At 70.1% G+C, this 57,671-nt stretch carries 51 protein-coding genes and 1 pseudogene (2 of these 52 cut by a window edge); 27 read left to right on the plus strand and 25 right to left on the minus strand.

Features of this window, described 5'->3' with window-relative positions; all coding sequences use genetic code 11:
* Positions 1–349, plus strand: partial view of a ferritin-like domain-containing protein gene (locus tag OG746_RS33205; RefSeq protein ID WP_266721421.1) — the 3' end only. The gene continues 440 nt to the left of window position 1, outside the view; only the last 349 of its 789 coding nucleotides appear in the window; its start codon lies off the left edge, out of view; the stop codon is at positions 347–349.
* A 12-nt stretch (positions 350–361) separates the two neighbouring features.
* On the opposite strand, the gene corA is transcribed toward OG746_RS33205, so the two are convergent.
* Positions 362–1,363, minus strand: a complete 1,002-nt coding sequence (gene corA / locus OG746_RS33210) for a magnesium/cobalt transporter CorA (RefSeq protein WP_266721422.1) — start codon at positions 1,361–1,363, stop codon at positions 362–364.
* A 62-nt stretch (positions 1,364–1,425) separates the two neighbouring features.
* Between corA and OG746_RS33215 the strand changes: the two genes are divergently transcribed.
* The 4 genes from OG746_RS33215 (at position 1,426) to mshC (ending at position 4,933) form a co-directional block, all read left to right on the plus strand.
* The gene (locus tag OG746_RS33215) at positions 1,426–2,112 is read left to right on the plus strand and encodes a histidine phosphatase family protein (RefSeq protein ID WP_266721424.1); all 687 of its coding nucleotides are present in this window, start codon (positions 1,426–1,428) and stop codon (positions 2,110–2,112) included.
* Between the two features lie 99 nt (positions 2,113–2,211).
* Entirely contained in the window at positions 2,212–2,802 is a 591-nt protein-coding gene (locus OG746_RS33220; protein WP_266721426.1) for an Rv2134c family protein, read from the plus strand.
* Positions 2,766–3,596, plus strand: coding sequence for an Rv2133c family protein (locus OG746_RS33225; protein WP_266721428.1), 831 nt, complete (start codon positions 2,766–2,768; stop codon positions 3,594–3,596). Before OG746_RS33220 ends, OG746_RS33225 begins: the two co-directional genes overlap by 37 nt.
* A 107-nt stretch (positions 3,597–3,703) precedes the next feature.
* On the plus strand, positions 3,704–4,933 hold the full coding sequence (gene mshC / locus OG746_RS33230; RefSeq protein ID WP_266721430.1) for a cysteine--1-D-myo-inosityl 2-amino-2-deoxy-alpha-D-glucopyranoside ligase: 1,230 nt from the start codon (positions 3,704–3,706) through the stop codon (positions 4,931–4,933).
* Positions 4,934–5,013: 80 nt separating this feature from the next.
* Here the strand turns inward: mshC and OG746_RS33235 are convergent, their stop codons facing one another.
* The 15 genes and pseudogenes from OG746_RS33235 to OG746_RS33305 all read right to left on the minus strand — a co-directional run bounded on the left by OG746_RS33235 (position 5,014) and on the right by OG746_RS33305 (position 19,954).
* Positions 5,014–5,673, minus strand: a complete 660-nt coding sequence (locus OG746_RS33235; protein WP_266721432.1) for a hypothetical protein — start codon at positions 5,671–5,673, stop codon at positions 5,014–5,016.
* A gap of 40 nt (positions 5,674–5,713) precedes the next feature.
* The gene (locus tag OG746_RS33240) at positions 5,714–7,456 is read right to left on the minus strand and encodes a S8 family peptidase (RefSeq protein WP_266721434.1); all 1,743 of its coding nucleotides are present in this window, start codon (positions 7,454–7,456) and stop codon (positions 5,714–5,716) included.
* A 298-nt stretch (positions 7,457–7,754) separates the two neighbouring features.
* The gene (locus OG746_RS33245) at positions 7,755–8,720 is read right to left on the minus strand and encodes a PAC2 family protein (protein WP_266721436.1); all 966 of its coding nucleotides are present in this window, start codon (positions 8,718–8,720) and stop codon (positions 7,755–7,757) included.
* Positions 8,721–8,861: 141 nt separating this feature from the next.
* Positions 8,862–9,704, minus strand: a pseudogene (locus tag OG746_RS33250) (MFS transporter); the annotation flags it as partial.
* Positions 9,705–9,964: 260 nt separating this feature from the next.
* Positions 9,965–10,963 (minus strand): Rieske 2Fe-2S domain-containing protein, encoded by a 999-nt coding sequence (locus OG746_RS33255; protein ID WP_266721438.1) that lies wholly within the window; start codon positions 10,961–10,963, stop codon positions 9,965–9,967.
* Between the two features lie 7 nt (positions 10,964–10,970).
* The gene (locus tag OG746_RS33260; RefSeq protein WP_266721439.1) at positions 10,971–11,213 is read right to left on the minus strand and encodes a recombinase-like helix-turn-helix domain-containing protein; all 243 of its coding nucleotides are present in this window, start codon (positions 11,211–11,213) and stop codon (positions 10,971–10,973) included.
* A gap of 55 nt (positions 11,214–11,268) precedes the next feature.
* Positions 11,269–12,219 (minus strand): PDR/VanB family oxidoreductase, encoded by a 951-nt coding sequence (locus OG746_RS33265; protein ID WP_266721441.1) that lies wholly within the window; start codon positions 12,217–12,219, stop codon positions 11,269–11,271.
* Positions 12,220–12,229: 10 nt separating this feature from the next.
* Entirely contained in the window at positions 12,230–13,858 is a 1,629-nt protein-coding gene (locus tag OG746_RS33270) for a thiamine pyrophosphate-binding protein (RefSeq protein ID WP_266721443.1), read from the minus strand.
* A 9-nt stretch (positions 13,859–13,867) separates the two neighbouring features.
* Complete coding sequence (locus tag OG746_RS33275) at positions 13,868–14,644, minus strand: SDR family oxidoreductase (protein ID WP_266721445.1); 777 nt, start codon at positions 14,642–14,644, stop codon at positions 13,868–13,870.
* Positions 14,645–14,679: 35 nt separating this feature from the next.
* Positions 14,680–15,429, minus strand: coding sequence for an SDR family oxidoreductase (locus OG746_RS33280; RefSeq protein ID WP_266721447.1), 750 nt, complete (start codon positions 15,427–15,429; stop codon positions 14,680–14,682).
* Positions 15,422–15,943 carry a cupin domain-containing protein gene (locus OG746_RS33285; protein ID WP_266721449.1) on the minus strand — a complete coding sequence of 174 codons (522 nt, stop codon included), beginning with the start codon at positions 15,941–15,943 and terminating at the stop codon, positions 15,422–15,424. The genes OG746_RS33280 and OG746_RS33285 overlap by 8 nt, the downstream gene beginning before the upstream one ends.
* A 22-nt stretch (positions 15,944–15,965) precedes the next feature.
* Positions 15,966–16,736 carry an alpha/beta fold hydrolase gene (locus OG746_RS33290; RefSeq protein WP_266721451.1) on the minus strand — a complete coding sequence of 257 codons (771 nt, stop codon included), beginning with the start codon at positions 16,734–16,736 and terminating at the stop codon, positions 15,966–15,968.
* Positions 16,733–17,527, minus strand: coding sequence for an aspartate dehydrogenase domain-containing protein (locus OG746_RS33295; protein ID WP_266721452.1), 795 nt, complete (start codon positions 17,525–17,527; stop codon positions 16,733–16,735). The genes OG746_RS33290 and OG746_RS33295 overlap by 4 nt, the downstream gene beginning before the upstream one ends.
* On the minus strand, positions 17,524–18,447 hold the full coding sequence (locus OG746_RS33300; RefSeq protein ID WP_266721454.1) for a VOC family protein: 924 nt from the start codon (positions 18,445–18,447) through the stop codon (positions 17,524–17,526). Before OG746_RS33300 ends, OG746_RS33295 begins: the two co-directional genes overlap by 4 nt.
* Positions 18,448–18,469: 22 nt before the next feature.
* Positions 18,470–19,954, minus strand: coding sequence for an aldehyde dehydrogenase (locus OG746_RS33305; RefSeq protein ID WP_266721456.1), 1,485 nt, complete (start codon positions 19,952–19,954; stop codon positions 18,470–18,472).
* 207 nt (positions 19,955–20,161) lie between these two features.
* Between OG746_RS33305 and OG746_RS33310 the strand changes: the two genes are divergently transcribed.
* Positions 20,162–21,544 carry an MFS transporter gene (locus OG746_RS33310; protein ID WP_266721458.1) on the plus strand — a complete coding sequence of 461 codons (1,383 nt, stop codon included), beginning with the start codon at positions 20,162–20,164 and terminating at the stop codon, positions 21,542–21,544.
* Between the two features lie 69 nt (positions 21,545–21,613).
* On the opposite strand, the gene OG746_RS33315 is transcribed toward OG746_RS33310, so the two are convergent.
* The gene (locus OG746_RS33315; protein WP_323179714.1) at positions 21,614–22,711 is read right to left on the minus strand and encodes a TetR/AcrR family transcriptional regulator; all 1,098 of its coding nucleotides are present in this window, start codon (positions 22,709–22,711) and stop codon (positions 21,614–21,616) included.
* Between the two features lie 250 nt (positions 22,712–22,961).
* Here OG746_RS33315 and OG746_RS33325 point away from each other — a divergent pair, with 250 nt between their 5' ends.
* From OG746_RS33325 to OG746_RS33345, 5 genes are all read left to right on the plus strand, one after another.
* Complete coding sequence (locus OG746_RS33325; RefSeq protein WP_266721460.1) at positions 22,962–23,822, plus strand: FAD binding domain-containing protein; 861 nt, start codon at positions 22,962–22,964, stop codon at positions 23,820–23,822.
* Positions 23,819–24,427: a (2Fe-2S)-binding protein gene (locus OG746_RS33330; RefSeq protein ID WP_266721462.1), complete on the plus strand. Its 609-nt coding sequence runs from the start codon at positions 23,819–23,821 to the stop codon at positions 24,425–24,427. The genes OG746_RS33325 and OG746_RS33330 overlap by 4 nt, the downstream gene beginning before the upstream one ends.
* A 5-nt stretch (positions 24,428–24,432) precedes the next feature.
* Positions 24,433–26,778, plus strand: coding sequence for a xanthine dehydrogenase family protein molybdopterin-binding subunit (locus OG746_RS33335; protein ID WP_266721464.1), 2,346 nt, complete (start codon positions 24,433–24,435; stop codon positions 26,776–26,778).
* 27 nt (positions 26,779–26,805) lie between these two features.
* Complete coding sequence (locus OG746_RS33340; RefSeq protein WP_266721466.1) at positions 26,806–27,432, plus strand: SRPBCC family protein; 627 nt, start codon at positions 26,806–26,808, stop codon at positions 27,430–27,432.
* Positions 27,433–27,533: 101 nt separating this feature from the next.
* Positions 27,534–28,058: a MarR family winged helix-turn-helix transcriptional regulator gene (locus OG746_RS33345; protein ID WP_266721468.1), complete on the plus strand. Its 525-nt coding sequence runs from the start codon at positions 27,534–27,536 to the stop codon at positions 28,056–28,058.
* A 78-nt stretch (positions 28,059–28,136) separates the two neighbouring features.
* Here the strand turns inward: OG746_RS33345 and OG746_RS33350 are convergent, their stop codons facing one another.
* The 4 genes from OG746_RS33350 to OG746_RS33365 form a co-directional block, all read right to left on the minus strand.
* Positions 28,137–29,753, minus strand: a complete 1,617-nt coding sequence (locus OG746_RS33350; RefSeq protein ID WP_266721470.1) for a glycerol-3-phosphate dehydrogenase/oxidase — start codon at positions 29,751–29,753, stop codon at positions 28,137–28,139.
* 9 nt (positions 29,754–29,762) lie between these two features.
* Positions 29,763–31,310, minus strand: a complete 1,548-nt coding sequence (glpK, locus tag OG746_RS33355; RefSeq protein WP_266721471.1) for a glycerol kinase GlpK — start codon at positions 31,308–31,310, stop codon at positions 29,763–29,765.
* A gap of 46 nt (positions 31,311–31,356) precedes the next feature.
* Positions 31,357–32,151, minus strand: coding sequence for an MIP/aquaporin family protein (locus OG746_RS33360; protein WP_266721473.1), 795 nt, complete (start codon positions 32,149–32,151; stop codon positions 31,357–31,359).
* A gap of 336 nt (positions 32,152–32,487) precedes the next feature.
* Positions 32,488–33,261 (minus strand): IclR family transcriptional regulator, encoded by a 774-nt coding sequence (locus OG746_RS33365; protein WP_266721475.1) that lies wholly within the window; start codon positions 33,259–33,261, stop codon positions 32,488–32,490.
* Between the two features lie 280 nt (positions 33,262–33,541).
* Between OG746_RS33365 and metH the strand changes: the two genes are divergently transcribed.
* The 4 genes from metH (at position 33,542) to OG746_RS33385 (ending at position 41,459) form a co-directional block, all read left to right on the plus strand.
* On the plus strand, positions 33,542–37,051 hold the full coding sequence (gene metH, locus OG746_RS33370) for a methionine synthase (RefSeq protein WP_266721477.1): 3,510 nt from the start codon (positions 33,542–33,544) through the stop codon (positions 37,049–37,051).
* A 98-nt stretch (positions 37,052–37,149) separates the two neighbouring features.
* Complete coding sequence (locus tag OG746_RS33375) at positions 37,150–37,845, plus strand: HAD family hydrolase (protein WP_266721479.1); 696 nt, start codon at positions 37,150–37,152, stop codon at positions 37,843–37,845.
* A gap of 357 nt (positions 37,846–38,202) precedes the next feature.
* Positions 38,203–39,810 (plus strand): ABC transporter substrate-binding protein, encoded by a 1,608-nt coding sequence (locus OG746_RS33380; protein WP_266721481.1) that lies wholly within the window; start codon positions 38,203–38,205, stop codon positions 39,808–39,810.
* Between the two features lie 71 nt (positions 39,811–39,881).
* Positions 39,882–41,459, plus strand: a complete 1,578-nt coding sequence (locus tag OG746_RS33385) for an ABC transporter substrate-binding protein (RefSeq protein WP_266721483.1) — start codon at positions 39,882–39,884, stop codon at positions 41,457–41,459.
* Between the two features lie 66 nt (positions 41,460–41,525).
* Here the strand turns inward: OG746_RS33385 and OG746_RS33390 are convergent, their stop codons facing one another.
* A complete protein-coding gene (locus tag OG746_RS33390) occupies positions 41,526–42,197 on the minus strand; it encodes a response regulator (protein WP_266721484.1) in 672 nt (223 codons plus the stop codon).
* Positions 42,198–42,246: 49 nt separating this feature from the next.
* Positions 42,247–43,146 carry a RecB family exonuclease gene (locus OG746_RS33395; RefSeq protein WP_266721486.1) on the minus strand — a complete coding sequence of 300 codons (900 nt, stop codon included), beginning with the start codon at positions 43,144–43,146 and terminating at the stop codon, positions 42,247–42,249.
* A 178-nt stretch (positions 43,147–43,324) separates the two neighbouring features.
* Here OG746_RS33395 and OG746_RS33400 point away from each other — a divergent pair, with 178 nt between their 5' ends.
* From OG746_RS33400 to OG746_RS33410, 3 genes are all read left to right on the plus strand, one after another.
* Positions 43,325–44,941, plus strand: a complete 1,617-nt coding sequence (locus OG746_RS33400; RefSeq protein WP_266721488.1) for a site-2 protease family protein — start codon at positions 43,325–43,327, stop codon at positions 44,939–44,941.
* 67 nt (positions 44,942–45,008) lie between these two features.
* On the plus strand, positions 45,009–45,914 hold the full coding sequence (locus OG746_RS33405; RefSeq protein ID WP_266721490.1) for a tRNA (adenine-N1)-methyltransferase: 906 nt from the start codon (positions 45,009–45,011) through the stop codon (positions 45,912–45,914).
* Positions 45,915–46,146: 232 nt separating this feature from the next.
* On the plus strand, positions 46,147–46,722 hold the full coding sequence (locus tag OG746_RS33410; RefSeq protein ID WP_266721491.1) for a hypothetical protein: 576 nt from the start codon (positions 46,147–46,149) through the stop codon (positions 46,720–46,722).
* Between the two features lie 75 nt (positions 46,723–46,797).
* Here OG746_RS33410 and OG746_RS33415 read toward each other — a convergent pair whose 3' ends face one another.
* On the minus strand, positions 46,798–47,112 hold the full coding sequence (locus OG746_RS33415; protein WP_266721493.1) for a ferredoxin: 315 nt from the start codon (positions 47,110–47,112) through the stop codon (positions 46,798–46,800).
* Positions 47,113–47,375: 263 nt separating this feature from the next.
* Between OG746_RS33415 and arc the strand changes: the two genes are divergently transcribed.
* The 6 genes from arc (at position 47,376) to prcA (ending at position 53,232) form a co-directional block, all read left to right on the plus strand.
* Positions 47,376–49,142: a proteasome ATPase gene (gene arc, locus OG746_RS33420; protein WP_266721495.1), complete on the plus strand. Its 1,767-nt coding sequence runs from the start codon at positions 47,376–47,378 to the stop codon at positions 49,140–49,142.
* Positions 49,143–49,423: 281 nt separating this feature from the next.
* The gene (gene dop / locus OG746_RS33425) at positions 49,424–50,935 is read left to right on the plus strand and encodes a depupylase/deamidase Dop (protein WP_266721497.1); all 1,512 of its coding nucleotides are present in this window, start codon (positions 49,424–49,426) and stop codon (positions 50,933–50,935) included.
* A gap of 201 nt (positions 50,936–51,136) precedes the next feature.
* Positions 51,137–51,355, plus strand: coding sequence for a ubiquitin-like protein Pup (locus OG746_RS33430; RefSeq protein ID WP_266721499.1), 219 nt, complete (start codon positions 51,137–51,139; stop codon positions 51,353–51,355).
* A 22-nt stretch (positions 51,356–51,377) separates the two neighbouring features.
* Positions 51,378–51,602 (plus strand): endonuclease domain-containing protein, encoded by a 225-nt coding sequence (locus OG746_RS33435; protein ID WP_443063059.1) that lies wholly within the window; start codon positions 51,378–51,380, stop codon positions 51,600–51,602.
* The gene (gene prcB / locus OG746_RS33440) at positions 51,554–52,399 is read left to right on the plus strand and encodes a proteasome subunit beta (RefSeq protein ID WP_266721500.1); all 846 of its coding nucleotides are present in this window, start codon (positions 51,554–51,556) and stop codon (positions 52,397–52,399) included. The genes OG746_RS33435 and prcB overlap by 49 nt, the downstream gene beginning before the upstream one ends.
* Positions 52,400–52,461: 62 nt before the next feature.
* Positions 52,462–53,232, plus strand: coding sequence for a proteasome subunit alpha (gene prcA, locus OG746_RS33445; RefSeq protein WP_266721501.1), 771 nt, complete (start codon positions 52,462–52,464; stop codon positions 53,230–53,232).
* 59 nt (positions 53,233–53,291) lie between these two features.
* Here prcA and OG746_RS33450 read toward each other — a convergent pair whose 3' ends face one another.
* Positions 53,292–54,338: a LacI family DNA-binding transcriptional regulator gene (locus tag OG746_RS33450; RefSeq protein ID WP_266721503.1), complete on the minus strand. Its 1,047-nt coding sequence runs from the start codon at positions 54,336–54,338 to the stop codon at positions 53,292–53,294.
* Positions 54,339–54,458: 120 nt separating this feature from the next.
* On the opposite strand from OG746_RS33450, the gene OG746_RS33455 reads away from it, so the two are divergent.
* From OG746_RS33455 to OG746_RS33465, 3 genes are all read left to right on the plus strand, one after another.
* On the plus strand, positions 54,459–55,718 hold the full coding sequence (locus OG746_RS33455; RefSeq protein WP_266721504.1) for an MFS transporter: 1,260 nt from the start codon (positions 54,459–54,461) through the stop codon (positions 55,716–55,718).
* Between the two features lie 9 nt (positions 55,719–55,727).
* Positions 55,728–57,089, plus strand: a complete 1,362-nt coding sequence (pafA, locus tag OG746_RS33460; RefSeq protein WP_266721505.1) for a Pup--protein ligase — start codon at positions 55,728–55,730, stop codon at positions 57,087–57,089.
* Positions 57,090–57,233: 144 nt separating this feature from the next.
* Positions 57,234–57,671, plus strand: partial view of an FKBP-type peptidyl-prolyl cis-trans isomerase gene (locus OG746_RS33465; protein WP_266721506.1) — the 5' portion only. Its footprint extends 579 nt past the window's final position; the window shows 438 of its 1,017 coding nt (coding positions 1–438); it begins with the start codon at positions 57,234–57,236; the stop codon falls past the right edge of the window.

Raw genomic sequence — 57,671 nt, forward strand, 5'->3', positions numbered from 1 at the left:
CCGCGCCGTCAAGATGATCTCCAACGACGAGGACAACCATCTCGCGTACTGCCACGAGGAGTTGCTGCGTTTCGCGTACGCGGGTCACGGCCGTACCATCCAGCGCATCCTGCGCGAGTGCGCCATGGCGGAGATCGCCGTCTACCGGGACGTCAGCCTCGCCGTCATGGACCACATGGGCCGCGTCCTGGGCTGGTCGAAGCCGAAGGCCGCTGCGCTTGCTGCGGGGATCCACGGCGTGTACGCGTACGAGCGCCTGGGCGGCTGGCGGCGGATGGTGTCGTTGGGGATGCCGGAGCGGCGGGATGCGTTGGGCGGTCCCGCGGCCACGTCGGTCGAGTTCGCCTGAGCCCGAGCCGCTTCAGAGCCACCCGCGGCGCTTGAACATGCGGAACAGCAGGAGTTCCAGGCCGGCCATCAGCGCGATCACCGCGGGGTACGCCCACACCCAGTGCAGTTCCGGCATGTGGTCGAAGTTCATGCCGTAGACGCCCGCGATCATCGTGGGCACCGCGGCCATCGCCGCCCACGCGGAGATCTTCCGCATGTCGTCGTTCTGCCGCACGCTCATCTGCGCCAGGTGCGCGGACAGGATGTCCGACACGAGGCGGTCCAGGCCGTCCACGGACTCGTTGACCCGCGTCAGGTGGTCGTTCACGTCGCGGAAGAACGGCCGCGCCTCCTCGTGCACGAACGGCACGGCGGCGAGGCCCCACGGTCCGACCCCGGCGAGCCGGTCCAGCGGCATCGTCAACGGCCCGGTCGCGCGCCGGAATTCGAGGATCTGGCGCTTGAAGGTGTAGATCCGCTCGGCGGTGTCACGGGTGCCGCCGCCCTGCGGGGAGAAGACCTCCGTCTCCAGCTCCTCCAGGTCGGTCTGCAGCTCGGCCGCGACCTCCAGGTAGTGGTCCACCGTGGCGTCCGCGACCGAGTACAGGACCGCCGTCGGCCCCTGCTTGAGGAACTCCGGCTCGGCCTCAAGACGCTGTCGTACGGCCTTCAGGGGCGCGCCCTCGCCGTGCCGCACGGTCACCACGAACGAGTCGCCCAGGAACAGCATCAGCTCGCCCGAGGACACCTTGTCGCTCTTCGGCTCGTACACGACCGGCTTGAGGACCACGAACAGGGAGTCGTCGTAGATCTCCAGCTTGGGCCGCTGGTGCGCCTTCAGGGCGTCCTCCACGGCCAGCGGGTGGAGGCCGAACTCCTGGCTGACCCGGTCGAACTCGTCCTCGGTCGCCTCGTGCAGCCCGATCCACACGAATGCGTCGCCCGTCGAGCGCGCCTCGTCGAGGGCGTCGGAGAAGTCGGCGGGCCGCTCCGTGCGACGCCCGTCCCGGTAGATGGCGCAGTCGACGATCACGAAGTGAATTCTTCCCAGTACCCGGCACTGCCGCACGTCGTCGTATGCCTAGGGTGGGGCACATGCCCACGCTGATCCTTGTCCGGCACGGACGTTCCACCGCCAATACCGCGGGAGTGCTCGCCGGGTGGACGCCCGGTGTGGCGCTCGACGAGCGCGGCGCCGCGCAGGCCGCGCGGCTGCCCGAGCGGCTTGCGGACCTGCCCCTCGCCGAGATCGTCGCCAGCCCGCTGCAGCGCTGCCGGGAGACCGTCGCGCCGCTGCTCGCCGCGCGGCCGGAACTGACCCTGCGCACCGAGGACCGCATCGGCGAGTGCGACTACGGGGACTGGTCCGGCCGCAAGCTCGCCGAGCTGTCCGACGAGCCGCTGATGCAGGTCGTGCAGCAGCACCCGACGGCCGCCGCGTTCCCCGGCGGGGAGTCGATGCGGCAGATGCAGCACCGGGCCGCCGAGGCGGTACGTGAGTGGAACGCGCGCGTGGAGCGCGAGCACGGCGAGGACGCCGCCTATGTGATGTGTTCGCACGGCGACATCATCAAGTCCCTTGTCGCGGACGCCATCGGGCTGCATCTGGACCTCTTTCAGCGCATCTCCGTAGAGCCGTGTTCCATCACGGCGATCCGTTACACACGGCTGCGCCCCTTTCTCGTACGCCTCGGAGACACCGGGGACTTCGCGTCCCTGGCACCGCGCGAGGAGCCGGGGGAGCCGGACGCACCGGTCGGGGGCGGCGCGGGCGCACCGTGATCGTCGGCCGCAGTAGGGTGAAGCAGCCGTCAGCACGGTCAACCCGGTCGGCCCTGACCGGTTCCAGCCAGTCGATTTCGATCCCATGGAGATCAGGACGTGTCCCGTCAGGTGTTCCTCTACGACCCTCCGGAGCGGTTTGTGGCCGGTACGGTCGGGCTCCCCGGGCGCCGCACCTTCTTTCTGCAGGCCACGGCAGGACCCCGGGTCACCAGCGTGGCCCTGGAGAAGACCCAGGTGGCCGCGCTCGCCGAGCGCATGGACGAACTGCTCGACGAGGTCGTGCGGCGTACCGGGGGCAATGCCCCGGTGCCCGCCGTGGCCCCCAGCGAGATCTCCGACACCGCGCCGCTGGAGGCGCCCGTGGAGGAGGAGTTCCGCGTCGGCACGATGGCGCTCGCGTGGGACGGCGACGAACAGCGCATGATCGTCGAGGCGCAGGCACTCGTCGAGCTGGACGCCGAGTCCGAGGAGGACCTGGCGGAGGCCGAGGAGCAGCTTCTCCAGGACGAGGAGAACGGCCCGCCGATGCTCCGCGTCCGCCTCACAGGGAACCAGGCCCGCGCCTTCGCCAAGCGGGCCCTGGACGTCGTGAACGCGGGCCGCCCGCCGTGCCCGCTGTGCAGCCTGCCGCTCGACCCGGAGGGACACGTATGTCCGCGCCAGAACGGATACCGGCGGGACGCGTGAGCGACCGGGACCTGCTCACCTTCGGTGAGCTGAACGTCGAGGGACAGATCCGCGAGGCGTCGAACGCGGTGCTGGTGTGCACGGTCACCCACGAGGGCCGCGAGGCCACCTGCGTCTACAAGCCGGTACGCGGCGAGCGCCCGCTGTGGGACTTCCCCGACGGGAACCTGGCGCGGCGCGAGGTCGCCGCGTACGAGGTCTCCGAGGCGCTCGGCTGGGGCCTCGTGCCGCCGACGGTGCTGCGCGACGGGCCGTACGGCGAGGGCATGGTCCAGCTGTGGATCGACACCCCGGAAGAGGTGGACGAGGGCGACGGGCTGCTCGCCCTCGTCGACGGTGAGGAGCCGGGGGAGGGCTGGAAGGCCATCGGGTTCGCCGAGGTCGGAGAGGGCCGCACGGCGCTGCTGGTGCACGCCGACGACACCCGTCTGCGCCGGCTCTCCGTGCTCGACGCCGTGATCAACAACGGTGACCGCAAGGGCGGGCATCTGCTCGTCGACGCCGAGGGGCACCTGTTCGGCATCGATCACGGTGTGACGTTCAACGCCGAGGACAAGCTGCGCACGCTGCTGTGGGGCTGGGCGGGGGAGCCGCTGACCGAGGAGGCGACCGGGGCCCTGGAGGCGCTGCGGGCGTCCCTGGGGGCGGGCGAGCGGCTCGCTGAGCGGCTCGGTGATCTGATCACGCCGGCCGAACTGGAAGCCGTACGGGAGCGGGTCGCGGACCTCCTCAAGACCGGTCGGCACCGGGAGCCGGGCGGGGACTGGCCCGCGATTCCCTGGCCGCCCGTCTGAAAATCGCCGCTCCTAGCGCGCCCGGCATGATCACGCAAGAGGGCGAGTTCGGCCATTACGCCTGGTCCGGTTCGTATGTGGAAGCAGCGTCCGGTTACGCTCGATGCATGCATGCCTGGCCCGCTTCTGAGGTCCCCGCCCTGCCCGGCAAGGGCCGCGACCTCCGGATCCACGACACCGCGACCGGTGGGCTCGTCACCCTTGACCCCGGTCCCGTCGCCCGTATCTACGTCTGCGGCATCACGCCGTACGACGCGACCCACATGGGTCACGCGGCGACCTACAACGCGTTCGACCTCGTGCAGCGCGTGTGGCTCGACACCAAGCGGCAGGTTCACTACGTCCAGAACGTGACGGACGTCGACGATCCTCTGCTGGAGCGGGCCGTGCGTGACGGCATCGAGTGGGACGGCCTCGCCGAGCGCGAGACCGCCCTCTTCCGTGAGGACATGACCGCCCTGCGGATGCTGCCGCCGCAGCACTACATAGGCGCCGTCGAGGCGATACCCGGCATCGTGCCGCTCGTCGAACGACTGCGTGACTCCGGTGCCGCCTACGAGCTCGAGGGCGACACCTACTTCTCCGTGGACGCCGACCCGCACTTCGGGTCCGTCTCGAACCTCGACGCCGCAGCGATGCGGCTGCTCTCCGCCGAGCGCGGGGGCGACCCGGACCGTCCGGGCAAGAAGAACCCGCTCGACCCGATGCTGTGGATGGCCGCCCGCGAGGGCGAGCCCAGCTGGGACGGCGGCTCGCTCGGCCAGGGGCGCCCCGGCTGGCACATCGAGTGTGTCGCCATCGCCCTCGACCACCTCGGCATGGGCTTCGACGTCCAGGGCGGCGGCTCCGACCTGGCCTTCCCGCACCACGAGATGGGTGCCTCGCACGCCCAGGCGCTCACCGGCGAGTTCCCGATGGCCAAGGCGTACGTGCACGCCGGCATGGTCGCGCTCGACGGCGAGAAGATGTCCAAGTCCAAGGGCAACCTGGTGTTCGTCTCCGCGCTGCGCCGCGAGGGTGTCGACCCCGCCGCCATCCGGCTCGCGCTCCTCGACCACCACTACCGCTCCGACTGGGAGTGGACGGACCAGGTGCTCGCCGACGCGGTGGCCCGTCTCGACCGCTGGCGCGCCGCCGTCTCCCGCCCCGACGGCCCGTCCGCCGAGGCGCTCGTCGAGGAGATCCGCGAGGCGCTCGCCGACGACCTGGACGCACCCACCGCGCTGATCGCCGTCGACCGCTGGGCCGAGGCCCAGTCGACCGATGGTGGCACGGACGAGGGCGCCCCCGGCGTCGTATCGCGTGCCGTGGACGCCCTGCTGGGCGTAGCGCTGTAGTCCCACCAGACAACAACCAAGAGGGCGCCTCCCTGTGCACGGGGAGGCGCCCCTTTTCGTGTGTGCCTTTCACCTTCCCGTCAGATGCGCTGGACGCGCACGCTGCGCAGGACGAGCGGCGTGCCCGTGTCCCAGATGCCGACGACCTGGTGGCCGAACGCGAAGGCCTCCTGGACCTCGTCGTGGGCCTGCGGGGTCGGGTTGTTGAGGACCCGGAACTGGTTGTTGATGCGCAGGAAGATCTGCCGCGGCTGACCCGGGAGCGGCTGCACGATGTCGATGTAGCCGTTCGCCACACCGGAGGCGAGTGCCTGCTGCTCGATCTGCTGCTGGGCCTGCTGGTGCGCGGCCTGCTGGACCTGCTGCAGATGCTGTTGCACCTGCTGCTCGATCTGCTGTGCCTGCTGGTCCTGCTGCTGGCCTTGCTGCTGCTGACCGTACTGCTGTTGCCCGTACTGCTGCTGGCCCTGCTGCATCTGCTGGCCGAAGGGCTGCTGTTGCTGCTGCCCGCCGAGCTGCTGGAGCAGTTGCTGGTACGGCTGCTGCTGGCCGAGCTGCTGGAGCTGCTGCTGGAGCTGCTGGACGAGCTGCTCCTGGCCCTGACCACCCTGGCCCTGACCGCTCATGCCCGGCTGCTGCTGACCGTACGACTGCTGGCCCATGCCGTGCTGTTGCTGCTGGTAGGGCGAGGTGCTCGGGAACTGCTGACCCTGCTGGCCCATTTGGGGGGTGATGCTCATGCGGGTGCCACCTTCCATCAATGGTTGGTTGCGTTGCCTCTCAGCCCGTGACGACCAGGCCGACGACCTCGTCGTCCGAGAACCACACACGTACGTCGGGCCGTCCCCCTGCGAAGGCGGTGTGCACCGCCTGGCGGGTCTCGGGGGACGGATTGTTCAGATTGCGCCAGGAGCCCGCCACGAACAGGCGTAGCCGAGGCGGGAGTTCGGGCGGATACGGGATCAGCTCGTCCCAGTACCGCTCGGCCTGGCCCGAACCGACCGTCGAGGGAAGCAGGTTGGTGACCGCTCCCTTGATGTCGGGCCGGTTGCCGATCCGCTGCGAGGCGGGCCGGCCGGGGGCGTCCTGCTGTGGTGAGCCGGTCGCCCGGAGTACCTCGCGCGCCCGCTGCGAGGTCATCGGGCGCTGACCGCCTGCCTTGAGCATTCCTTGGAGGGCGGTCAGCGCGCCGACGACCACCGGGGAGGCGGACGAGGTGCCTGAGAAGGTGTCGGTGTACCAGGCGATCTCCTCGGTGCCGCCCTGAAGATCGCCGGGCTTGTTCCAGGAGCCGCCGGTGGTGGTGACCTCGCGGCCCCAGCCCTGGGCGTCCACGCGGGCACCGTAGTTGGAGAACGAGAGGCGCGAGCGGTCCGGGCCGTGGTCGCGGCCGTGGGTGCCGGGTGGCGGGGCGCCCGCGCCGACGAGGACCGCGTCCGAGGAGCGGTTCGACGGGTTGAACGGGTTGTGCCACCACGTCGGGAACTCGTCGGGCCGCCGCTCGTACACGGCGTCGTCGAGGGACTCGGACCCGTTGCCCGCCGCGCCCACGACCACGATGCCCTTCGCCGTCGCGTACTTGATGGCCGCGAAGTCGTCGGGCCACCACTCCAGGGCGATGTAGCCGCGCTGGTCGTCGCGCGGTTCGAAGTCGAACCGCGGCCCCGGGCGGTGCAGTTCGATGAGGATGACGTCGCCGGCGCTCAGCCGGTCGGCCGCCGCGTGGATCGCCGCCGCCGTGCCCACGCCCTGGAAGGACGCGGCCGCCGTCACGGCCTCCGGCACGATGCCGGTGATGCCGCGATCGTTGCGGTCGCCGCCGATCACGCCGAGGACCGCGGTGCCGTGATTGCGCCAGGCCACGTCCGAGATCGGCGTGCCGACCACGATGCCGGCGAGCTTCGCCGACAGGTCCTCGTGCCCCAACTGCCAGGCGCCCTCGACGTCGATGACGGTGACGCCCTCGCCGCTGCCGCCGAGCCGCCGCCACGCCCACTGTGCGTCGATGCCGGCGGGCGCGGGGCCCAAGTAGCCCTGGCGGCCCGTGTAGTCGGGCGTCGCGGCCGTCTTCTCCTTCTGCCGCCGCGCCTCGTCGAAGTTCTCCGGGGACGACGCGCGCGCCGCGGGTACCGCGCCGGGCTTCACGTACGCCGTGTCGATCTCCGGGAGGGCCGCGATCCGCGACCGCAGCTCCTGCGCCCGCTCGGCCCCGCCGCGCACCCGGTAGAACAGCGCCAGGTCCGGGACGTCGGCCGCGGGTGCCTCGCCGACTTCCTGTACCCGCTCCTCGCTGCCGAACAGCGGTTCAAGAGCGAGTTGTTCGTCTCCGAGGAACATGTTCAGCGCCGATACGTCGGCGCCCGCCGCGGAGCGCACACCGTCGGTCTGAACGCGCAGGCGGGCCTCCGGGCGCGCCACAACGATCAGTTCCTCTTCCGCCCCGCGATAGGTGAAACCGGATCCCTCCGGCCCCGGCCCGGCCGCTCCCGGCCCCTGCGCCGGGCTTGCGTGCTGGTCGGTCATCGGTCCACAGCTCCCCTCGCCACATCAGGTCGTACGGGTCTGCTTGTGCCGTGTGTTTCCTTGCGGCTCGTCGGGGCTCACCCTGCTACGCCGACGCCCGCCCGTCCACCCCCCTGCCGACCAACTGCGTTTGAAAACAAGTTGAATGGGGAACCCCCTGCAACTGCCATCAATTCGGCCGGAAACAACTGTCACGCCGCAAACCGGCCAGATTCGGGGCGCGGGCGCGGGTGCGGGTGCGGGCACGACGGAGGGCGGGGCGCTCGGCGCCCCGCCCTCCGGTCACTTCGTGCTGCGGCTACTCGTCGCCGTCGTCGCCCTCGGGGCGCGGCGGCTTCGGCGGCCTGGTCCGGCCGCTGGGGTTGTCGCGCAGGTGCGAGGAGCCGTCGCCGCCGTCCGTCGCGTGACCGCCCGGCTCGGCGTCCGGATCGCGGCGCTGCAAGTAGCGCTCGAACTCGCGGGCGATGGCCTCGCCGGAGGCCTCGGGCAGCTCCGCGGTGTCGCGGGCCTCCTCAAGGGACTGCACGTACTCGGCGACCTCGCTGTCCTCGGCCGCCAGCTGGTCCACGCCCAACTGCCAGGCCCGCGCGTCCTCGGCCAGGTCGCCCAGCGGGATGCGCAGGTCGATCAGGTCCTCAAGACGGTTCAGGAGGGCCAGCGTCGCCTTCGGGTTCGGAGGCTGCGACACATAGTGCGGAACGGCCGCCCACAGCGAGACCGCGGGGACGCCCGCGTGCGTGCAGGCCTCCTGGAGGATGCCGACGATGCCCGTCGGACCCTCGTACTTGGTCTCCTCCAGGTTCATCCGCGAGGCCAGGTCCGCGTCCGACGTGACACCGCTGACCGGAACGGGCCGGGTGTGCGGGGTGTCGCCGAGCAGCGCGCCGAGGACGACGACGAGTTCGACGCCCAGCTCGTGCGCGAAGCCGAGCAGCTCGTTGCAGAACGAGCGCCAGCGCATGGACGGCTCGATGCCCCGGACCAAAACCAGGTCGCGCGGCTTGTCCCCGCCGATACGGATCACCGAGAGCCGAGTCGTCGGCCATGTGATCTTTCGCACGCCGGCGTCGACGAACACGGTCGGGCGGTTGACCTGGAAGTCGTAGTAGTCCTCGGCGTCCAGCGCCGCGAACACCTCGCCCTTCCACTCCTTGTCGAGATGCGCGACCGCGGTGGAGGCGGCGTCGCCGGCATCGTTCCAGCCCTCGAACGCGGCCACCATGACCGGGTCGACCAGCTCGGGAACCCCCTCGAGCTCGATCACCCAGTGCCTCCTTCCGACGTGCCCTCGCGTACCTGCCCACCTTACGGCGTCGGCGGGGGCCCTCCGCAGCCCCCTTGTGGGCGCGGACTGCCCCCAACACTGCCCCACGGTGGAGTGGTCCACTCCACCGTGGGGCAGTCGTCAGGTCCGCGCGAGCCGCGCCGCGTCGGGTTCGGCGGCCGGTGCCTCGCGGATCGGCCTGACCAGCAGCCATGCCCCGCACACCAGGGTCAGCGCCTGGGCCCCGGCGAGCAGGGTGAATCCGGCGCCGAAGCCGTGGCCGCCGCTCGCCGCGATGGCCACGCCCATGAGGGTCGGCATGAACGCCGACACGAGGTTGCCGACCCCGTTCACGACCCCGTAGGCGCTGCCGACGAAGTGGGCGGGCGCGCAGTGCTGGACGAGGGTGGGGATGGCGGGGCCCTGTAGGCCCCAGAAGGCGCCGGCCAGAATCAGGCCGGTGGCCGCGGCCCCGTCGCTGTCCGCGCCCGCGACGAGCAGCACACACACGGCGGTGCCGGTCGAGCCCACCACGAACGGCAGCGCGAGCAGCCGCCGCGGCAGCCGGTCGAGCAGCAGCCCGCCCAGGAACCCGGACACCAGCGACATCAGGAACGGCAGGGCGGAGACGATCCCCATCGCGGAGAGGGAGAAGTGCCGCTCGTGCAGCAGATACGAGGGCAGCCAGGCGCTCGACCCCCACAGATACGCGAGCGTGGCGATCTCGATGACCAGGATGGGCGCCAGGCGCGGCATGCGCAGCGCGCCCTTCAGCGTGGCCCCGAAGCCAGGCCGCTCGGCGCCGCGCACGCCACGTCCTCGTACGCACAGCAGGATCAGCGGCAGGCCGATCACCGCGTTCAGCGCCGCGAGGGCGAGGAACGAGGTGTGCCAGTCGAAACGGTAGACGAGGTACGTGATCAGGGGGAGGCCCGCGGCCGTGCCGAGGGACACCCCCATCGAGCTGACCGCGTTCGGGCGGCCCGCTTCGTGCGGCGCGCCCCGTGCGGCGCGAGTGCGGGTACTTCAAGCCCGCGAGGCGGCGGGTGCGGGCACATTAAGCCCCTGCGGCGATTGAGCAGCGGGGTCCGGGGCAGAGCCCCGTGGCCGCAACGCCGTCGGGGTGGGGGTCGACCGTGGGCGCTGCCCCGACGGGGTGCCGCCTTGCCCACCCTGCCGCCCCAGGCGGCGGACTGCCCAAGGCGGTGGCGCCCCAAGGTGGTGGAGCCCCAAGGCCGTGGCGGTCACGTGGACGCCTGGGCCTCTGCGGCCGAGTGGTACATGCGGCGGAGCCGGACCACGCCGAGGTCGTGCTGGTACAGGTTCTCCTGCTGGTCGGCGTCGGCCGGCATGGCCTCCAGCATCTCCCGGTCCTGCTCCAGGACCTCCCAGTGCCGCTTCTCGATGAGCGTCTTGTAGAGGAAGCGCCAGGTGTCGCGCTGCCAGCCCTGGACCTTGCGGTAGCGCCAGAAGAAGACGGCGCAGCGCCCCTCGTCGACCGGGCGCACCATGCCGACGATGCCGAACGGGCCGCCGGGGCCCGCGGACGGCGGGTAGGGGATCGACAGGTCGACCCAGTCCACGCCCGTACGGCACAGCTCGACCCAGTCGAAGTTCACCCCCCGCTGGTCGGTCTTCTCGAAGAAGTAGCCGCGGTCGGTCTCCCGGATGCGGAACTTGGCGGTGGTGTCACCGTCGAACATGGTGTGTGAGTCGTGGTGCAGGAACTGGCCGTGCATCGGGTCGAGCAGGTTCTCGACGCCGTAGCGCCACGGCACGTTCCACTCCGCGTAGCAGAGGATCGCGTCGGTGTCGGGGTCGGTCAGCGGCTCGGGGAGCGTCAACTCGGCCGGTTCCGGGTGCTGTTCGTCGCCGAAGTAGGCGAGTACGGCGCCGGACACCTCGCGCACGGGAAGCGACGTGACGAGCTTCTTGCCCTCCAGGTTGCAGCCGGGCAGGCCGGGCACGGAGGAGACGGTGCCGTCGGTCTCGATCTCGATGCCGTGGTACCAGCAGGCCACCCGGTCGCCCAGGTGTTTCCCGAGGGAGAGCGGGGCGCCGCGGTGCGGACAGCGGTCGGCGAGCATGCTCAGGGTGCCGTCGGAGCGGCGGAACAGCAGCCACTGCTCGCCGAGGACGGTGACCTTGCGCATCGCGCCGGGCGCGACGAAGGAGGAGGGGACGACGGGGTGCCACTGGTTGCGCAGGCCGGTCGCGTAGATCTTGTCGGCGGTCAGAGCCATGGGTGTGTCACGCTCCCAGTCGGTGCATCTCGGCGCGGAAGGATTCCTCGGTCCACGGCGCCCCGTCGGGGGCGTGGACCTGACGGGCGTTCAGCCCGCTCACGACGTCGGTGAGTTCGTGGCCGACCTTGGTGAAGACCTCTTCGAGGGTGGCCGCCAGCTTGAACTCGTAGGGGCTCGGCTCGTGGTCGCGGGACTGGTGGACCTCCAGGTACGGCCAGTCGGTGGTGGTCTCGGTGGTGCTGCTCATGGGTGTCTCCTACGTCTTCAGGAGGTTCAGGAGGTTCAGGAGGTTCAGGTGGGGCTTACAGGTCCAGTACGAGGCGGGAGCCGGCGGCGCAGCGCGAGACGCAGATCATCATCGAGGCGCTCGCGGCGTGCTCGGCCTCCGACAGGAGGAAGTCGCGGTGTTCGGGGGCGCCTTCGATGACGCGGGTCTCGCAGGAGCCGCAGATGCCGTCGCGGCACGAGCTGGTGACGTCGATGCCCGCGGTCTCGGCGGCCTCCAGGATCGAGGTGTCGGCGCCGACGGTGAGGGTCTGCCCCGAGGTGCGGCACTCGACCTCGAACTGGCCGTCGTCCTCGGACCGTTCGGCGACGGGTGCGGCGAACCTTTCGAGGCGCAGTCGGTCGCCGGGGCAGCGCTCCTCGACGGCGGCGAGCAGCGGCTCGGGCCCGCAGGAGTAGATGAGGGCCCCTTCGGGCAGCCCGGCGAGCGTCGCGTCCAGGTCGATGTGCCCCTGCTCGTCCTGCGGCACGAGGGTCAAGTCACCTCCCAGAGCAGCCAGTTCTTCGGTGAACGCCATCGAGGCACGCCCCCGGCCGCCGTACACCATGCGCCAGTCGGCGCCGCGCCGGGCCGCCTCCCTGGCCATCGCGAGGATCGGCGTGACACCGATGCCGCCGGCGATGAACACGTACGCGGGGGCGTCCTCCAGGGCGAAGTGGTTGCGCGGCTCGGACACGGTGACCTGCTGGCCGGGGCGCAGCTTGGTGTGCACGTGGCGCGAACCACCGCGCGAGGACGGCTCGTTGAGCACACCGATGCGGTACGTGCCGCAGTCGGACGGGTCGCCGCACAGGCTGTACTGGCGCACCTGCCCGCCGACGTGCACGTCGAGGTGCGCGCCAGGCGCCCAAGCGGGGAGTGGCTTGCCGAGCTGGTCGGCGGGCCGGGTCAGCTCGACGGACAGGACGCCGTCGGCCTCCCAGGTCATCCGCCGGACCAGCAGGTCCAGGAGACGGTCGTCGGTCATGGTGGTCTCCTTACGCGCCGGGGATCTTCACGGGCGGGGTGAACGGGTTCTTCATCGGGCCGAGCGAGGCGAGGTCGACCTCGACGAGCGTCGGCCCCTCGGCGCCGACGGCCTGCTCGATCACCGGGCGTGCGTGCTCGGCGTCGGCGATCCGGAGGTACGGCAACCCGCAGGCACGGGCGAGGAGTTCGAAGTCCGGGGTGGCGAGGTCGACGCCGGAGCGGCGCTCGCTGTAGCGGTCCTGCATATTGCGCAGCACGCCGTAGCCGCCGTCGTTGAAGACCAGGACGGTCAGGCGGGGGCGTTCCTGGGCGACGGTGAGCAGCTCGCCGAGGTGCACGGCGAGGCCGCCGTCGCCCGCGATGACGACGGTGGGCCGCTCGGGGTCGGCGAGCGCGGCTCCGATGCCCATGCCGAGGCCCTGCCCGATGCCGCCGCCGCGCGGGAAGACGTTGGAGCGCGGGTCGTACATCTCCAGGAGCCGGTTGCCCCAGCTGCTGGACGGGATGGTGACGTCGCGGGCGACGACGGCGTCGCGCGGCAGCACGGCGCGCAGTCCGTCGCAGATGGCGGCCTGGGGGCCGATGTTGTCGTGGAGCGTGGCGCGTACCTCGGCGCGTACGTCCTTGATTCGCTGGGTCCACGACGGCTCGGCGGGGCGGGCGTGCGGGAGCAGGGCGGCCAGGGCGTCTACGGCGTCGGCGTGCAGGGTGTGCGCGGCCGGGTAGACGCGGCCGAGGGCGGCGGCGTCGACGTCGATCTGGATGTGGCGGTCGGCGTCGGGGAGTTGGAGCCCGTAGTCGGCGGTCTCGTTGGAGCGGAAGTGCGTGCCGATGGTCAGCAGAACGTCCGCGTCGGCGAGCAGGGCCCGCCCGGCGGGGGTGGTGGCGAAGTTGCCGATGACCTGCGGGTGGTCCTCGGGGACCGCGCCGCGCCCGGAGTTGGAGGTGAGCAGCCCGGCGCCGGTCGCCTCGACGAGCGCGGTGAGCTCGGCGCCCGCGCGGGTGGCACCGCCGCCGGCCCAGATGAGGGGGCGCTCGGCGGAGGCCAACAGGGCGGCTGCGGAGGCCAGTTGGGCGGCATCGATAGCGGTGGTGACCTGCTCGACGTCCTCGGGAGCGTCCGTCTGCGCCGCGTACTGAAGGTCGATCGGCCACTCCACGCTCGCCGGGCCGCCGGGTGCGGCGAGCGCGGCGCGGGCGGCGGCGCGCAGGACGGTGCCCGCCTCCTCGGTGGAGCAGACGGTGGCGGCGTACGCCGAGACCGCGTCGAGCATGCCGAGCTGGTTCTTCGTCTCGTGGATGAACCCGCGTCCGCTGCCCAGGAATTCGGCCTCGACCTGGCCGGTGACGTGCAGCACGGACGTGCCGGAGGCGAGCGCCTCGATCAGCGACCCGGCCGCGTTGCCCGCACCCGTCCCGGTCGAGGTGAGCGCGCAGCCGATGCCTCCGCGGGCACGGCCGTACGCGTCGGCGGCGTTCACGGCGCTCGCCTCGTGCCGCACCGGTACGAAGCGCAGCTCGCGGTCGACGGCCTCGACCAGCGGCAGGTTGTGCACGGACACGATGCCGAAGACGGTGTCGACGCCGAGTTCCTTCAGGACGGCGACGAGGAGGTCACCGCCGTTGGTGTACTGCATGTGAACTCCTCAGAGGATGCCGCGGCCGACGCCGCCGCAGACGTCGATGGCGGTCCCGGTGATGTACGAGGCGCGTGGCGAGAGCAGCGCGACGATCGCGTAAGCGACCTCCTCGGCGCGGCCGAGCCGGCCGAGCGAGACGCCGCGGTCGGCGGCCAGTTCCGCCTGCCAGTCCTCGTAACTCATCCCGGAGTCCGCGGCGGCGTGCCGGCGCGTCCACTGCCCGGTGTCGATGAGGCCGAGGCAGACCGAGTTGACCCGGATGCCATCCGAAGCCAGCTCCTGGGAAAGGGACTTGGAGAGGTTGAGGATGCCGGCGCGGGCGGCGCTCGTCGTGATCAGCCGCGGCTCGGGCTGCTTGGCGAGCACCGCGTTGACGTTGACGACGGAGGCCGCTTCGGACGCCCGCAGATACTCCCGCGCCGCCTGGAGCGGATTCAGCACGCCCGCGAACTTCAGCTCCAGCTCGTCGCGCCAGTCGTCCTCGGTCGTGTCGTCGAGGCGCTTCATGCGGGACTGGCCGGCGTTGTTGACCAGTCCGTCGATGCGCCCGTCGAAGGCCTGCGCGGACGCCGCCACGAAGCCGCGTACGGCGTCGGCGTCGCGCACGTCGCAGGTGGCGGTGAAGAGGCGCTCGTGGGTGCCGAGCTTCTTCAGGCGGTCGGCGTCGCGCCCGCAGGTGGCGACGTTCGCGCCTTCGTCGAGGAGGGCGCGGACCGTGGCCAGGCCGACGCCCGAGCTGCCTCCGGTGACCACATAGGTCCGGTCGGCGAGGCCCAGATCCATAACTCAGTTCTCCAGTACGGAAGTTGGGTGTTGGGTCAGTTCATGGTGAATCCGCCGTTGACGGCGATCACCTGTCCGGTCAGATAGCGGGACTCCTCGGAGAGGAGGAAGGACGCGAACCCGGTCAGGTCGTCGGGCTGCTGCGGCCGGGAGATCGCCCGGTTCGCGGCGTAGAGACCGTGCCGCTCCTCCGGGACCGTCTCGGTCGCCTCGCATTCGGTGAGGCCCGGCGCCAGCGCGTTCACGGTGATGCCGCGCTCGCCGAGCTCCCGGGCCATCGCGCGGGTGAGGGCGATGACCGCGCCCTTCGACGTGATGTAGTGCGCGAGCCGGGGCGAACCGTAAAGGGCGGCGTCCGAGGCGATGTTGACGATGCGTCCGGTCGGGCCGAACAGCGGGTGCAGCGCCTTGGACACCAGCCAGGGGCCGCGCGCGTTCACCGTCATCAGGCGGTCCCAGGCCTCGATGTCGATGTCCTGGAACTCCTTGCCGCCGACGCCGTTGGCGAGGGCCGCGTTGTTGACGAGACCGTAGAGCCCGCCCAAGTCACGTACGAACGAGGCGAGTTCCTCGACGGACGCCGGGTCCGCCACGTCGCAGCGTGCGAAGTGCGCGTCGTGCCCCTCGCTCCGCAGCTCCTCGGCCGCGCGGGCGCCGCGCTCCGGGTCGAGCTCGGCGAGGACGACCCGGAAGCCGTCCGCGCCGGCCCGGCGGGCCATGGCCAGTCCCAGACCACGGCCCGCCCCGGTCACGACGACCGTGCGCGCGTCACGCGAGTCAGTCACGGGTGACGCCGTGCATCGGCGAGTACTCGGGGTACGAGGGCACCTGCGGCTTCTGCGTGCCGATGACCACGCAGAACAGGGCGTCGGTGTCGCCCTCGTTCTTCAGCGAGCGGGTCACACCGGCGGGCACCACGATCATGTCGCGGTAGCCGAGGGTGCGGTACTCGACCTCGTCCGGGCCGCGGTGGACGCCGACGCGAACCTCGCCCTCCAGGACGAAGAAGGCCTCCTCCACGTCGTGGTGGGTGTGGGCCGGGCCCTCGGCGCCGGGCGGAAGCAGCATGTTGGAGAAGGTGAAGCCGCCGGACGGCAGGATGCGGCTGTCGCCCTCGTGGTTGCCGGTGGCGCCGGAGCCGACGTAGCGGATCTGGCCGCGGCGGTACTGCTTGCCCGCCTTCTCCTGGAAGGAGAGCGTGTCGAAGTCGGCGACGCGGGACTCCTTCGACGCGATCAGCGAGTCGGTGTACGTGCCGAGGTCGCCGCCGTTGTCGTACTCGGTGGTGGTCAGAGGCATGGTGTGAGCCTTTCGGGGTGCGTCAGCGGGTGACGATGTGCAGGTGGGACAGGACCCAGGCGTTGAACCGCTCGGGCTGTTCCTGGTTGGCGAGGTGACCGGCGTCCTTGACGATCACGTAGGCCGTCTTGTGCAGGCCGCCGGCGATGACCTGGGAGGCCTCGACGCCGGTGACCTTGTCGCGGTCGCCGCAGATCACGAGCGTGGGCGCGGAGACGGCGGACAGTTCGGGGCGCAGGTCGGCGCCGGCCATGGCCTCGGCGGCGTACCCGTAGCCGGGCAGTCGCACGGAGGAGGCCATGGTGTCGACGACCCGCTCGACGAGTTCGGTGGGCGCGAGGTCCGAGACGAGGCGCGGCCCGCGCTTCTCGGCGAACGCGCGCGGCCCGGCCTCCGCCAGCTCCGCGGCGCGCGCCCGCATCCCGGCCGCCTTCGCCTCGTCGGTGCCGGAGCCCGCGCTGGAGTCGGCGACGATCAGCGAGTCGACGAGGTCGGGGTGACGGGTCGCGAGCCGCAGCGCGATGACACCGCCCCACGAGACACCGAGGACGTGCGCCGACGGGCCGTACGAGCGGATCAGCTCCGCCGCGGCGTCCGCGAATCCGTCGAGGTCCAACGGCCCTTCCGGGTCGGGGGACTTGGCGTATCCGGGCGCGTCCCAGGCGATGACCCGGGCGTGCGGGGCGAGCCCTTCGAGCTGCGGCGCGAACGCGGCCGACGAGGAGCCGATGCCGTGCAGGCACAGCAGCAGCGGACCTTCGTCGCCCGCCTCTTCGACATGTATGCCGGTCACAGGATCTGCCCCGAGCGCCCGGCGAGCGCGGCCACCGACCGCAGCACCGCGTACGGCACGACCTGGCTGGTCGCCGGGTTGCCCGGGTCGGGCCGGTGCGCGACCTCGAAGCGGTACGCGCCGTGCTCCCCGGACGCCTCGATGACGTGCCGGGTGCGGGTGGCCCCCGGATCGGCGACGACCTCGACCCGCACAGCGTCCAGGTCGCCGACGGCGAGGGCGACCGAGGCGGCCACGTTCGTCGACTTGGGGAACTTCACCGGCACGTCGCGCGCCGTGCCCGACATGACCTCGACGGGTCCGGTCGCCGAGCGCATGCGCCCCAGCAACTCCTCGTCCATCCAAGGCTGTTCGAGGGTGGAGGGAAGCTTCGTGGTGGTGAGCCGGACGTCCTCGATCGGCCCCAGGGCCCGCACGGCCTGGAGCAGATCGAGGCCGCCGACCGCGCCGCCCGTGAAGTACACCCGGCCGGGACCGGCGTCGAGCAGCCGCTTGGCGAGCTCGTCGTCGGTGAGGGCCCCGGTCGAGGCCACGAGCAGATCGGTGCCGGAGGTGAGGACGTGCTCGCCCCACTCCCGTACGACGCCTTGACCTGCCGCCTCGACGATCAGGTCGCACAAGTCGATGGCCTCGTCGAAGGTCACCTGCGGCGCGGGCGCCGCCTCGCCGAGCGGCCGGTTGTCGACGATGCACGTCAACTCGGCTCCCTGGACGTCGCCTTGGGCGAGCGCCGTGCCGACGACGCGGCCGATGGCGCCCCAGCCGACGAGTCCGACCTTCAGCGTGCTCATTTCTGTGCTCCTTCCGGAATGACCGGTGACTCCGGCGAACCGGCCATGTGACAGCGGATCTCCTTCGACGGCGCCCCCGCCGTGCCCCACAGATCGGACAGCTCCGGCACCCGCCGCCACACCTTGGCGATCCACCGGTCCTCGACGATCTGCGCGACCTCGGACGTGTACTCGCAGACGAGCCCGGTCGGGTCGGTGAAGTAGGAGAAGGTGTTGTTGCCCGGCCCGTGCCGCCCAGGACCCCACTTCGGGACGATCCCGTGGTGCCGGAGCCGCCCGAGCCCGCGCATGAAGTGGTCGACCGAACTCATCTCGTACGCCACGTGGTTGAGGGACACCCACTCGGCCTGGTTGAACGCGATGCAGTGGTGGTCGGCGTTGCAGCGCAGGAACGCCATCTGGTGCTCGGACCAGTCGGACACACGCAGGCCGAGGACGTCGCAGTAGAAGGCGACGGCGGCGTCGATGTCGGGGGTGTTGAGGACGGTGTGCGTGACGCCGACCGGCACGGCCGTGTCCTGCCCGCGCGGCGCCACCGCCCAGGTCTCGGCGGACAGCTCGACGAGCCGGCCCTCGTGGTCGTGGAACCGGAGGCCGTAGCCGCCACCTACCTGGTCGAGCGGTCCAGGCCCCGCGACCGGCACGATCCCGCGGGCCTCCAGGCGGCGCGCCGCCTCGTCGATCTCGGCGGGGGTGGTGACGGCGAACACGAGGCGGCCGAGGCCGGTGCGGTCGGAGCGGGTGAGCTGGAGGGCGTGGTGCTGCTCGCCGGTGCCGCGCAGCCAGCTCGCGCTGTGCTCGGACTCGACGACCTCAAGGCCCCAGGCCTCCTCGTAGAAGTCGGTGGCCTCGGCGAAGGAGGGGGTGAGCAGTTCGACGGAGCGCAGCGCGCGCAGCCGGGCGATCGGGGGGTGGGACATCTCAGGAACTCCTGGATCGTGGTCAGTTGGCCCAGGGGAGCGGGGCTTCGGACGTGCCCCAGTACAGGGACTTCTGGCGTTGGTAGGCGCGGATGGCGTCACGCCCCTTCTCGGTGCCGAGGCCGCTGTCCTTCATCCCGCTGAACGGGGTGGACGCGCTGAACTGCTTGTACGTGTTGATCCACACGGTGCCCGCGTCGATCCGGCGGGCCAGGTTCCAGGCGGCGCGGTGGTCGCGGGTCCAGATCCCGCAGGCCAGGCCGTACACGGAGTCGTTGGCCTGGCGGACGAGGTCGTCCTCGTCGTCGTAGGGGAGGACCACCAGGACCGGGCCGAAGATCTCCTCCTGGCAGGTGCGGGAGTCGTTCGGCAGTCCGGCGAGGACGGTGGGCAGGTAGTACGCGCCGTTCTCGTACGCGGGGCCCTCGGGCGCGGCGCCGCCGCACAGCACCTCGGCGCCTTCGGAGCGGGCGAGGTCGACGTAGGCGGCGACCGAGTCCCGGTGCTTCTGGTGCACGAGCGGACCGACCTGGGTGTCGGGATCGGTCCCGGGCCCGACGCGCAACTTCCCTACCCGCGAGACGAGTTCATCGACAAACGACTCGTACAGCGACGCGTGGACGAACAGTCGCGAACCCGCGATGCAGGACTGCCCGCTGGACGAGAAGATCCCGAACATCACGCCCGCGAGGGCCTGTTCGACGTCCGCGTCGGCCCGCACGATCGTCGGCGACTTGCCGCCCAGTTCGAGGGAGGCGGGGATCAGCTTGCGCGCGGCGATCTCGGCGATGGAACGGCCGGTCTCCGTGCCGCCCGTGAACCCGATCCGGCCGACGAGGGGATGCCGTACGACGGCGTCGCCGACGACCCGTCCGCTGCCCGGGAGTACGGACAACAGGGCGGTGGGCAGGCCGAGTTCGGCGAGGGCGCGGGTAATGATCCGCCCGAGCTTCAGTGAGACCAGCGGGGTCCAGGCGGCCGGCTTGAGCAGCACCGCGTTCCCGGCGGCCAGGGCGGGCGCGATCTTCTGCGCGTCGCTGGCGACCGGGGAGTTCCACGGGTTGATCGCCCCGACGACGCCGATCGGCTCGTGCACGCTCATCGTGACGTACGGGCCGCGCGAGGGCGTGATCGCCTCCTCGGCGGTCTCCAGGGTCGCGGCCAGGTACCGGAAGGTGCCGGCCGCGCTGAGCGCGAGCGCTTTCGTCTCGGTGAGGGTCTTGCCGGTGTCGGCGGTCTGCGTCGCGGCCAGCTCGTCGGCGGCCTCCTCGGTCAGCTCCGCGATCCGGTACAGGAGCCGGGCCCGCTGGTGGGGGAGAAGCTCGCGCCAGGCCGGGTCCGCCGCGGCCGCTGCCGCCGCCCGCGCGGCCTCGTCGACGTCCTCGGCGGACGCGGTGTGCAGCGTGGCGAGCACCTGGCCGGTGGCGGGGTTCACGGTGTCCAGCGGAGCGCCGCCGCCGCGTCGCCACTGGCCCGCGACGAGGATTTCGGTGGGGTGGTGGGACACGGCGGAGCCTCCGGCGTACGGGAGTTGACTTGCTGAAGTGCTAGAAAGCTAAGCGCTTAAATGTTTTCCCGCAAGACCCTGCCGCCGGAAGCTTCGTGCTTCTCATGACTTCAGATGCCTAAGCGCCTAACCATTGACCGCTAAGGAGTTGGCTTCTACTGTCGCCGCAATCCCCTCGTGTTCGCGTGCTCGCGGAAGGACCCCTCCATGACGACTGTGGCCGGTAAAGCCGGAGAATCCGGCAAGCAGGGCCTCGGCTCGATCGCGGCCAGACTCGAACGGCTGCCGCACTCCCGCTGGCACGTCAAGGTGCGCTTCCTGATCGGCGCCGTGACGTTCTTCGAGGCCTTCGACCAGCTCCTGGCCGCCTCCGCGCTGCCCGTCCTCATCAAGGACTGGCACCTGAGCACGGGGCAGGCGACCTTCGCGGTCACCACGGGATCCGTCGGCATGCTGTTCGGCGCGCTGGTCGCCGGGTGGCTGGGGGACCGGATCGGCAGGGTGCGCACGGTGGCCCTGGGCGTCGCGATCACCGGCGTCGCCAGCCTCGCGGTCGCCATGGCGAACGGGATCGAGCTGTTCTCGCTCTTCCGGTTCGTCCAGGGGCTCGGCATCGGCGGCGTCGTCCCGGTCGCGGCCACGTACATCAACGAGATCTCCCGCTCCGACAAGCGCGGCCGCTTCGTCCTGCTCTACGAGATGATCTTCCCGGCCGGACTCGCGGCGGCCAGCCTCGTCGCGGTGTGGGTCGTGCCGAACCTGGGCTGGCGCGCGATGTTCGTACTCGGCGCGCTGCCTGTCCTGATCGCGGTGGCGCTGCCCAAGCAGGTCGCCGAGTCGCCGCGGTGGCTGCTCTCGCAGGGGCGTCTGGAGGAGGCCGAGCAGGTCATCGCCCGGATCGAGGGCGAGGTCGAGCGGGCCGTCGGCGAACCGCTGCCGGAGCCCGGTCCCGCGCCCGTGGCGGAGACCGGGCGCGGCCGGCTGCGGGACCTGTTCACCGGCCGCTATCTGCGACGCACCGCCGTCCTGTCCGGGCTGTGGTTCGTCGCGTACTACGTCAACCACGGCATCTCGACGTGGCTGCCCTCGCTCTACACCAAGAACTTCGGCCTCGACCTGACGACCGCGCTGGTCTACACGCTGCTCAGCAACATCACCGGCCTGGTCGGCACCTTCGTCGTCGCGCTCCTCATCGACCGGATCGGCCGCCGCCCCGCCCTGGTCGCCGCGCTCGGCGGCACGGCGCTCACCCTCGGGATCCTGGCCCTGGTCGGGGTCACGTCGGGGATCCAGGTCGCGCTGTTCGCGTCCTGCACGACGTTCTTCGTCTACGCGATCAACGCGGGCCTCTATCTCTACTCGCCGGAGCTGTACCCGACGCGGAACCGGGCCACCGGCGCGGCCTTCGGCGGCCTGTGGAACCGGCTCGGCGTCATCCTCGGCCCGATCACGGTCGGCGCGATCATCGGCTCGGGCGGCGGACTCGGCCTGGTCTTCGCCCAGTTGGCGGCCGTGGCGATGGTGGGCGCGGTGATCGCCCTGTTCGCGGTGGAGACGAAGGGGAAGACGCTGGAAGAGCTCAACTCGTAACGGAGGGTGGGGGTGTCGCGGCGTCGGAGGCAGGTGCCCCCGGCGCCGCCGTCGCGTGAGCGCCCGATGTCACGCGGGGTCCGGCGGGTCCGCGAGGGTCGCGCCCAACACCCCCATCAGTACCCGCAGTTGGCGCCGCTCGTCCACCCCGAGCCCGTCGAGCAGCTCCCGCTCGGCCGCCGTACGTTCCTCGGCCACCCGGTCGACCAGCTCCCGCCCCGCCCCGCTGAGGCGCAGGTACACGATCCGCCGGTCCCGGTCGTCCCGCTCCCGCTCGATGAGCCCGGCCCGCTCCAGTCGGTCCGCGTGCTGGGTCATCCCGCCGGCCCGGACCGCGCCCGCCGCCGCCAGCTCGCCCATGGTGCGGCGGTGCGGGGCCGGGGCGCGGCTCAGCTCGGCGAGCACCTCGAAGGCGGCGAGGCCGATGCCGTGCCGCTTGACGGCACGGCCGATCAGGGTGCGGTAGCGGTCGGCGCAGTCGGTGAGGGCGGCGAAGGCGCGGGTGTCGGCGTCGGTGGCGGGGGAGTCCTCGGGGCGCGTCGGCCCGGCGGCGCCCGCCGCGGGCGTGCCGATGGCCGCGGCCAGTACGTCCGCGAGCAGCGGCTCCAGGTCGGCCGTCGGCACCGAGCGGGCCGGCTCGTGCGCGAACAGGTAGCGCTCCATGATGACGCCGAACAGGACGCTGCGGATCATGCCGATCCTGGCCGTCGCCTCGGGGCTCTCGCCGAGTACGCCCCGCAGGGGCCCGGTCACCAGCCGTTCCAGGAGCTCGCTCAACTGCTGTGCGCTGGGCGGGTGGTTGAGCGCCGAGCGGATCAGCGCGGCCAGCGGGTCCTCGGCGGAGAGGCGGTCCCAGCGGTCGAGGTAGGAGTGGGCGAGGGCCCCCGGGAGGCCGGCCGGATCGTTGCCCGCCTCGTCGAGCAGGGCGGCCGTGACGCCGGTCCCCTCGCCGACGACGGCGCGGAAGAGGCCGTCCTTGGACCCGAAGTACGACATCACGAGGCCGGGCGTCACGCCGGCCTCGGTGGCGATCGCCCGGATGCCGACGCCTTGGTATCCGTGGGCCGCGAACAGCCGCCGGGCCGCTTCGAGCACGGCCCTCCGGTTCCCCGCGGGGTCGTGGGAGCGGCCGCGCCGCCTCTCCTGCGTCTCGTGCTGTCCGTCCACGGCGCAACAGTAGTCGAGCCGATGGGCTGGCAAGCTTCTGCACGACCGTTCAAAACGGTAACCGTTGAAAACACTGGTTTGAACGGACCTATCGCTGCCTCTTGCCAAGAAGGTACTTCAGCATCAATCATTTCAGGCCTTAGGTACATGGCTCCAGGTGCATGGCCTTGGACGCATGGCGCCTTAGGTACATGGCCTGAGGTGCACCCGTACCCGCTCTACCGATCCGAGAGGCCTGGTGGCAGACGGCTTGAAACCCACACCCTTCGACTACAGCGCGCCGCACTCCGTCCCGGAGGCGCTCGCGCTGCTCGCCGACGAGGACCGCGAGCCCAAGGTGGTGGCCGGCGGCCAGTCGCTGATCCCGATGCTGAGCATGCGGCTCGCCCGCCCCGGGCTCCTCGTCGACATCACGCGCATCCCCGGCCTCGGTGACCTCTCCGTCGACGCGTCGGGCGCGCTGCGCATCGGCGCCGCCGTCCGTCAGTCCGCCGCGGCCGCCGACCCCCGGCTCCGCGAAGGCTGGCCGCTGCTCGCCGCCGCGATCGGTCACATCGGACACCCGCAGATCCGGGCCCGCGGCACCGTCTGCGGCAGCCTCGTCCACCACGACCCGGCCGCCGAACTCCCCACCGCCGCCGTGGCGTTGGACGCCCGTTTCGTCATCGCGGGGCCGGCGGGGGAGCGCACCGTCGCGGCCGAGGAGTTCTTCGTCGCCACCTTCCAGACCGCCGTGGAACCGGACGAACTCCTCACCGAGGTCGTGTTCCCGGCCCGCCGCGGCGGCTGGGCCTTCGAGGAACTCGCCCGCCGGCACGGCGACTTCGCCACGGTCGGCGTCGCCGTCCTCCTCGAACGCTCGGGCCCCGCCGTGAGCACCGCCCGCGTCGTCTTCTGCGGCGTCGGCCCCACCCCGGTCCGGCTGCCCGCCGCCGAAGCGGCGCTGACCCGCACCGACGCGGGGCCGGCCGCCCAAGACGCCGCCCGCGAAGCCGCCCTCGCGCACCTCGACCCGTCCGACGACGTCCACGCCACGGCCGCGTACCGCCGCGAGGCCGCCGCCCACCTCCTCGCCCGCGCCTGCACCACCGCATGGGAGCGCACCCGATGACCGCCACGACACCCACGCCCGCCGCCACTCCCAAGGCCGTGCGGACGCCGCCGCTCGCCGAACCCTCCGGCTGGCACGAGGTCCGCCTCACCGTGAACGGCGAACCCGTCACCGCCCAGGTCGAATCCCGGCTGCTGCTCAGCGACTTCCTGCGCGACCGGCTCCGGCTCACCGGTACGCACGTCGGCTGCGAGCACGGCGTGTGCGGCGCCTGCACCGTCCTGGTCGACGGCACGCCCGTCCGCTCCTGCCTCACGCTCGCCGTGCAGTGCGAAGGCGCCGAACTGCGCACCGTCGAGGGCCTGGCCCGGCCGGACGCGCCGCTCACCCCGGTGCAGGAGGCCTTCCACGCGTGCCACGGCATGCAGTGCGGGTTCTGCACCCCCGGCTTCCTCATGACGGCGACGGCCCTGACCGAACAGGGCGAGCGGCCGGGCGACACCGAGGTCGCCGACGCGCTCAGCGGCCACCTGTGCCGCTGCACCGGCTACCGCAACATCCGCCGCGCGCTGTCCCGTGCCCTCGACGAGACGTACGAGGTCGAAAGTGACACCGCCACCGCCACCGCCATCACCACCTCCACCGACGCACAGCGAGGGAAGTGACCCGCATGCCCGCCCCCTGGATCGGCCGCCCCGTTCCCCGCGTCGAGGACGACCGCCTGCTGCGCGGCAACGGCCGCTACGTCGACGACATCGAGCTGCCCGGCGCCGCCGAGGCCGCCGTCCTGCGCAGCCCGCACGCCCACGCCCGCATCGAGTCGGTCGACGTGACCGCCGCGCTCGACGCCCCGGGCGTCCTCGCCGTGTGGACGGGCGCCGACGTCGCCCACCTCGCGCCACTCCTGAACAAGGAGGAGCTGCGCACCCCGCCCCGCCTCGCCGAACTCCTCGCCCCGCGCGTCGCCGTGACCCCGATGCCGCTGCTCGCCACCGACAAGGTCCGCTACGTCGGCGAGCCCGTCGCCATCGTCTTCGCCGACAGCCGCTACCTCGCCGAGGACGCCCTCGAACGCGTCGACGTCCGCTACGCGCCGCTGCCCGTCCTCGTCGACCCGGACCGCGCCCTCGCGGACGGCGCCCCGCTGCTCCACGAGGACCTGCCGGACAACACGGCGGTGGCCGTCGCCACCCAAGTGGGCGACCCGGACGCCGCGTTCGCCGCCGCGCACACCGTCATCAGCGAGGAGTTCCGGGCCCACCGCTACGTCGCCTCGCCCATCGAGACCCGCGCAGTCGCCGCCCGCGTCGACCCCTACAGCGGAGGCCTCACCGTCTGGTCCAACACCCAGACCCCGCACCGTGTCCGCGAGTCCATCGCCACCACCCTCGGCCTCGACGCCGAATCCGTCCGTGTCATCGCCACCGACGTCGGCGGCGGCTTCGGCCAGAAGGGCATCCTCTACGTAGAGGAAATGCTGATCCCTTACGCGGCAGGCAAGTTGGGCCGCCCCGTAGTCTGGCGCGAGGACCGCAACGAGAACCTCACCGCCGCCTCGCACGCCCGCGAGCAGATCCACCGCATCGAACTCGCCGCCGACGCCGACGGCAGACTCCTCGCCGTACGCGACCGCATCACCGTCAACTTCGGCGCGTACAACATGACCGGCCTGGTCGTCCCGTACAACTCGCTGTGCCACCTCCTCGGCCCCTACCGGATCCCGAACGTCGACATCGACGTCCTCGGCGTCCTCACCAACACCGCATTCGCCACGCCCTACCGGGGTGCGGGGCGCCCCGAGACGGTGTTCGCGATGGAGCGGGCCATGGACCGGCTCGCCGCACAACTCGGGCTCGAACCGGCCGAGTTGAGAGCCCGCAACCTCATCGGCCCCGACGACATGCCGTACACGACCGGTCTCGTCGACCGCTCCGGAAACCCTCAGTCGTACGACTCCGGTGACTTCCCCGAACTGCTGCGCCGCGCCCGCGCCAAGGTGGACACCACTCGCCGTGCACCGCGCGACGGCAAGCACATCGGCGTCGGCTACGCCATGTACATCGAGGCCACCGGGCTCGGGCCGTTCGAGACCGCGCGCATCGACATCGCCCCCAGCGGCCGCGTCAAACTCGCCATCGGTGCGCCCTCGCAGGGCCAGGGCCACCGCACCTCCATGGCGCAGATCGCCGCCGACGCGCTCGGCGTCCCGCTGGACATCATCGACGTGGTGGGCGGGGACACCGACAAGACCCCCTTCGGCGTCGGCACCATCGCCAGCCGCGCCCTCGTCAACGCGGGCAACGCGACCCACCGGGCCGGGAAACTCGTACGCGAAAAGGCCCTCGACCTCGCCGCCCGCCGACTCGGCGTCCCGGTCGCCGAACTCACCCTCACCGACGGTGTGTTCACCACCAGGACGCCCGACGGGCCCACCCTCACCCTCGCCGAACTCGCGGGGCGCGCCCCGCTCCCCGGCAACCCCGAACCCACCGACGGCCGACACGGCACCGAACTCAGCGAGACCGTCCACTTCCGCCCGCCAGGCTTCGCCGTCGCCAGCGGAGCGCACGCCGCCGTCGTCGAAGTCGACGAGCACACCGGCGAGTTGGAGATCCTCCAGTACGTCGTCGTCCACGACGCCGGTGTCATCGTCAACCCGCTCATCGCCGAGGGCCAGGTCACCGGCGGCATCGCCCAGGGCATCGGCGGCGCCCTCTACGAGGAGATGATCTACGGCCCCGACGGCCAGCCCCGCACCGGCACGTACATGGACTACCTCGTCCCCACCTCCTCCGAGATCCCCGACCTCGACATGGACGAGATCCACTCGCCGAGCCCCATGAACGACCTCGGAGTGAAGGGCCTCGGCGAGGGCGGCGCCATCGCTCCGCAGGCCGTTCTCGCGAACGCCGTCGAGGACGCGCTGCGCCCCTTCGGCATCGTGGTCCGCCGCGGCCCGCTCTCGCCCAGCCGCATCCGCGACCTGCTGCGCGACGCTCCCGCCGCCACTCACTGACCCACGACCGGAAGAAAGAACCCCGCCATGCAACTCGACCACACCTTCACCGTCCCGGCCGCGCCCGACGACGCCTGGAAGCTCTTCCACGACCTCGGCCGCGTGGCCCCCTGCATGCCCGGCGCCGTCCTCGACACCCTCGACGGCGACACCTTCACCGGCCGCGTGAAGGTCAAGGTCGGCGCGGTGCAGATGAGTTACCGGGGCGAGGGCACCGTGGCCCGCGACGAGGCCACCCGCACCATGCGGCTCGGCCTCAGCGGCAGCGAGACCCGCGGCGCGGGCACGGCCTCCGCGACCGTCACGGCGGAACTCGTCGCCGACCCCGCCGGCACCCGCGTCCGGGTCCGCACCGACCTCGACATCACCGGCAGGCCCGCCCAGTTCGGGCGCGGCATCATGACCGAGGTCGGCGACCGCATCGTCGGCCAATTCGCCGACCGTCTCGCGGAGTTGATGTCCGGTCCGCAGATGGAGTCCGCCGCACCGGCGGCCCTCGCCGCACCGGCGGTCCCCGCCGAACCGGAGGCCGTCGACCTCGGCGCCGCCGCCCTGCCCGTACTCCTGAAGAAGGCCGTCGTTCCGGCCGCCGCCGCACTCGCGGCGGTGATACTGGTCGGCGTGATCGGCAGGCGCCGCCGCGCGGCCCGCTGACGGCCGGGGCGCCGTCCGCCCCTACCGTGATCGCTTCAGGGGTAGAATTTTCAGGGGCGTAACAATTCGCGCCCGCCCGTGAGACGTGCGAGGGGACGGGGATGGCCGAGCGGAAGGCGAAGCGGCACGACGCCGTGACACAGATCGTGGCGGACTGGGCGCGGGAGCGGCCCGAGCTCGACACAGGACCGCTGGAGGTGCTGGCCCGCCTGCACCGCTCGTTCCTGCGCTACAACACCAAGCTCAACGCGTCGATCGAGCGGCACGGCCTGTCCGTCGCCGGCTTCGACGTGCTGACCGCGCTGCGTCGTGCGGGCAAGCCGTACCGGCTCACCGCAGGGCAGCTCGCCGACTCGGGGCTCGTCTCGTCCGCCGGGGTCACCCTGCGCATGGACCGCCTGGAGAAGGACGGCCTGATAGTCCGCGAGCGGGACGCCGAGGACCGCCGGGTCGTCTACTCCCGGCTCACCGACACCGGACTCGCCAAGGTGGACGAGGTGTTCACCGACCACCTGGCCAACGAGGAGCGCATGCTCGCCGCCATCACCCCAGCCGAACGCCGCCAACTCGCCCGCCTCCTGGGCAAGTTGGAGTTTTCGATCCTGGACGCGGACGACGACAGCTAGAGCCCCGCAACCCCGGCGCCGCGCAAGCGAAAGGGGCGGCACCCCCCGTGGGAGCCGCCCCTTCCGCCTGTCCGGGGACTACTTCTTGTCGAGCACGTCCTGCACCTTCGCGCGCACGTCATCCGTGGCCAGGCCGCGGATCGTCAGCGTCGTACGACGGCGCAGCACATCGTCCTGCGTCTCGGCCCACTCGTGGTCACGCGCGTACACGACCTGCGCCCAGATCTCCGGCGCGTCCGGGTGCACCCGCTCGGCGAGCTCCGGGTTCTCGTTGGCGAGCCGGGCGATGTCGAAGGACAGCGAACCGTAGTGCGTCGCCAGGTGCTTGGCGGTGTCGGCGCCCATCCGCGGACCGGGCGCCGGGCTGTCGACGAGGAGGCGGTGCGCGACGGCGCGCGGGTTGGCGACACCGGGGAGCGGCAGCTTCTTCGGCAGCTCGCTGATCCGCTCGAAGTCGTCACCGAGCGGGTGCCCCGGCAGCGCCTCCAGCTTCTGCATGACCGTGCGGCCGATGTGCCGGAACGTCGTCCACTTGCCGCCCGCGACGGACAGCATGCCGCCCTTGCCCTCGGAGACGACCGTCTCGCGCTTGGCCTTCGACGTGTCGCCGGGGCCACCGGGCAGCACCCGCAGACCGGCGAAGGAGTACGTGATCAGGTCCCGCTTCAGCTGCTGGTCGCGCACGGAGAATGCGGCCTCGTCGAGGATCTGGTCGATGTCCTTCTCGTTGACCGAGACGTCCGCCGGGTCACCCTCGTACTCCTCGTCGGTCGTACCGAGCAGCAGCATGTCCTCCCAGGGGAGGGCGAAGGTGATGCGGTACTTGTCGATGGGGGTCGCGAGCGCGGCCTTCCACGGCGAGGTCCGCTTGAGGACCAGGTGGGCACCCTTCGACAGCCGGATCGAGGGCGCCGAGTTCGGGTCCTCCATCTTGCGCAGGTGGTCGACCCAGGGGCCCGTCGCGTTCAGCACCAGGCGGGCGTTGACCCCGAACTCGTCACCGCTCGTACGGTCCTTGAGCTCGGCGCCGGTGACCCGGCCGTTCGTGAAGCGCAGCCCGGTGACCTCGGAGTGGTTCAGGACGACGGCGCCCGCGTCGACGGCCGCGCGGACCGTCATCAGCGCCATCCGCGCGTCGTTCATCTGGTCGTCGCCGTACACGGCAACGGCCTTGAGGTTCTCCGTACGCAGCTCGGGAACGTCCTGCTGCGCCTTCGACGGGCTCAGAAGGTGCCCCACACCATCACCGAACGCGGACAGCGCGCTGTACGCGAAGACACCCGCGCCCAGCTTGGCCGCGCCGTGCGGGCCGCCCTTGTAGACGGGCAGGTAGAAGGTCAGGGGGTTGGCGAGGTGCGGGGCCACATTGCGGGACACCGCACGCCGCTCGAAGTGGTTCTCCGCGACCAGCTTCACCGCACCGGTCTGCAGGTAGCGCAGACCGCCGTGGAGCAGCTTGGAAGACGCGGAGGACGTGGCGCCGGCGAAGTCGCCGGCGTCGACCAGGGCCACCCTGAGACCGGACTGCGCCGCATGCCAGGCAGTGGAGATGCCCAGGATGCCGCCGCCGATGACCAGGAGGTCGTACGTCGCCTTGGAAAGCTGCTCGCGGGTCTCGGCGCGGCTCGGGTTGGAACCGGCGACCGGGTGCGTTCCGAGGGCAGGCACGGTCTGCAGGGTGGACTGGGTAGTCATCGTGGGGTCTTACTCCTCGACAGAGCTGTCTTCGAGCCAGCCCATGGACCGTTCGACGGCCTTGAGCCAGCTCTTGTACTCACGGTCGCGGGTGTCCGCGTCCATGCGGGGGGTCCACTCGGCGGCCCGGCGCCAGTTGGCGCGGAGCTCGTCGGTGTTGGACCAGAAGCCGACGGCGAGACCGGCGGCGTAGGCGGCGCCGAGGCAGGTCGTCTCGGCGACCATCGGGCGCACCACCGGCGCGTCCAGGAAGTCCGAGAGGGTCTGCATCAGCAGGTTGTTGGAGGTCATGCCGCCGTCGACCTTGAGGGCCGTGAGCTCGACGCCGGAGTCCTTCGTCATGGCGTCGCTGATCTCACGGGTCTGCCAGGCCGTGGCCTCCAGGACGGCGCGCGCGATGTGCGCCTTGGTGACGTACCGGGTCAGGCCGGTGATCACACCGCGGGCGTCGGGGCGCCAGTACGGGGCGAACAGGCCGGAGAAGGCGGGCACGAAGTACGCGCCACCGTTGTCCTCGACGCTGGAGGCCAGCGTCTCGATCTCGGCGGCCGACTTGATCAGGCCCATCTGGTCGCGCATCCATTGCACCAGGGAGCCCGTGACGGCGATCGAGCCCTCGAGCGCGTAGACCGGCTTCTGGTCGCCGATCTGGTAGCCGACCGTGGTCAGCAGCCCGGAGTACGAGTTGATGGCCTTGTCCGCGGTGTTCATCAGCATGAAGGTGCCGGTGCCGTACGTGGACTTGGCCTCGCCCTCGGCGAAACAGGTCTGGCCGAACAGGGCCGCCTGCTGGTCGCCGAGCGCCGAGGCGACCGGGATGCCGCCGAGCAGGTCGCCCAGCTTGCCGCCGGTGACCTCGCCGTAGACCTCGGCGGAGGAGTGGATCTCCGGGAGCATCGACATCGGGACGCCGATGGAGGAACAGATGCGCTCGTCCCACTCCATCTCGTGCAGGTTCATCAGCATCGTGCGGGAGGCGTTGGTGACGTCGGTGAAGTGCTTGCCGCCGTTGACACCGCCCGTCAGGTTCCAGATGACCCAGGTGTCCATGGTGCCGAAGAGGATGTCGCCGCGCTCCGCGCGCTCGCGCAGGCCCTCGACGTTGTCGAGCAGCCAGCGGGCCTTCGGGCCGGCGAAGTACGAGGCCAGCGGCAGGCCGGTCTCGCGGCGGAAGCGGTCCTGGCCGACGTTGCGACCGAGCTCCTTGCACAGGGCGTCGGTGCGGGTGTCCTGCCAGACGATGGCGTTGTGGACGGGCTCACCGGTGTTCTTGTCCCAGAGCAGCGTCGTCTCGCGCTGGTTGGTGATGCCGATGGCCTTGATGTCGTCGCGGGTGATGCCGGCCTTGGTGACGGCTGCGGCGACGACCTCCTGGACGTTGGCCCAGATCTCGTTCGCGTCGTGCTCGACCCAGCCCGGCTTCGGGAAGATCTGCTCGTGCTCCTTCTGGTCGACGGAGACGATCCGGCCGTCCTTGTCGAACACGATGCAGCGGCTGGACGTGGTGCCCTGGTCGATCGCCGCGATGAAGGGGCCGGTGGTGTGTGCGTCGGTCACGGTGTGCTCCTCGTCGTACGTAAGTGGTCGGTCTCGGCGGCGTCGCTCAGAACAGCTTGTAGATGAAGCCGGCGAGGGCACCGCCGATGAGCGGGCCGACCACCGGCACCCAGGCGTACGACCAGTCCGAGCCACCCTTGTTGGGCAGCGGGAGGAGCGCGTGCACGATGCGCGGGCCGAGGTCACGGACGGGGTTGATGGCGTAGCCGGTCGGACCACCGAGGGAGAGACCGATGCTCACCACGACGAGCGCGGTGATGAGGGCGCCGAGGACGCCCAGGCCGTTGCCGTCGTCGTTGAGGCCCTGCGTGAGGATCGCCAGGACGAGCACGACCGTGGCGATGATCTCCGTCATGAGGTTCTGCGCCAGGTTCCGGATCTCCGGACCGGTGGAGAAGACGCCGAGCACGGGGCCCGCCTCGGGGGCGGCCTTCGGGTCGACCATGCCCTCGTCGCCGTCCGTGCCGTTGTGCGCGGCGAGAACCTCGCGGTCGGTCAGGTGGGCGTGGAACTGCCCGTAGTAGGCCAGCCAGACCAGCACCGCGCCGATCATGGCGCCGAAGAGCTGGGAGACCAGGTAGAGCGGTACGTCGCTCCACTTGGTGCCGCCCTCGATGGCGAGGCCGACGGTGACGGCGGGGTTGAGGTGGGCGCCGGAGACGCCGCCCACCATGTAGGCACCGGTCAGAACCGCGAAGCCCCAGCCGAACGCGACGGCGACCCAGCCGGCGTTGAACGCCTTGGAGCGCTTGAAAGTGACGGCGGCGCACACGCCACCGCCGAGCAAAACGAGTACGGCGGTACCGATGGTCTCGCCGAGGAAGATGTCGTGGCTGGACACCCGCGACTCCTTTGTCCTTCGTCCAGGGGAAAACCCGAGTAACGAACCTCCCGGGTCCCTTTCCGGTGGTCCGAGCCCTCAGGCGAGGGTCGGGTCCGGTCTGGCCTGTTCACACTCTAACGCGTATTGCCGGTAGGTGTTCGACAATGCCGACCGATGGACGCGAGTCTCGCTCTGCGGGTCTTGGCTCGTCAAGGGATCTTTTATCGATTGCGCGATCGTTATTGATCGCCTGCGGTGATCGGCCCGCCGTTGTGGGGCGACAGGCCGGTGGGGCGTTCAACGATGGTCACTCGGATCGGTGCGGCCTGCACCTTGAGCCCCGGTGGGCGTGCCTCAGAAGCGGCTTGCGCCCAGATCGCGGGAGACGGCGCGGGCGCAGTCGCGGACGGCCGCGATCAGCTCGGGGCGCAGCGCCCCCGGCTCACCGTCCTTGCAGACCCGCTCCACCGCACCAGTGATGCCCACCGCACCCACCGGCATCCGGTGCCGGTCGTGGATCGGGGCCGCGACCGAGGCCACGCCCTCCCAGGTCTCCTCGACATCGGCGGCGTACCCGCGCGCACGGGTGAGATCGAACACCGCCTCCAGGTCGGCGGAGTCGCACACCGTGCGCGCCGTGAAGCCCTTGCGCTCGGCCTCCAGGGCCTCGCTGTGCGCCACCGGGTCGTACGCGGAGAGCACCTTGCCCAGGGCCGTGGAGTGCAGCGGGTGCATCGCGCCCACCTCAAGGACCTGCCGGCTGTCGTCGGGCCGGAAGACGTGGTGCACGATCAGCACGCCCTGCTGGTGCAGCACACCGAGGTAGACCGCCTCGCCGCTGGAGCGGGCCAGGTCGTCCGTCCACACCAGGGCGCGCGCCCGCAGCTCGTGCACGTCCAGGTAGCTGTTGCCCAGGCGCAGCAGCTCGGCGCCCAACTGGTAGCGCCCCGAGGCGGAGTCCTGCTCCACGAAACCCTCGGCCTGCAAGGTACGCAGGATGCCGTGTGCCGTGCCCTTGGCGAGGCCGAGCGCGGCGGCGATGTCCGAGAGGCCGAGCCGCCGCTCGCCGCCCGCGAGCAACCGGAGCATGGCCGCGGCCCGTTCGAGCGACTGGATGTTGCGTGCCATCGCAGTCCCTTCCTCCCTCGGTTCTTCTCGCTGGCAGGTCGCTGGCTGGAGTCGCCAAGCAACGTTCGGCAATGCTGAACAGTATCGGTCGTTGCCGACCTCCGGCGAGCGCGGCGTGCGCCAATATTTCCATCGGATGCTTCCGGCCACGACACGCGCACGCCGTTCCGGCTTGTGGACGTCCCCGCGACGGGACCATCGTCCCCGTTACCCTGACCGGGTGCGCCTCCGGGAGTGGAGCCGCAAAGCCGACAGCCGTCGCACCTCTGGGAGAACTTTCATGGCCTCGTTGCCAACGCCCGCATCCGATCCCCGCGCCCGTGTGGACGCCCTCCGAGAAGCCCTCGCCACCCGCGTCGTGGTGGCCGACGGAGCGATGGGCACCATGCTGCAGGCGCAGGACCCGACCCTGGAGGACTTCGAGAACCTCGAGGGCTGCAACGAGATCCTCAACCTGACCCGGCCCGACATCGTGCGCTCCGTGCACGAGGAGTACTACGCCGTGGGCGTGGACTGCGTCGAGACGAACACCTTCGGCGCGAACCACACGGCCGCCACCGAGTACGACATCGCCCACCGCATCCACGAGCTGTCCGAGTCGGGCGCCCGCCTCGCCCGCGAGGTCGCCGACGAGTTCGCGGCCAAGGACGGCCGGCAGCGCTGGGTGCTCGGCTCCATCGGCCCCGGCACCAAGCTGCCCTCGCTCGGCCACATCGACTACGCCACGATCCGCGACGGCTACCAGAAGAACGCCGAGGGCCTGCTCGCGGGCGGCGCCGACGCGCTGATCGTCGAGACCACGCAGGACCTGCTGCAGACCAAGTCCAGCCTCATCGGCGCCCGCCGGGCGATGGACGCGCTCGGTGTCTCGGTCCCGCTGGTGTGCTCGCTCGCCTTCGAGACGACCGGCGTGATGCTGCTCGGCTCGGAGATCGGCGCCGCGCTCACCGCCCTCGAACCGCTCGGCATCGACCTCATCGGCCTCAACTGCTCCACGGGCCCCGCCGAGATGAGCGAGCACCTGCGCTATCTCGCCCGCCACTCGACGACGCCGCTGATGTGCATGCCGAACGCCGGCCTGCCCGTCCTCACGAGCGACGGCGCGCACTTCCCGCTGACCCCGCCGGAGATGGCCGACGCCCACGAGACGTTCGTCCGCGACTTCGGCCTCCAGCTGATCGGCGGCTGCTGCGGCTCGACGCCCGAGCACCTGCGCCAGGTCGTCGAGCGCGTCCGCGGCACCGAGCCGACGCCCCGCACCCCGCAGCCCGAGCCGGGCGCCGCCTCGCTCTACCAGACGGTGCCGTTCCGCCAGGACACCGCGTACATGGCGATCGGCGAGCGCACCAACGCCAACGGCTCGAAGAAGTTCCGCGAGGCCATGCTCGAGGCCCGCTGGGACGACTGCGTGGAGATGGCCCGCGACCAGATCCGCGAGGGCGCGCACATGCTCGACCTGTGCGTCGACTACGTGGGCCGCGACGGCGTCGCCGACATGCAGGAGCTGGCCGGCCGCTTCGCCACCGCCTCGACGCTGCCGATCGTGCTGGACTCGACCGAGGTCCCTGTGATCCGGGCCGGCCTGGAGAAGCTCGGTGGCCGCGCGGTCATCAACTCCGTGAACTACGAGGACGGGGACGGCCCCGAGTCCCGCTTCGCGAAGGTCACCAAGCTGGCCCAGGAGCACGGCGCCGCGCTGATCGCGCTGACCATCGACGAGGAGGGCCAGGCCCGCACCCCCGAGCACAAGGTCCAGATCGCCGAGCGGCTGATCGACGACCTCACCGGGAACTGGGGCATCCTCGAGTCCGACATCCTCATCGACTGCCTGACGTTCACGATCTGCACCGGTCAGGAGGAGTCCCGGGGAGACGGCATCGCCACCATCGAGGCGATCCGTGAACTCAAGCGCCGCCACCCGGACGTCCAGACGACGCTGGGTCTGTCGAACATCTCGTTCGGCCTCAACCCGGCCGCCCGCATCCTCCTCAACTCGGTCTTCCTCGACGAGTGCGTGAAGGCGGGCCTGGACTCGGCGATCGTGCACGCCTCCAAGATCCTGCCGATCGCGCGGTTCGACGAGGAGCAGGTGCAGACCGCCCTCGACCTGATCCACGACCGCCGCGCGGAGGGCTACGACCCGCTGCAGAAGCTGATGGCGCTCTTCGAGGGCGCCACCACGAAGTCGCTGAAGGCCGGCAGGGCCGAGGAACTGGCGGCGCTGCCGCTGGAGGAGCGCTTGCAGCGGCGCATCATCGACGGCGAGAAGAACGGCCTGGAGGCCGACCTCGAAGACGCCCTTGAGACCCGGCCCGCCCTGGACATCGTCAACGACACCCTCCTGGAGGGCATGAAGGTCGTCGGCGAACTGTTCGGATCCGGCCAGATGCAGCTGCCGTTCGTGCTCCAGTCCGCCGAGGTCATGAAGAACGCGGTGGCCTACCTGGAGCCGCACATGGAGAAGTCCGACTCGGAGGGCAAGGGCACCATCGTCCTCGCCACCGTGCGCGGCGACGTCCATGACATCGGCAAGAACCTCGTCGACATCATCCTGTCCAACAACGGCTACAACGTGGTCAACCTGGGCATCAAGCAGCCCGTCTCCGCGATCCTCGACGCGGCCGCCGAGCACCGGGCCGACGTCATCGGCATGTCGGGTCTCCTGGTCAAGTCGACCGTGATCATGAAGGAGAACCTGGAGGAGCTCAACCAGCGCAAGATGGCCGCCGACTTCCCGGTGATCCTCGGCGGAGCCGCCCTCACCCGCGCGTACGTCGAGCAGGACCTGCACGAGATCTACGAGGGCGAAGTCCGCTACGCCCGCGACGCGTTCGAGGGCCTGCGCCTGATGGACGCGCTCATCGCGGTCAAGCGCGGCGTGCCCGGCGCGACCCTGCCGGAGCTGAAGCAGCGCCGCGTCCCGAAGCGCGACGTGGTGGTCGAGGAGACGCCCGACGAGGGCCCCGTGCGCTCCGACGTCGCCGTCGACAACCCGGTGCCCGAGCCGCCGTTCCGGGGCACCCGCGTCATCAAGGGCATCCAGCTCAAGGAGTACGCGTCCTGGCTCGACGAGGGCGCCCTCTTCAAGGGCCAGTGGGGCCTGCGCCAGGCGCGCAGCGGCGACGGACCCTCGTACGAGGAGCTGGTGGAGTCCGAGGGCAGGCCGCGGCTTCGCGGCTGGCTCGACAAGCTGCACACGGACAACATGCTCGAAGCGGCCGTCGTGCACGGCTACTTCCCGTGCGTGTCCAAGGGCGAGGACCTGATCATCCTGGACGACGCGGGCAACGAGCGGACCCGGTTCACCTTCCCGCGCCAGCGCCGCGGCCGCCGCCTGTGTCTCGCGGACTACTTCCGCCCGGAGGAGTCCGGCGAGACGGACGTGGTCGGCCTCCAGGTCGTCACGGTCGGCTCGCGGATCGGCGAGGAGACGGCGAAGCTGTTCGCGTCCGACTCCTACCGCGACTACCTCGAACTGCACGGTCTGTCCGTGCAGTTGGCGGAGGCCCTCGCCGAGTACTGGCACGCCCGGACCCGAGCCGAGCTGGGCTTCGCCGGCGAGGACCCGGCCGAGATGGAGGACATGTTCGCCCTGAAGTACCGGGGCGCCCGCTTCTCCCTCGGCTACGGTGCCTGCCCGAACCTGGAGGACCGCGCGAAGATCGCGGAACTCCTGGAGCCGGAGCGGATCGGCGTCCAGCTCAGCGAGGAGTTCCAGCTCCACCCCGAGCAGTCCACGGACGCGATCGTCATCCACCACCCCGAGGCGAAGTACTTCAACGCGCGGTAATTGCGACCAGCCGTACACTGGTCGGTCCAGCGCAGGCCGGTTGCCCTTGTGTTCGAAAGGGGGCAACCGGCCTCTTCGTCCCTCATGGAGGTGTACGGATGACCAGTACGGTCCCCGCACTCGGTACCCGAACGGCCGAAGGCTCCACGCTTCAGGCCGTGCTCCTCGACATGGACGGAACACTCGTCGACACCGAGGGATTCTGGTGGGACGCCGAGGTGGCCGTCTTCGCCGAACTCGGCCACGCCCTCCACGACTCCTGGCGCCATGTCGTCGTCGGCGGGCCCATGACCCGCAGCGCCGGCTTCCTCATCGAGGCCACCGGCGCGGACATCACCCTGCCCGAGCTGACCGTGCTGCTCAACGACGGCTTCGAGAAGCGCATCAGCAGTTCCCTGCCGCTGATGCCGGGGGCCGCGAGACTCCTCGCCGAACTCGCCGCGCACGACGTGCCGGCGGCGCTCGTCTCCGCCTCCCACCGGCGCATCATCGACCGCGTCCTGGACTCGCTCGGACCGGCCAACTTCCGCCTCACCATCGCCGGTGACGAGGTCTCACGGACCAAGCCGCACCCCGACCCGTACCTCCTCGCGGCCGCGGGCCTCGGCGCCGAGCCCGCCCGCTGCGCCGTCATCGAGGACACCGCCACCGGCGTCACCTCGGCCGAGGCGGCGGGCTGCCAGGTCGTCGCCGTGCCGTCCGTGTCGCCGATCGAGCCCGCGCCCCGGCGCACCGTCGTCCGCTCCCTGGAACACGTCAACGTGCCTTTCCTGCAGGGGCTCATGACGTCCTGAAGTCCGCGGGGTGGCTGAATCTGTGCGTACGACAGGCTCGTTACGGGTGTGACCTTTCCCACTTGTCCGAGGGTCGACAGCTTGCCGGGTACATGCTGTGCGGCCGCTTTCCGTGCGGCGGGCGGTGCCCTTGTGTCCCGATTGGCCACCCCATGCGACGAACCTTCCTCCTGAGGTGTTTTCGGTGCGTCCACGCCTGATTCCACAGCGTGATGAAAGGTCGGATCCCGCGCCCGCGAACCGTGGCGGCACGCCCATTAATGTCGTCGCGAGAACATCGCCGTACCCTCCCGTCGCCCACGCGTCCCACCCCTTTCGCCGGGCCGGCGGGTTCAACAGCTCTGGAGAACTTCGAGCATGAACCGCAAGACTTTGGTGCTGCCGGTCGTCATCGGCCTGCTTGCCCCCGTGCTCGCCGCGTGCGGCGGCTCCGACAGCGGGGACGCGGGCGGCGATGCGATCAAGGTCGGCACCACGGACCGGTTCATCGCCTCCGGGAAGGTACCCGCGCCGTTCGACCCGGCGTACGCCTACGACACCGGGTCCTGGAACGTGCTGCGCCAGACCGTGCAGACGCTCATGGCGATGCCGCGCAGCGGCAGCGGCGAACCCGTGCCCGAGGCCGCGCAGAGCTGCATATTCTCCGACAGCGGCAGCGAGCGCTACGCCTGCAAGCTGCGCAAGGACCTCAAGTTCGCCGACGGCAAGCCGATCACCGCGGCCGATGTGAAGTACTCCATCGACCGCGTCAGGAACATCAAGAGCGACAGCGGCTCCTACGGTCTGCTCTCCTCGATCGACACCATCGAGACGCAGGGCGACCGCGAGGTCATCTTCCACCTCAAGTCCCCGGACGCCACGTTCCCGTACAAGCTGGCCACGCCCTCCGCCGGCATCGTCGACCCCGACGAGTACCCGAAGAACAAGCTGCGCAAGGGCTTCGAGGTGAACGGCTCCGGCCCGTACACCCTGAAGGCCACCGTCAAGAACGACGCCGTCGTCAGGACCGTCTTCACCAAGAACCCCAACTACAAGGGTCAGTTGAAGCCGAAGAACGACAAGGTGGAGCTGGACTCCTTCACCAGCGCCGGCGCCATGGGCAAGGCGCTGGAAAAGGGCAACATCGACATGATGACGCGCACCATGTCGCCGGAGCAGATCAAGAAGTACTCCGACAGCGCGCCCAAGAACGTCAACCTGGTCGAGATGCCCGGCATGGAGATCCGCTACCTCGGCTTCGACACCAAGGCGACCACCGTCAGGGACAAGGCCGTCCGGCAGGCCATGGCGCAGCTCGTGGACCGCGGCGAGATCGCCTCCGACGTGTACGGCAACGGCGCCGAGCCGCTGTACTCGCTCGTGCCCAGCGGCATCACGGGCCACCAGAACTCGTTCTTCAACAAGTACGGCAACCCGAGCAGGACCAAGGCCGCATCGATCCTGCAGCAGGCCGGCATCAGCACGCCCGTCAAGCTCACGCTGCACTACACGAGCGACCACTACGGGCCGGCCACCAAGAAGGAGTTCGAGGTCCTTCAGAAGCAGCTGAACGCCAGCGGTCTGTTCCACGTCGACATCAAGGGCGACGTCTGGGACACCTACCGCGACGCCCAGCTCAAGGGGAAGTACGACGTCTACGGCCTCGGCTGGTTCCCCGACTTCCCGGACGCCGACAACTTCCTCGCGCCGTTCCTCGACAAGGACAACTTCCTGGCGTCCCCGTACACCAACAGCAGCATCCGCGGTGACCTGATCCCGGCCGAGCGCCGCGAGGCCGACCGGCTCACCGCGTCCAAGCCCATCCAGCAGATCCAGAACCTCGTCGCCGACGACGTGCCCGTCCTCCCGCTGTGGCAGGGCAAGCAGTACGTCGCCGCCCGCGACGACATCACCGGGGTGGAGTGGGCGCTGTCCGCCTCCTCGATCCTCCAGCTGTGGGAGCTGGGCCGCGGCGTCAGCGGCTGAGCCCACCCCGGGGCCGGTCCACTGGCGGGCCGGCCCCTGCCCGTCCGCTCGACCGACGACAAGGCACGTACGTGAGAATGCGCAACCAGTGGCTGGTCATGCCCCTCGGCGCGGGACTCGCCGCGGCACTCCTGACCGGCTGTGGCTCTGACGAGAGCGACTCCGCCGACGACGGCAACGCCGTGGTCATGGGAATGTCCGACGACATCCAGGCCACCGACCCGGCCTCCGGCTACGACCCCGGCTCGTGGCTGCTGTTCAACAACGTCTTCCAGTCGCTGCTCAGCTTCCCCAAGGGAGGCACCGAGCCGCAGCCGGAAGCCGCCAAGGAGTGCCACTTCAGCGACAGCGCGACCAAGGTCTATACGTGCACGCTGCGCGAGGGGCTGAAGTTCAGCAATGGTCACGCGCTCACGTCGAAGGACGTCAAGTTCTCCTTCGACCGCATGATGCGGATCAACGACGAGGCCGGCCCCGCGATCATGTTCCCGATGCTGGACAAGGTCGAGACCCCGGACGCCAGGACCGTCACCTTCAGGCTCAAGTCCGCCGACGCGACCTTCCCCAGCAAGATCGCCTCGGGCGCCGGATCGATCGTCGACCACACCGCGTACCCCGCGGACAAGCTGCGTAACGACGGCAAGGCCGTCGGCTCGGGCCCCTACAAGCTCGACTCCTTCGGCAAGAAGCAGGCCGATTTCTCGGTCAACGCCAAGTACGAGGGCACCGCCAAGGTCAAGAACCAGGGCGTCACCATGAAGTTCTTCCACGGTGACCAGGCGGGCCTGAAGAAGTCGCTGCTCGCCGGGAATCTCGACCTCGCCTACCGCGGTCTTGCCGCCAAGGACGTCGCCGACATCGAGAAGTCCGGCACCAAGAACCTGGACGTCATCGAGGGCACGAGCGCCGAGGTCCAGCACCTCGTCTTCAACATGGACGACCCGGTCGCAGGCAAGATCGGCGTCCGCAAGGCGATGGCCTACCTCATCGACCGCGACGCCCTCATCGACGACGTGTACGACCAGACCGCGACGTCGCTGTACTCGATCATTCCGGCGGGCATCACCGGCCACAACACCGCCTTCTTCGACAAGTACGGGGCCCGCCCCTCGAAGAGCAGGGCGGCCGCCGCGCTGCGCGCCGACGGCGTCAACACGCCGGTCAAGCTCACGCTCTGGTCCACGCCCGCGCGCTACGGTCCCGCCACCGACGCCGAGTTGAAGACCATCGCCAAGCAGCTCAACGCGAGTGGCCTGTTCGACGCCGACGTGAAGTCCGTCGAATTCGCCCAGTACGAGCGGGACATCAAGTCCGGCAAGTACGGCGTCTACGTCAAGGGCTGGGTGCCCGACTACCCGGACCCGGACAACTTCACCCAGCCGTTCTTCGGCAAGGGCAACGTCCTGGACAACCGCTACGACAACAGCACCATCACCGGCAGGATCATCCCGGAGACCGGCGCCCAGAGCGACCGCTCCGGAACGGTCCCGCGCTACGAGCAGCTGCAGAACATCGTCGCCGACCAGCTGCCCATCCTGCCGGTCTGGCAGGCCAAGCAGTACGCCGTCGCCAAGTCCGACGTGTACGGCCTGGAGAACTGCCTCGACGCGTCGACCGTCTTCCGGTTCTGGGAGATCAGCAAGGGCTGATGAGCCCCGTACGCACACGAAGGCGGCGGTCACCGTGATGGTGACCGCCGCCTTCGCTGGTACTGCCTACTGCGCGCCCGGGCGGACCAATCCGCTCTCGTACGCGTACACGGCCGCCTGCACCCGGTCGCGCAGGCCCAGCTTCGTCAGCACATGGCCGACATGAGTCTTCACCGTCGTCTCGCTCACGAACAGGTCGGCGGCGATCTCGGCGTTGGACAGGCCGCGCGCGACGAGCTTCAACACCTCCACCTCCCGCTCCGTGAGGGTGTGCAGGGTGTCCGGGACCGGCTCGTCCCCGGACGGAAGATGGTCCGCGTACTTGTCGAGCAGACGACGCGTGATGCTGGGCGCCAGCATCGCCTCGCCGGCCGCCACCACCCGGATCGCCTGCACCAGCTCGCCCGCGGGCGCGTCCTTCAGCAGGAAGCCACTGGCCCCCGCCTTCAACGCCTCCACCACGTACTCGTCGAGATCGAACGTGGTCAGGACCAGGACCTTCGCCGGGCCGTCCTTGCCGGGGCCCGAGATCTGCCGGGTCGCCTCCACACCGTCCATCCGCGGCATCCGGATGTCCATCAGGACCACATCGGGCTGCAGGGCACGCACCTGGTCGAGCGCCTGCAGACCGTCCCCGGCCTCGCCGACCACCGCGATGTCCTGCTCGGCCTCCAGGATCATGCGAAAGCCCGTACGCAGCAGCGGCTGGTCATCGACCAGTAGGACGCGGATGGCCACGAAACTCTCCTTTGATCCTTCGACAGACCCGGCGGCCCATTCTGCCCTGCTATGCCTGCGGGAGGTCCTCCGCCCCGGCCCGGGGCGCCGAGATGATCTGCAGCGGGTACGGCGGGGGAGTGCCGCCGAACTCCGGGCACACCGCCTGGTGGTCGCACCAGCCGCACAGCTTCGTGGGCCTCGGCCGCCAGTCGCCCGTCTCCGTCGCCTGCTGGATCGCCTCCCACAACGCGAGCAGCTTCTGCTCCACCCGCTCCAGATCCGCCTCCACCGGGTCGTACGTCACCACGTCCCCACTGCCCAGATACACGAGCTGAAGGCGGCGCGGCACGACCCCCTTCAGGCGCCACACCACAAGGGCGTAGAACTTCATCTGGAACAGCGCGCCCTCCGCGTACTGGGGGCGCGGCGCCTTGCCCGTCTTGTAGTCGACGATGCGCACCTCGCCCGTCGGCGCCACGTCCACCCGGTCGATGATCCCGCGCAGCTTCAGACCCGACTCCAACTCGGCCTGCACGAAGAGCTCCCGCTCCACGGGCTCGAGCCGCGTCGGATCCTCCAGCGTGAACCACCGCTCCACGAGGCGCTCCACATCGCCGAGCCAGCGCGCCATCCGCTCGCCCGCGGCCTCCTCGCCCTCGCCGGCGTCGGCGAACAGCTCGGCCAGCTCCGGCTTCGACTCCCGAAGGCGCTCCCACTGGCCGGGGATCAGCGCCGTGGCCCGCGGCGCCGTCCGCTCGTCCGCGGGCGCGTCGAAGAGCCGCTCCAGGACGGCATGGACCAGCGTGCCCCGCGTCGCCGCCTCGCTCGGCTTCTCCGGCAACTTGTCGATCACCCGGAACCGGTACAGCAGCGGGCACTGCATGAAGTCGCTCGCGCGCGACGGCGAGAGCGACCCCGGCGGGGCGGCCGCCGGCCGCGCGGGGGCCTGATCGGTGCTGGTCTCCATGCCGTACGACGATACGGGGCCGCACTGACAGTCAGGCACCTGCACGCGGGCCGCGTCTTGCGTAGCGTGGCGCGGGGGAGTCGACGGGGGCCCGTCGACACTGTCCGCATACCATCGACGCCAGAACGTCCCGCCGGGCGGCGGGAAACGCTTCGAACGAGGGGACCGAGGGATCACCGTGGACGAGAGCGGCCAGCCGCAGTCCGGCACCGGGGAGGCGACGTCGCCCCGACCTCCGGCCGCGGTCGAGCCGGACGCGACCGAAGCCCGCGCAACCAGTGGGGCCCAGGATCCGGGAGAAGCCGAAACGCCGCAGGACCAGGGGGAGCGCGGGACCGGCACGGAACCGCAGGACGCGGTTGCCGGGCAGCCGGAGAGCGCGGCAGCGCAGCAGCCGGCCGACGCGGAACCGGACAGCGCGGCGCCGCAACAGACCCCCGACGCCCCGCAGTCCACCGGCACTCCGCAGACTCCTGGCCCGCAGACTCCCGGCACCCCGCAGGCCGACCCCACCCCGGCCACGGACTCCACGCCCCAGTCGCAGGACACGCCGCCCGCGCACCCCTACGACCGCCACCCCGAGCGCGCCACCGCCACCTCCGGCAAACGCAAGGGCGCCATCAAGGGCCCCACCAAGCGCCCCGAACCACGCGGCGGACTGCTCATGGGCCGCCCCTTCGGCGTCCCGGTGTACGTCGCCCCCAGCTGGTTCCTCGTGGCGGCACTGATCACCTGGGTGTTCGGCGGCCAACTCGACCGCGTGCTGCCCGAACTCGGCGCCGCCCGCTACCTGGTCTCCCTCTTCTTCGCCGTCGCCTTCTACGCCTCCGTACTCATCCACGAACTCGCCCACACCGTCGTCGCGCTGCGCTACAAGCTCCCGGTGCGCCGCATCCAGCTGCAGTTCTTCGGCGGCGTCTCCGAGATCGAGAAGGAGTCCGAGACCCCCGGCCGCGAATTCATGCTCGCCTTCGTGGGCCCCCTGCTCTCCCTCGTCCTCTCCGGCGTCTTCTATGCGGCGATGCGGGTCGTCGAACCCGGCACCGTCCCCGGCGTGCTCCTCGCGGGCCTGATGATCTCCAACGTGATCGTCGCCGCGTTCAACCTCCTGCCGGGACTGCCCCTCGACGGCGGCCGCATGCTCCGCGCCGTCGTCTGGAAGCTCACCGGCAAGCCCATGAGCGGCACCATCGCCGCCGCCTGGGTCGGCCGCGCCCTCGCCGTCACCGTCCTCATCGGCCTGCCGCTGCTCACCCAGTCCGGCGCCCTCGGCGAAGGCGCCGAAGAAGCCGGCGGCATGGACACCCTCATGGACGCGCTGCTGGCCGCCATCCTCGCCGCGATCATCTGGACCGGCGCCGGCAACAGCCTGCGCATGGCCCGGCTGCGCGAACACCTCCCCGACCTGCGAGCCCGCACCCTCACCCGCCGCGCCGTCCCCGTCGAGAGCGAAACCCCGCTCTCCGAAGCCCTGCGCCGGGCGAACGAGGCGGGCGCCCGCGCCCTCGTCGTCGTCGACGCCGACGGCGACCCCCACTCCCTCGTCCGCGAGGCCGCCATCGTCGGCATCCCCGAACACCGCCGCCCCTGGGTCCCCGTCAGCGGCCTCGCCCAGGACCTCACCGACGGCATGCGCGTCTCCGCCGAACTCGCCGGCGAAGAACTCCTCGACACCCTCCGCGAGACCCCCGCCACCGAATACCTCGTGGTCGAGGAGAACGGCGCCATCTACGGAGTCCTCTCCGCGGCCGACGTGGAACGCGCCTTCGTCAAGGCCATGGCCCGCCCTTCGTAGACGTCGCAGTAGACGTCGCACGAGCCGTGTGGTCGGCGTCCCCCGCCAAGCCCGGTAGGCTGTTCACATGTCCGAACCGACCGGTGCCGCCCGCAGGCGCGGGCCCTTCACGGTCGGGGACCAGGTACAGCTGACCGACCCCAAGGGCCGCCACTACACGTTCACGCTCGAAGAGGGAAAGAACTTCCACACCCACAAGGGTTCCTTCCCGCACGACGAGCTGATCGGCGCACCCGAGGGCAGCGTTGTCCGCACCACCGGAAACGTCGCCTACCTCGCGCTGCGCCCCCTGCTCCCCGACTACGTCCTGTCCATGCCCCGCGGCGCCGCCGTGGTCTACCCCAAGGACGCGGGGCAGATCCTCGCCTTCGCCGACATCTTCCCCGGCGCCCGCGTCGTGGAAGCGGGTGTGGGCTCCGGCTCGCTCAGCAGCTTCCTGCTGCGCGCCATCGGCGACCAAGGCATGCTGCACTCCTACGAGCGCCGCGAGGACTTCGCCGAGATCGCCAAGGGCAACGTCGAGCGCTACTTCGGCGGACCGCACCCCGCCTGGCAGCTCACCGTCGGCGACCTCCAGGACAACCTGTCCGACGGTGACGTGGACCGCGTCATCCTCGACATGCTCGCCCCCTGGGAGTGCCTGGACGTCGTCAAGAAGGCGCTCGTCCCCGGCGGCATCCTGTGCTGCTACGTGGCCACCACCACGCAGCTCGCCCGCACCGTCGAGTCCATCCGCGAGATCGGCTGCTTCAACGAGCCGACCTCCTGGGAGTCGATGATCCGCAACTGGCACGTGGAGGGCCTCGCCGTCCGCCCCGACCACCGGATGATCGGCCACACCGGCTTCCTGCTCACCGCCCGCCGCCTCGCGGACGGCGTCGAGCCGCCCATGCGCCGCCGCCGCCCCGCCAAGGGCGCCTACGGCGAGGACTACGACGGCCCCAACGCCGCAGGCGGCAACCGGGGCCGCTGAGCCACCGGGCCGAGTCACCGAAAACGTACAACCGCACAACGCGACAGCGCCGCCGCTGAGTTCCCCCGCACCCACGGGAACTCTGCGGCGGCGCTTGTTCGTTGGCGTAACGGCAGCAACAGGACCAGATATCACCGAGAGAAAGAACGGACCCCACCGTTCCCGCGCACTGTGACGTATGGCACGATGCTGGCCACCCCCACCGGCACAGCCCTCACAGGAGACGCTCCTCGTGCAGCAATCCGCCGTCCCGGAACTGGCGCACACCACCACACGACCCATCCACTGGCTGGCCACCGCGGCCGCCCTCGCCGCCGTCGTCGCGGTCTCCGGCTTCCTCAAGCCCGATTCCGCCACCGCGGCCCAGGCCGACCAGGAGTCACCCGCGAGCAAGCCCGCGGCCGTGGCCCCGCCCGACCCCGCCGCCGTGCACTTCCCGCTCGACTGCGGGCCCGTCAAGACCGCCGTCGTCAAGAAGGCCGCCGGGGACCTGGACGGCGACGGACGCCCGGAGACGGTCGCCGTCGTCCGCTGCGACGCCGGCGTCGGCACCCCGCCCAGCGGCATCTACGTCGTGACACAGCCCGCAGGAGCCAAGCCCCGCGTCGTCGCCACGCTCGTCACACCGAAGGACAACTACTCGGCGACCATGCTCGCCATACAGGACGGATCGGTCCTCGCCGACCTGGACGGTTACTCCTCGGACGCCGTGCCCCGATACCGCCCGGACGTCCACGAGAAGGCCAAGTGGCAGTGGAAGGGCGGGGCGTTCGTCCGCTCCACGCCCTCCGAGGCCCGAGCCGCCTGACACCGCACGCAAGGGGCCCCGTCCGCCGGATCACCGGCGGACGGGGCCCACATGTTTACGCAGAGCTACCGAATTTTACTCAGCGTCAGGGCCGTAGATCTCGACCCTGTCCGAAACCCGGCGCACATGGATGCAGTCGCCCGGACACTCCTTCGCCGACGCCACCACATCCGTGAAAAGCGGAAGCGGCACGGGCGTTGACGCACCCACGTCCTGCAACAGCTCGTCGTCCGTGCTCTTCACATACGCGAGACCGTCGATGTCCAGCTCGAAGACCTCCGGAGCGTACTGCGCGCAGATCCCGTCCCCGGTGCACAGATCCTGGTCGATCCACACCTCCAGCGGAACGCCGCTGTCGGTCTCGGATCCGGCCTCTTGCCGCACGGTCATGTCTCCTGCCGTTTCCTGCGTCGCGGCCGCCGAAAAGCTCCTTCAGAGGAGCAAGTCGGGCCAAGCCTGACGGGTGTTGAACGCTTCGACCCTACAACCGGCCGCTTTCCGATGTTGTTGGGTGGGTATTCCCCTGGCGTGAGGGAGAGCGCAAGGGTGAAGATCGGACACACCCCATCGTCTTTTTGATCTAGGGGTTTCAATCGACACCCGCCCAGGTAGGGTCTGGAAGCGTCCAGCTCCCCTTGGAGGAGGTGAGGACCGTGGCAGCCCACGACGACGACATCAACCGCGGCATCCGCCCGGGACGAGGGTCCGAAGACCCTGCCGGGCAGGTTGCCTATCTCGAGCAGGAAATCGCCGTCCTGCGGCGCAAGCTCGCCGACTCTCCGCGGCACACGAGGATTCTCGAAGAGCGGATCGTCGAACTGCAGACCAACCTGGCCGGCGTGTCCGCCCAGAACGAGCGGCTCGCAGGCACACTCCGAGAGGCCCGCGACCAAATCGTGGCCCTCAAGGAAGAAGTCGACCGGCTGGCACAACCACCGGCAGGCTTCGGGGTTTTCCTCTCGGCAAACGAGGACGGCACCGCCGACATCTTCACCGGCGGCCGCAAACTCCGTGTGAATGTGAGTCCAAGCGTCGAACTCGAAGAGCTTCGGCGCGGCCAGGAACTCATGCTCAACGAAGCGCTCAACGTGGTCGAGGCCATGGAGTTCGAGAGCGTCGGCGACATCGTCACCCTCAAGGAAATCCTCGAGGACGGCGATCGAGCCCTCGTGGTCGGGCACACCGACGAGGAACGGGTGGTACGGCTCGCCGAGCCGTTGCTGGACGTCACCATCCGCCCCGGCGACGCCCTGCTGCTCGAACCCCGATCCGGCTATGTCTACGAAGTCGTACCGAAGAGCGAAGTAGAGGAACTCGTCCTCGAAGAGGTCCCGGACATCGGCTACGAGCAGATCGGCGGCCTGGGCAACCAGATCGAACTGATCCGCGACGCGGTCGAGCTCCCCTACCTCTACCCGGACCTCTACAGGGAGCACGAACTGCGGCCGCCCAAGGGCGTCCTGCTGTACGGGCCCCCCGGATGCGGTAAGACCCTGATCGCCAAGGCAGTGGCAAACTCCCTCGCCAAGAAGGTCGCGGAAGTGACCGGAGTGGCCCAGGGCAAGAGCTACTTCCTCAACATCAAGGGTCCCGAACTTCTCAACAAGTACGTCGGTGAGACCGAGCGGCAGATCCGCCTCGTCTTCCAGCGTGCTCGTGAGAAGGCCAGCGAGGGCACGCCCGTCATCGTCTTCTTCGACGAGATGGAGTCCCTGTTCCGCACCCGTGGCTCCGGCGTCAGCTCGGACGTGGAGAACACCATCGTCCCGCAGCTGCTCGCCGAGATCGACGGCGTCGAAGGCCTGCAGAACGTGGTCGTGATCGGCGCCTCCAACCGCGAGGACATGATCGACCCGGCCATCCTGCGGCCCGGACGACTCGACGTGAAGATCAAGATCGAGCGCCCGGACGCCGAAGCGGCCAAGGACATCTTCGGCAAGTACCTCACCCAACGCCTCCCGCTGCACCTCGACGACCTCGACGAGCACAGCAGCGACCGGGCAGCCACCGTCCACGCCATGATCCAGACGGCCGTGGAGCACATGTACGCCGAAACCGAGGAAAACCGCTTCCTCGAGGTGACGTACGCAAATGGCGACAAGGAAGTCCTCTACTTCAAGGACTTCAACTCCGGCGCAATGATCGAAAACATCGTCGGCCGCGCCAAGAAGATGGCCATCAAGGCCTTCCTCGAGCAGAACCAGAAGGGACTCAGGGTCTCCCACCTCCTGCAGGCTTGCATCGACGAGTTCAAGGAGAACGAGGACCTGCCCAACACCACCAACCCGGACGACTGGGCCCGAATCTCCGGTAAGAAGGGTGAGCGGATCGTCTACATCCGCACCCTCGTCACCGGAAAGCAGGGCGCGGACACCGGACGCTCCATCGACACGGTGGCGAACACCGGTCAGTACCTGTAAAAGACAGGGTGGCTGCGGGTGCCCCAACCGGGTACCCGCAGCCGACCTGTTTTGCGGCAGCACTCCGCGGCACACGACAGGAACCGACCACGCGACCACCCGCTCGAAGCCGGAGCGAATCCAATGACGCAAATGATCTCCCCACCAGCGCAAAGGCGTTCTAGGCTCTTCCATGCCGCCGGGTCGCGCAGTGCGGGGACGGGCACCGCACACGCACCGGAGAACCAGCGGTACTTGAGCGGCGCCCCCGACCGAGGGCGCTGCCGGGCAAGGAGGGCCGCATGACCGTACGGCGAGTAATGGGCATCGAGACGGAATACGGGATCTCAGTCCCCGGCCACCCCAACGCCAATGCCATGCTCACCTCGTCCCAGATCGTCAATGCCTACGCGGCGGCGATGCACCGGGCCCGCAGGGCCCGCTGGGACTTCGAGGAAGAGAACCCGCTGCGCGACGCCCGAGGCTTCGACCTCGCCCGTGAGGCCGCCGACTCCAGCCAGCTCACCGACGAGGACATCGGTCTGGCCAACGTCATCCTCACCAACGGCGCGCGCCTCTACGTGGACCACGCACACCCCGAATACAGCTCACCCGAGGTCACCAACCCCTGGGACGCCGTGCTCTGGGACAAGGCCGGCGAGCGCATCATGGCCGAAGCCGCCGACCGGGCGGCCCAGCTCCCCGGCGCCCAGCCCATCCACCTCTACAAGAACAACACCGACAACAAGGGCGCCTCCTACGGGACGCACGAGAACTACCTGATGAAGCGGGAGACCCCCTTCTCGGACATCGTGCGCCACCTGACCCCGTTCTTCGTCTCACGCCAGGTCGTGACAGGGGCCGGCCGCGTCGGCCTCGGCCAGGACGGCCACGAGCACGGCTTCCAGCTCAGCCAGCGCGCGGACTACTTCGAGGTCGAGGTGGGCCTCGAGACCACCCTCAAGCGCCCCATCATCAACACGCGCGACGAGCCGCATTCGGACGCCGAGAAGTACCGCCGCCTGCACGTGATCATCGGCGACGCCAACCTCTCGGAGATCTCCACCTATCTCAAGCTCGGCACGACGTCACTCGTTCTGTCCATGATCGAAGACGGTTTCATCGCGGTCGACCTGGCCGTGGACCAGCCGGTCCGCACCCTCCACCAGGTCTCCCACGACTCGTCCCTCCAGCATTTGATCACGCTCCGTAGTGGCCGCACACTCACCGCGGTCCAGCTCCAGATGGAGTACTTCGAACTCGCCAGGAAGTACGTGGAGGAGCGCTTCGGCGCCGACGCGGACGACCAGACCAAGGACGTCCTGGCCCGCTGGGAGGACGTACTGGGGCGCCTGGAGTCCGACCCCATGAGCCTGTCCGGCGAGCTCGACTGGGTCACGAAGCTCGAGCTCATGCAGGGCTACCGGCGCCGCGACAACCTCGAATGGGACGCCGCCAAGCTGCACCTGCTGGACCTCCAGTACGCCGACGTACGCGCCGAGAAGGGGCTCTACAACCGTCTGGCGGCGCGCGGCAAGATGAAGCGCCTCCTGGACGAGTCGGCGGTCGAGAACGCCCGTACGAAGCCGCCTGAGGACACCCGGGCGTACTTCCGCGGACGCTGCCTCGAGCAGTACGCGGACGACGTCGCGGCGGCCTCCTGGGACTCGGTCATCTTCGACCTCCCGGGCCGGGACTCGCTCCAGCGTGTCCCCACCCTGGAACCCCTTCGCGGAACGCGGAACCACGTGAAGGAGCTGCTTGACAGGTGCCGCACGGCCGAGGATCTGGTCCGGGTGCTGTCCGGGCAGTGACCGGCGCCCGATCCGCCGATGATCAATCACCGATCCGGGGCTGAAAAGTCGGTGGCAGGGGAATCACAGAGGTGGGTCCCGCACGTTGAGGAAAGTGCGGGGCCGATGTCAGAGCCGACGCGTAGGGTTCTGATCACGAACGACCTGAGCGAACCACGTCGTCCACGGCGTGGATGTCGAACCGAGCGGGGTGAGCTGGACATGGCAACCAAGGACACCGGCGGCGGGCAGCAGAAGGCGACGCGCTCCACCGAGGAGGTCGAGGAGCAGGAGGTCGACGAACAGTCGACCGAGGACCTCAAGGAGCGCCAGGAGAAGCTGAGCGACGACGTCGACTCGGTTCTGGACGAGATCGACGACGTTCTCGAGGAGAACGCAGAGGACTTCGTGAGGTCCTTTGTGCAAAAGGGCGGCGAGTAGGCGAAGCGTCGCGTGCGGTGCGGTGCGCCCACACCGTGCGCGGCCTTTGCGGAACGTCCTCGCCGTACATGTGGATCACTGCCACGAGACGGGTAGGGTCCGAGTCGTACTGTGCTTCAACTGCAATTCGGCCCTCGGCAAGTTGGGAGACGATCCCGACACCACACGTCGGGCCATCGCCTACTTGGAAGGAAACGCGTGGAAGCCAACCCTCGTAGCACCGGGCGTCTACCGGCTGCCTTCCTGACGCCTGGATCGTCGTCGTTCATGGACTTCCTGTCGGAGCACCAGCCCGAAATCCTGCCGGGCAACCGGCAGTTGCCGCCGACGCAGGGCGTCATCGAGGCCCCGCACGGCACGACCATCGTGGCCACCACGTTCCCCGGCGGCGTCGTACTCGCCGGTGACCGCCGGGCCACGATGGGGAACGTGATCGCGCAGCGCGACATCGAGAAGGTCTTCCCGGCGGACGAGTACTCGGCCGTCGGCATCGCCGGCACCGCCGGTCTGGCCGTCGAGATGGTGAAGCTCTTCCAGTTGGAGCTGGAGCACTTCGAGAAGGTCGAGGGTGCGCAGCTGTCGTTGGAGGGCAAGGCGAACCGGTTGTCGACCATGATCCGGTCGAATCTGGGGATGGCCATGCAGGGTCTGGCCGTCGTGCCGCTGTTCGCCGGGTACGACGTGGATCGCGAGAAGGGCCGGATCTTCTCGTACGACGTCACGGGTGGCCGCAGCGAGGAGCACGGTTTCGCGGCGACCGGTTCCGGTTCGGTGTTCGCGCGTGGGGCGATGAAGAAGCTCTACCGCGACGACCTGTCGGAGGAGGAGGCGACGACGCTGGTCGTGCAGGCTCTGTACGACGCGGCGGACGACGACTCGGCGACGGGTGGTCCCGACATGGCGCGGCGGATCTTCCCGATCGTCACGGTGATCTCGGACGAGGGCTTCCGTCGGCTGTCGGACGACGAGTCCTCGGGTATCGCCCGGTCGATCCTGGAGCGGCGTATGGAGCTGCCGGACGGTCCGCGGGCCGCTCTGCTCTAGCCGGCCGACTCCCTCTTGGTTGCCTACTCATCGAGCCACTGACAGAAAGGGACGGATAGCCGGTGTCGACGCCGTTCTATGTCTCACCCCAGCAGGCGATGGCCGACCGCGCGGAGTACGCGCGCAAGGGCATCGCTCGCGGTCGCAGCCTTGTCGTGCTGCAGTACGCCGATGGCATCGTGTTCGTCGGCGAGAACCCGTCCCGTGCTCTGCACAAGTTCAGCGAGATCTATGACCGGATCGGCTTCGCGGCCGCCGGTAAGTACAACGAGTACGAGAACCTTCGGATCGGTGGCGTGCGCTACGCGGATCTGCGCGGTTACACGTACGACCGTGATGATGTGACGGCTCGTGGTCTGGCGAATGTGTATGCGCAGACGCTGGGCACGATCTTCTCCAGCGCGGGGGAGAAGCCGTACGAGGTGGAGTTGGTGGTCGCCGAGGTCGGTCAGTCGGCCGAGGGCGACCAGATCTACCGGCTTCCGCACGACGGGTCGATCGTCGACGAGCACGGCTCGGTGGCGGTCGGTGGCAGTGCGGAGCAGATCAGCAATTATCTGGATCAGCAGCACCGTGACGGCATGACGCTGTCGGAGGCGTTGAAGCTGGCGGTGACGGCGCTGTCCCGGGACACCAATGGGGGCGAGCGGGAGATTCCCGCGGAGCGCCTTGAGGTGGCGGTCCTGGACCGTACGCGGCCGCAGCAGCGGAAGTTCAAGCGGATCGTGGGGCGGCAGCTGGAGCGGCTGCTCACGGCCGAGGGGGCTGCCGCGACGACGGAGGCCGAGTCGGATGCGGTGTCCGACGACGAGGGTCCTTCAGAGGGCAAGTAGCAGCCCGTAGCGCGTCGTGTGCCCCGGCCGGTTGTCGAACCGGCCGGGGCACACGTGTGTCAGGGGCGGGGCGCGGCCGGTCCCGTGGAGCCGCGCACGATCAGTTCGACCGGGAGCGGGGTGGTCTCGGCTTCACGGTCGTCGAGGACGGCGAGGAGTGCGCGCATGCCGTGTGCGCCGACCTCCTCGGCGGGCAGGCGCACGGTGGTGAGTTCGGGTTCGATCGCGGTGGCGAGGGTGAGGTCGTCGAAGCCGGTGATGGACAGGTCGTCGGGGACGCGCAGGCCCAGGCGGCGGGCGGCTTTGTAGGCGCCGGCGGCCAGTTTGTCGTCGTCGCAGACGATGGCGGTGGGTTCGACGAGGCCGGAGGTGCGCAGCGCCGTTTCGGTGGCGGTGACGGCGTCCTCGACGGTGAGGGCGGAGCGGATGGTGCGCACGGTGGTGTCCGGCAACTGCGCGGTGCGGGCGGCGAGTTCGCGGGCGCGGACGTCGAAGGTCCAGGACTGGACGGCGGAGGCGAGGTGCAAGAAGTTGCGGTGGCCGTGGGCGATGAGGTGGTCGGTGATCTGCCGGATGCCGTCGGCGAGGTCGAGGTTGACGGTGGTGGCGCCGGGGCTGCCCGTGGGGTCGCTGTCGAGCATGACGAGGGGGATGGGCGGGGTGTCGTCGCCGCGCAGGGCGGTGAGGGCGTCGGCGGCCATGGAGGAGGCGAGGATGCCGTCGAGCGCGGCGCGGGCGGAGGGGAAGGGGTCGCGGGCGGGGCCGATGCCGTCGGGTGAGGGGTAGAGGACGACGCCGAAGTCGTGCTGTACGGCGACGCGGGCCGCTCCTGTGTAGACCCCGGCGAAGAACTCGTTGGTGAGTGCGGGGACGACGAGGAGGGCGGTGCGGGTGCGGCCGGTGCGGAGGTTGCGGGCCGCGAGGTTGGGCCGGTAGCCGAGGTGCTCCGCTGTGGTGCGCACGCGTTCGGCGGTGGTCTCGGAGACTCGGCCGCGCCATTTGCCGCCCATGACGAGCGAGACGGCGGCCTGGGAGACGCCGGCCGCGCGGGCGACGTCTCTGCTGGTGGGGCGGGCGGTCGTGGTGCCGTCCTGGCCGCTGGTCACTGGTGCCTCCGTAGGTGTCGTCCAGGGTGCCCGACGTTAGCGGGTGGCTCTGTCCGCCGGGCACGTGGTACGTATAACGCCGGGACGTTATACGTAAAACTTCAGGGCGGGGGCGGGGCGATGGCCGCGGGGTATGCGGAGATCCTCAGGGCGCGGCACGCGATGCGGCTGCTCACGGGGACCCTGGTGGGCAGGCTGCCGAACGCGACGGCCCCGATCGCCGTCGTGCTGTTCATCCGGGCCGAGGGCGGCACGTACAGCCTGGCGGGCGCGCTCGCGGCGGTGTACGGGGTGGCGAACGCGATCGGGCAGCCGCTCCTCGGGCGCCTCGTCGACCTGCGGGGCCAGCCGAAGGTGCAGCTGCCGGCGGCGGTCCTGTCGGGACTCGCCATGACGCTCTTCGCGTTCGTCGGGATGGACTCGCTGCCGTTGGCGTACGCGGCGATGGCCTTGGCCGGACTGTTCACGCCGCCGCTGGAGGGCGGCCTGCGGGCGCTGTGGCCCAGCGTGCTGGCGCGCGAGGAGCAGGTGCACACGGCGTACGCGATGGACGCGATCGCGCAGGAAGTCATGTTCACCGTCGGGCCGTTGCTGGTGACGTTGTGCGTGTCGCTGTGGTCGGCGCAGGCCGCGCTCGTGGTGCTCAACGTGATCGGTGTGCTCGGTGCGCTCTCCGTGGTGCTGTCGAAGCCCTCGCGCGCGTGGCGTTCGGCTCCGCGCGAGGCGCACTGGCTGGGCGCGTTGCGTTCGCCGGGGCTGCTGGTGCTGCTCGTCGCCTTCCTGTTCATCGGGACCGCGCTCGGTTCGATCACCGTGGCGGCGATGTCGTACGCGGAGGTCCGGGGCGGCGATGCCGTGTACGGCTGGTTGATGGCGGCGATCGGGATGGGTGCGCTGGTGGGCGGCAGTGTCTACGGGGCCCGTCAGTGGAGTGGTGCTCCGGAGCGGCGACTTCGGTGGCTGGTGGCGCTGCTGGCGTTGTTCTACGTGCCGTTGGTCCTGATGCCGGGGCCGGTCGCGATGGTGGCCCTGATGGTGGTGGCGGGGGTGTTCCTGGCGCCGTGCATCGCGTGCGCGTTCATCGTCGTGGACCGGCACGCACCGCCCGGCACGGTCACGGAGGCTTTCTCGTGGCTCGTGACGACGTTCATGGTCGGCTCCAGCGTGGGAACTGCCGTGGCGGGCCCGGTCGTCGAGTGGGCCGGTACGCGGTGGGGCTTCGCCGTTCCGGCCGTCACTGGCACGCTTGCACTGGTCGTACTGCTTTCAACGGCTCGGGTCCTGGTGGAGCCGCGCACGTCCGGGCGTGTCGCGCGCTCGTCGGAAAATGATCCAAACCGTGCCGTCGAACCCCGTTTCAGCTCGGGGGATCGGGCGTAATGTTCAGTCATGGACCGCCGCATTTTCGGGCTGGAGAACGAGTACGGCGTCACGTGTACGTTCAGGGGACAGCGGCGCCTGTCTCCTGACGAGGTGGCGCGGTACCTCTTCCGCCGTGTCGTGTCATGGGGCCGCAGCAGCAATGTCTTTCTGCGGAACGGCGCCCGCCTTTACCTCGATGTCGGGTCGCATCCGGAATACGCAACTCCCGAATGCGACAACGTGACCGAGTTGGTCACGCACGACAAGGCGGGCGAGCGCATTCTGGAAGGCCTGCTCGTCGACGCCGAACGCCGCCTGCACGAGGAGGGAATCGCAGGCGACGTATACCTGTTCAAGAACAACACCGACTCGGCGGGTAACTCCTACGGCTGCCATGAGAACTACTTGGTGGCGCGGCACGGGGAGTTCTCGCGGCTCGCGGACATTCTCATCCCCTTCCTGGTCACAAGGCAGTTGCTGTGCGGCGCGGGCAAGGTGCTGCAGACTCCGCGCGGTGCCGTGTACTGCGTGAGCCAGCGTGCCGAGCACATCTGGGAGGGCGTCAGCTCCGCGACGACGCGTTCCCGGCCGATCATCAACACCAGGGACGAACCGCACGCGGACGCCGAGCGCTATCGCCGTCTGCACGTCATCGTCGGCGACTCGAACATGTCGGAGACGACGATGCTGCTGAAGGTCGGAGCCACCGACCTCGTGCTGCGCATGATCGAGGCGGGCACGGTGATGCGCGACCTCACCCTGGAGAACCCGATCCGGGCGATCCGCGAGGTGAGTCACGACATCACGGGTCGCCGCAAGGTGCGGCTCGCCAGTGGCCGTGAGGCCTCGGCCCTCGAGGTGCAGCGCGAGTACTACGAGAAGGCCGTGGACTTCTGCGAGCGCAGGGGCATCCGCAGCGGCACCGTGGAGCAGGTTCTGGAGCTGTGGGGTCGCACGCTCGACGCCATCGAGTCCGAGGACCTGGACCGGGTGGGCACCGAGATCGACTGGGTCATGAAGTACCAGCTCATCGAGCGCTATCGCGCGAAGCACAACATGACGATGTCGCACCCGAGGGTCGCGCAGATAGACCTCGCGTATCACGACATCCACCGGCAGCGCGGTCTCTACTACCTCCTGGAGAAGAAGGGCCAGGCCAAGCGGATCTGCAACGATCTGAAGATCTTCGAGGGCAAGTCGGTGCCGCCGCAGACCACGCGCGCGCGGTTGCGCGGTGACTTCATTCGCCGTGCCCAGGAGCAGCGCCGTGACTTCACGGTCGACTGGGTGCACCTGAAGTTGAACGATCAGGCGCAGCGCACGGTGCTGTGCAAGGACCCGTTCCGCAGTGTGGACGATCGAGTGGAGAAGTTGATCGCCGGTATGTGATCGCCGGTAGGTATGCGCACACGCTGAGCAATCCGGCCAGGGGCCTCGTACGAATCATTCGTACGAGGCCCCTGGCCGTCCCTTGGAATGTCGGGGCGAAGGCCTAGAGTGGCCGGACCATATTCGAGCGACTTGAGGACCACTGTGCGACGCCGACTTGCAGCACTACTGATCGTGCCGGCACTGGCGCTGACCGCGACGGCCTGCGGCAGTGACGACAGCAAGAAGGATTCGGCGGACAAGGCGGACTCGTCGTCCTCCTCGCCGAAGGCAGCCGCGGTACCGAAGGCGGTCGACAGCGCGAACCCGATGCCGAAGGTCTCGGGCGCGTACGGCAAGCAGGCGAAGATCTCGCTGCCGAAGGGTGACCCGAGCGACAAGTTCGTCGTGCACAACGTGTCCGAGGGCGACGGCCCGACGGTGAAGAAGAACGACCTGGTGTCGATGAACTTCACCGGCAAGGTCTGGAAGGGCGGCAAGGACCTCGGTTCCACGTACGGCTCGCAGGGCGGTGGCGACCAGATGGTGACCGCCGGCGCCGAGGGTCAGCTCCCGGCGTTCTCGCAGGCCGTGCTCGGGCAG

It is taken from the genome of Streptomyces sp. NBC_01016 (assembly GCF_026341035.1).
Classification (GTDB): domain Bacteria; phylum Actinomycetota; class Actinomycetes; order Streptomycetales; family Streptomycetaceae; genus Streptomyces.

Excerpts from the sequence above, each read along its gene's own strand:
- OG746_RS33335 (WP_266721464.1), top strand. The coding sequence starts at position 24,433 with ATGCCCGCCCCCTGGATCGGCCGCCCCGTTCCCCGCGTCGAGGACGAC.
- OG746_RS33255 (WP_266721438.1), bottom strand. The coding sequence starts at position 10,963 with ATGGCTCTGACCGCCGACAAGATCTACGCGACCGGCCTGCGCAACCAG.
- OG746_RS33285 (WP_266721449.1), bottom strand. The coding sequence starts at position 15,943 with ATGCCTCTGACCACCACCGAGTACGACAACGGCGGCGACCTCGGCACG.
- OG746_RS33375 (WP_266721479.1), top strand. The coding sequence starts at position 37,150 with ATGACCAGTACGGTCCCCGCACTCGGTACCCGAACGGCCGAAGGCTCC.
- OG746_RS33340 (WP_266721466.1), top strand. The coding sequence starts at position 26,806 with ATGCAACTCGACCACACCTTCACCGTCCCGGCCGCGCCCGACGACGCC.
- OG746_RS33300 (WP_266721454.1), bottom strand. The coding sequence starts at position 18,447 with ATGTCCCACCCCCCGATCGCCCGGCTGCGCGCGCTGCGCTCCGTCGAA.
- OG746_RS33395 (WP_266721486.1), bottom strand. The coding sequence starts at position 43,146 with ATGGAGACCAGCACCGATCAGGCCCCCGCGCGGCCGGCGGCCGCCCCG.
- OG746_RS33225 (WP_266721428.1), top strand. The coding sequence starts at position 2,766 with ATGTCCGCGCCAGAACGGATACCGGCGGGACGCGTGAGCGACCGGGAC.
- OG746_RS33295 (WP_266721452.1), bottom strand. The coding sequence starts at position 17,527 with ATGAGCACGCTGAAGGTCGGACTCGTCGGCTGGGGCGCCATCGGCCGC.
- OG746_RS33345 (WP_266721468.1), top strand. The coding sequence starts at position 27,534 with ATGGCCGAGCGGAAGGCGAAGCGGCACGACGCCGTGACACAGATCGTG.
- OG746_RS33405 (WP_266721490.1), top strand. The coding sequence starts at position 45,009 with ATGTCCGAACCGACCGGTGCCGCCCGCAGGCGCGGGCCCTTCACGGTC.
- OG746_RS33365 (WP_266721475.1), bottom strand. The coding sequence starts at position 33,261 with ATGGCACGCAACATCCAGTCGCTCGAACGGGCCGCGGCCATGCTCCGG.
- OG746_RS33215 (WP_266721424.1), top strand. The coding sequence starts at position 1,426 with ATGCCCACGCTGATCCTTGTCCGGCACGGACGTTCCACCGCCAATACC.
- OG746_RS33270 (WP_266721443.1), bottom strand. The coding sequence starts at position 13,858 with ATGCAGTACACCAACGGCGGTGACCTCCTCGTCGCCGTCCTGAAGGAA.
- OG746_RS33455 (WP_266721504.1), top strand. The coding sequence starts at position 54,459 with ATGGCCGCGGGGTATGCGGAGATCCTCAGGGCGCGGCACGCGATGCGG.
- OG746_RS33415 (WP_266721493.1), bottom strand. The coding sequence starts at position 47,112 with ATGACCGTGCGGCAAGAGGCCGGATCCGAGACCGACAGCGGCGTTCCG.
- OG746_RS33310 (WP_266721458.1), top strand. The coding sequence starts at position 20,162 with ATGACGACTGTGGCCGGTAAAGCCGGAGAATCCGGCAAGCAGGGCCTC.
- pafA (WP_266721505.1), top strand. The coding sequence starts at position 55,728 with ATGGACCGCCGCATTTTCGGGCTGGAGAACGAGTACGGCGTCACGTGT.
- mshC (WP_266721430.1), top strand. The coding sequence starts at position 3,704 with ATGCATGCCTGGCCCGCTTCTGAGGTCCCCGCCCTGCCCGGCAAGGGC.
- OG746_RS33330 (WP_266721462.1), top strand. The coding sequence starts at position 23,819 with ATGACCGCCACGACACCCACGCCCGCCGCCACTCCCAAGGCCGTGCGG.
- OG746_RS33235 (WP_266721432.1), bottom strand. The coding sequence starts at position 5,673 with ATGAGCATCACCCCCCAAATGGGCCAGCAGGGTCAGCAGTTCCCGAGC.
- OG746_RS33275 (WP_266721445.1), bottom strand. The coding sequence starts at position 14,644 with ATGGATCTGGGCCTCGCCGACCGGACCTATGTGGTCACCGGAGGCAGC.
- OG746_RS33350 (WP_266721470.1), bottom strand. The coding sequence starts at position 29,753 with ATGACTACCCAGTCCACCCTGCAGACCGTGCCTGCCCTCGGAACGCAC.
- OG746_RS33380 (WP_266721481.1), top strand. The coding sequence starts at position 38,203 with ATGAACCGCAAGACTTTGGTGCTGCCGGTCGTCATCGGCCTGCTTGCC.
- OG746_RS33260 (WP_266721439.1), bottom strand. The coding sequence starts at position 11,213 with ATGAGCAGCACCACCGAGACCACCACCGACTGGCCGTACCTGGAGGTC.
- dop (WP_266721497.1), top strand. The coding sequence starts at position 49,424 with ATGACCGTACGGCGAGTAATGGGCATCGAGACGGAATACGGGATCTCA.
- OG746_RS33430 (WP_266721499.1), top strand. The coding sequence starts at position 51,137 with ATGGCAACCAAGGACACCGGCGGCGGGCAGCAGAAGGCGACGCGCTCC.
- OG746_RS33265 (WP_266721441.1), bottom strand. The coding sequence starts at position 12,219 with ATGACCGACGACCGTCTCCTGGACCTGCTGGTCCGGCGGATGACCTGG.
- metH (WP_266721477.1), top strand. The coding sequence starts at position 33,542 with ATGGCCTCGTTGCCAACGCCCGCATCCGATCCCCGCGCCCGTGTGGAC.
- OG746_RS33240 (WP_266721434.1), bottom strand. The coding sequence starts at position 7,456 with ATGACCGACCAGCACGCAAGCCCGGCGCAGGGGCCGGGAGCGGCCGGG.